This is a genomic window from Lysinibacillus sp. NPDC096212, from assembly GCF_044763105.1.
Classification (GTDB): domain Bacteria; phylum Bacillota; class Bacilli; order Bacillales_A; family Planococcaceae; genus Lysinibacillus.
Genome location: NZ_JBIWFQ010000003.1, coordinates 199715 through 257385, shown reverse-complemented (window position 1 = coordinate 257385; position 57671 = coordinate 199715). Strand labels below are relative to the sequence as shown.

Below are 57671 nucleotides of genomic sequence, written 5' to 3'. Positions count from 1 at the left end.
AAGAGGTGCTAGTAAAATCGGGACACTCGATATCGCAAATAGTACTGCAAAAAGATCTGCACGTCCTGTAATATCTAGTACATAAAGTGATAAGGCAAACCTTAAAAGCGCAGACCCTAAAATAGAAATAATTTGCCCAATCACCATAAGGTTAAAATCTGTTGAAAAGCCTTTTCTATTAATCTGTGATTCCATTCATTAGACCCCTTCCTTTAACATTCATGACCCTTTTGAAAGTGTAGAAATTGTATTGTAAGAAGAAAGACATTACTAAAAATACTTATAGTACTTAACCAAATGAGCCACTCCATTTGCGTACTCCAAGACATTATTAGCAATAAGAACCCCACGATAATGGATACATAATTTCCAGTACGACTAATTTTTGAAATCCGATAAAATTTTTCCTTAACCTCATACGCAGATTTCTTTATTTTACGTTTCATAAGATAAACTTTTTCTGTTAACTTCTGCTTAGTATCTTTTGCTTTTTGAGGATAAAAAAATGGTGTATCTCCTTTAATCATGGCGTTCTTCATCTCCATATCGTCGTTTTAATAACTCAGTTAAAACTCGCTCTTGGAAGTCCGAAATCCGTTCTGGTTCCTCAATCTCCATATTTACCGTTTCTTCATACCCATCTAGTTCCTCACCATCAAAACGGTAAAGTTTTTGCAATAACTTCCACAATGTTTCAATTTCCTCAGTTTTAAAGTCTTTAAAGATATCTGCTAAAAAGTAAGTAGACTTCTCCGAACAAACAATCAAAGCTTTTTTTCCCTCTGAAGTAATCTCGACATTGATCGATCTTTTATCTAATTTACTTGGTATCGTTTGGACATATCCTTTTTTCACAAGACTCGTTATTAACTTATTCGCAGTTTGCTTAGTTGTCCCAAGCTTTTTAGCGATATTTACGAGCGTTGTATTTTCTACTGGTAAATGGGCAATGGCAATAAGAGCCATATGCTGTCTCGAAGTTAATACCTCTAAATATTCATCTCCTCTTATTTGAACTTTATTGACAACTGAAAACAATGTCGCATAACTTTGCTGCATAAAATGCAATTCCTTCAATAAAAGATTTAAATCCATATGTAGCACCTCTCTATTTAGTCACCATGTTTACCAAATGATACATAACGGTTCCCAAGAAGTCAACATGGTGACTTTTATACCTTTCAAATAGAATGAGATACCACACCAGTAGACCGACTGTCGGTTTATAATATTATATGATATCCCTCCAAAAAAAGGAACTTATTTTAAACATTCTTCTTGATAAATCCAGGAAATTTTCCATAGGAATAAATCCCTATCTATTCAATCATTTTATACCATTTCATACTAAATTATGTTAAAATTAATTTTTATCATTCCAATATTCCTTTTTATAGTATATTATATTCGTTGTTTCCTTTTATTGAAAAACTTGATTAAATAGGTGATTTCGTGAATCGATATTTTCAATTTTTGTTCCTTTGCCATAGATTACCAAGCCGATCTTTTTTTTATAAAGGTGTTCAATTTCCGATTTGCGCACGTTGCACAGGAATTTGTATTGGATATGTAATTGGCATTATATTGGCGTTATTTAAAGTTTTACCTTTTTTTTATGCTCTTATTTTAACAATTCCTATGATTATAGACGGAACGGGACAATTATTTAATAAATGGCTTAGTACTAACTATCGGCGATTAGTAACAGGAATACTCGGTGGAATAGGTATTGTTTTTATGATTTTACACGCCGCTCTCTTATTTTGGAATCTAACTATTTATCTCTATAAAAAAGGAGAATATATTGGTTCATTAATTTTTAACTAAGGAGACTGAAAATGTTTTGTACCTATTGTGCATCCAATCTATCAGAACAGGCAGAAATTTGCCCAAATTGTGGTGTTAGAAAATTCAAAGTACATAATTACTGCCAGAATTGTGGGAATGAATTAAATGCTTTACAAGAAATGTGTACTTCATGCGGTATTATTTTAAGAAAATCTCGAAAGGGTACTCACCCACTAGCTCCTGCATTACTTACATTTTTAATACCCGGTGTAGGCCAAATCATTAATAATCAAATGGGTAAGGGATTTCTTTGCTTATTTATATTTATAATGATTTCTGTTTTTGTTTTAAATAATTTAATAATTGGATTCATAATTGTTGGTTTACCTATTTTAATTGATGCTTATTTAATCGGGAAAAAATGCTGTGAAGGAAAAGCAGTAGGAAAATGGGAATTCTTTTAATTTTAGGAGGTATAATTTAATATGTTTTGTCCACACTGTAGTGAAGAAATTGCGGCACAAGCAGAAATTTGTCCAAAATGTGGTGTTCGTGTACATAATACATACCAAGAGGATAAACCAAATATAGCTATTAATATCCTTTCTTTTTGTTGTATACCGCTCTTAGGGATTATTATGTACTTTGTATGGAAAGATGATAAGCCTAAAGCCGCTAAATCTGCTTTAATATGGGCGCTGATTTCAGTCGGTATATATGTAGTATTAATGGTCTTATTTGGAATACTAGGGTTTGTACTTGGTTCTATCGACGAGTATAATTATTAAAAAGAGGCTAGGACTTAGCTAGTCGAAATTTTTAAAAGCGCGAGAAATCAATTTTAAACATTGATTTCTCGCGTTTTTCTGATGTGGAGTTTTTTATGTTCCTGCTACCGATCCTCATTACCTCCTCATTTCATATTCAGTTCATATTGACATGCTATAGTTAGTATCATAAAAGATTCATACTTTATTGTTGATGAAATCGAAGGAGGATTTACTTTGCAGGAGGCATCAAAAAATACGGCAAAACTGAAGGATTGGCGGCGCTTTGTTCACTTAGTCAAACAGGCTGAGCCACCAATATGGCTTTTAAGTATCGCATTAATAATGAGTTTAGCAACTACGGGCGTTGGCTTTATCGTCCCGTTATTTACAAAAAAATTAGTCGATGGCTTTTCATTAGCATCCCTTGATTATTGGCAAATACTTTTATTAGGGATTGCTTTTATCGCGCAGGCAATTGCGGGTGGACTTTCCATCTATTATTTAAATCGTGTCGGACATCATATTGTCGCGAAATTACGAGATCAGCTTTGGAGAAAGCTACTTCATTTACCAATTCCTTATTATGATGAGAACGATACAGGGGAAACATTAAGTCGTGTTACGAATGACACAGCTGTTGTCAAGGATCTCATTACGGAACATCTTGCGAACTGTTTATCAGGCGTTATATCTATTATTGGATCAATCATCATTCTATTAATCTTAGACTGGAAAATGACATTAGTCATGCTGATTGCTGTTCCGCTTGCTATGGTTATTTTAATGCTGTTAGGAAGACGAATGTTTGTCATTTCAAAAGGAATGCAAGATGAGACAGCAAAATTTACGGCTGTGCTCAATCAAGTTTTACCTGAAACGCGCTTAGTAAAAGCTTCAAATGCCGAGAATATTGAATATGAGCGTGGCAAGAAAGGCATTACAAACCTCTTTACGTTTGGTTTAAAAGAGTCTAAAATCCATGCTCTTATTTCGCCTCTCATTTCGTTTGTATTAATGTCAGTTCTTGTGGCTATTATTGGTTATGGCGGTGTACGAGTTTCTTCAGGAGAGCTTACAGCTGGCGACATGGTGGCATTTATTTTATATTTAATCCAAATCATCATGCCGATGACCCAATTAACAATGTTCTTTACACAGCTACAAAAAGCAATGGGTGCTACTGAGCGAATTAGTGCATTACTTGAGCATGAGGAAGAAAATATTTTCGAAGGAAACACATTAGAAAAAGTGGATCAACCGATTTATGTAAAAAATGTTGACTTTGCATATGGAGAAGACCTAATTTTATCGAATATTAATTTTACCATTGAACCAGGTAAAGTTACCGCCATCGTCGGACCTAGTGGCGGAGGAAAAACAACAACATTTTCTCTGTTAGAAAGATATTATCAGCCTACTAACGGAAGTATTACACTTGGAGAAACCCCTATCAACACGTACTCCCTACATTCTTGGAGAAGCCAAATCGGCTACGTTGCTCAGGAGAGTGCGCTGCTATCTGGAACGATTCGTGAAAATATTTGCTATGGCATTGACAGAGAAGTGCAGGATGAAGAGCTTGATAGAGTTGCTAAAATGGCCTATGCCGATCAATTTATTAATGAATTACCAGAGCAATTTGATACAGCGGTAGGAGAACGTGGCATTAAGCTTTCTGGCGGTCAACGACAACGAATTTCTATCGCTAGAGCTCTTTTGCGTGACCCTCAAATATTAATGCTAGATGAAGCAACATCTAGTCTAGATAGTAAATCGGAAATCTATGTTCAAAAAGCATTAGATAATTTAATGCAAGGTAGAACAACGCTTGTAATTGCACACCGCCTTTCTACAGTAGTAGATGCAGATCAAATACTTTTTGTGGAGAAAGGACATATTACGGGCAGTGGCACTCATGATACTCTATTTGAGACTCATGATATGTATCGAGAGTTTGCCAAGCAACAATTACGTATTAAAGAGGAATAACGAAGGGATTTGTTAGCATGACAAAACTATTAATTGTAGATGATGATGCGCATATTCGGGAATTAGTTAAGGTATTTTTACAAAATGAAGGTTTAGAGGTAATTGAAGCTACGGACGGTGTGGATGCACTGTCCAAATTGGATTCCGATAAGGTGGATATGATTATTATGGATATTATGATGCCAAATATGGATGGCTGGGAATTATGCGAAGAAATTCGTTCATTTAATGATAATCTACCAATCTTAATGTTAACCGCAAAGGGAGAAACCTCGCAAAAGGTAAAGGGTTTTCATCTTGGGACAGATGATTATCTTGTTAAACCATTTGAGCCTGCAGAGCTGATCGTCCGTGTGAAATCAATACTTAAAAGATACCATATTTCCCTATCTCAACTTGTGGAAGCCGGCAATATTAAGTTAAATCGTAATACACATGAAGTCTTGTATAGCGGTGAATCTTTAACACTTCGTTTAAAGGAATTTGAACTATTATTTACGTTAGCAAGCTATGCTGGAAAAACTTTTTCACGTGAACAGCTAATCGAAGAAATTTGGGGATACGACTATGAAGGTGATGAACGAACAGTCGATGTTCACATTAAAAGACTTCGTCAACGTTTCCCTCAAGAAACAAGCGGATTTTCTATTCGTACAATTCGCGGCCTAGGCTATCGATTGGAACTTGTTTCATGAGAAGACTAAAAAATTTTTTAAAGCTTTTTTTAACTTTAATGCTTCTTCTTATCATTAGCATCGTCTTTGCCTTTATTTCCTACCACATAACGTCCTGGATTTATGATTGGTTAGGCAAACATCCACAAGGTTTCTGGCTTCAATTATGGACCGTAGTTGGTGTTTTTGTTCTCTTTGCTTGCTCAGTCATCATCACCTTTTTAATTGGGCTAAAAAGACAACGGAACTATTGGAATACGATTGTAGATGCATTAAGCCGGATTGCTAAAGGTGATTTTTCTGTCAAATTAGATCTGAAAGCAGATGACGAAGATCAATTTGGTCAATTAATACATGGCATCAACCATATGGCAGTCGAATTAGGTGAAATGGAAAGAATGCGCCAAGAATTTATTTCGAATGTATCTCATGAAATTCAGTCGCCTCTAACATCTATTAACGGCTTTGCTAAAGCATTGAAAAACATAGACCTCCCAGAGGATAAGCGACAGCATTATTTAACAATCATTGAGATGGAAAGTAATCGACTATCAAAAATTAGTGACAATTTACTAAAGCTAACGTCGTTAGAATCACAACACCACCCCTTCGAGCCAAGGCATTACCGACTTGATAAGCAATTGCGTAATGTCGTACTATCGCTAGAACCAAATTGGTTAGCTAAAAATATCGACATGGATATGCAATTAGAAAATATTTCGCTAATGGCGGATGAAGATTTAATGAATCAAGTATGGATGAATTTACTAAGCAACAGCATTAAATTCACGCCAACTACTGGCACTATTACAATATCAATGACAAAACAAATGGACACGATCACTATTGCCATTCGTGATAATGGTATCGGTTTAACAACGGAACAACAAAAGCATGTATTTGAGCGATTTTATAAGGCTGACCAATCAAGGACGGCTGAGAATGGCGGCAGTGGTTTAGGACTATCTATTGTGAAAAAAATCATCGATATGCATAACGGAACCATTACTGTTGAAAGCAAGCTTGCTGAATATACAACGTTTTTTGTAACACTGCCAGTAGAAATAGATCAGACTCGTGCAAACGAATAGAAGATTCAATCTTCGTCCGCACGAGTCTATTAGGCAGATGAACTAGTAAGCTATTTTTCTAAAATATTGATAAACTTTTTCGAGTCTTCTGCTTTGTCTCCCCTTCCCACTCTCCATGTTGCCAAATTCAAAAAACTTCACTTGTTTAATGCCAACAAAATTAAATAACGCTCTTTTCATTAATATTTTATGAGCATTATTTAGCCATAATAGTGGATATTTTGTTGGCCCCTTCATTGTCGAAATACACACCACTGATTTTCCTTTAAGAAGCCCCTCAGGAAATAGTCCTTTTTTATCTTTATAAGCAAAATTGGCCGAAAACAATTGATCAATATACCCTAGAAGCATTGCTGGTGGCCTTCCCCACCATATCGGATAAACAAAAACGATTTTATCAGCCCACCTAATTTGTTCTCGATATTTCTCAAGTTTTGGATCACGAAACATATCACGACGGCGTTTATGTTCATGGAATACTAAAAGCGGATCAAATTGCTCCTCGTATAAGTCTAGTACTTGAATATCCCTTATGAAAGGATTGTCATTACAGCCCTTCTTAACCTCCTGTAAAAAAGCATAATTCAAACTTTTATGATTGGGATATGTATAAATAATTAATGTGTTCATCATGCACCTTCCATTACTTATCATTTGATAACTAAATAATAAACCGCCTGATTTTAGTTGTCAAATGATAATTGTTTTAAGATAAGTTTTTTGTTATCTTGTCAATAAGAGGTGGTCACGTTTGGACAAAAAAGAATTATTTAATCAGTTTGTAGCATTTACAACAGCGGTACATCAAGTAACACATGAACTAACTCAAAACGTTAAAATCGATAATATTACACCTGTACAATATAAAATTCTAGAATATATAAAAGTAAGCCAACCAGTTACGCCTACTGAAATTAGTGATTGTCAGCATATGTCCTTACCAAATACAAGTCGTGAATTACGGAAATTACAGGAAAGAAAGTTAATTAAAAAAATTAACGATACCGAAGATCGTAGAAAGCACTATGTTTGCCTTACAGAAGATGGAGAAAAAGTAATGGAGAAAGCATTTGCCTGTATAGAAGAGCGTTTTCAACAGCTTATTCAACATGCATCTAAAAAAGACTTAGATGACATTCATCATGCATTAAACATTCTTGACCAAAAGGTTTTTAATCCAAAATCATAAAAAACCTGCATTGCTTTTCATTAGGAAAAGCAATGCAGGTTTTTTCATTGTTTATTAAATTGACATAGAAAGCGTTCTACACCTGGGTATTTCTCTCCTAGGCTAGTTACGAAAAAACCATAGCGTCGATAAAAATCTACGGCCTCATAATCTGTTTCAGCAACAATTGATGGGTACTTACTTGCTATAAAATTAATCATTTTACTCCCAATGTTTTTTCCTCTTTGATCAGCTAATACAGCAATATGCTTAATCTCGCACTCTGATAAGCTGATTTGTTCTATACCAATACAACCAGCAATTTCACCTTCGAATTCAATGCTATACAATGTCCTATTCGATAAAAGTATATATTTTTCATACTCTTGTTGAACTTTTCATCCGAAGTTGCAAAAGAAAGTAGTTTTCTAATAGCTGGAGAAATAGTTTTTGCTTGAACTATATTCATAACTTACCTCCTTAAATGTTGGAAGCAGGAATGACAACAGCATGACAAGCTTTTTCATAAAATTCAATTGGACCTGCTCCTCCTATAATTGCATATTCATATCCAATTTCGTGCATATCTTTTAAACAATGATGGAGGAGGGAATATCCTATCCCCTTTACTCGATTAGATTTCGCTACACCCATTGGGCCAAAATAACATTTTTTATTTTGATAAACGTCAAATCCAGCAAATCCAATAAGATCTCCCTTACTATCAAAAGCTACATAGATGGAAGGCGCAGTACTTAAAAATGCACTTTTTAATTGTTTCTGACCACTCTTGCGAAAAATGACTTTCTACAAAATGAATTAGCTTGTTTTTATCATCGCGATTGACTCTACGAATATTACTATAAATCAAATCTGGGAAATTGTAATTGTGAAGATGAGCAACCATATCCCGCGAAGTCGTACCAAGTTTTAAAATCATTTTCTTGTCTTTTTCTGAAACGAATTCCTCAAGCATATTCGCCTTTATTATTGCTTTAAGTAAGTGTCCTTCATTTATATAAACCTGGTTATAGTTTTGCATATAACAAGTGGCTTGTTCCAATACTGTTAAAACATCATTTGTTATTGGAACATTAAATAAAGTATGGCTCGTAACCTTCTTGTCTGATTTTGTATTAAGTTCATTAACCAAATTTCTTATAGAAGCTTCATCTATAGTACATTTTAATACAATTTCGCCAAGGACCCCCTCTTTTTCTTTTAAAGAAGCAAGTAAAAAATGAATAGGCTGTAACACTTTATGTTGTGAAGAGGTAGCTTCTTTTTCTGCATTCTTGAAGATTCTTAGCATACGATTTGTTAATTTTATATTAGATGAATTCATTTGCCCCTCATCCCTTCGTTTTATCTGACCTTAATGATCGAGCTATATGTAATTTTTAATTGTCAGAACTTTATCTTATCATTAATCATTTTTTCTATAAATAAAATTTGAACTACTTCGTGGGGATCCCCTTTGCTTTTTCCATTTATAGATCATTAATGCCTATACATCGTCACCCATTTGCTTTTTCTTTAATAGAATAAGGATGTATAGAAGGAGGAGACATAAGTGGAAGTAGCGGTGTTAGACAGGAAGTGGATAGAAGAACATTTTGTAACACTTCCATTATGGCAACAGTCAGCATATACCGACTTCGCTGCCATGGTTGCAGATGAAGCAAATACGTTTCCCTGTATTCCAGCTAGAAAAGGTTTTTTATCGAACGAGCTTCGCTATAGTTTTATCGGAGATCCACGAGAGGAGCAATCGATAAAGACGTTAGCACGATGCTTAAAGGAATATGATAAGTGCGCTAAAACGTTTGGTAAATATACAACACATACCATTTTCTTCAAAACCCCTAATGATATGCATAAAAATTTCGATGTTGAAGATTACAGAAATTTATTTTGGTCTGTTTTAAACAATTTGACGAAATTCGATGATATCGATTGGCCAAAGGAAATTCCAACCGATCCAGCGCAGCATGAATGGGAATTTTGTTTTAACGGTGAGCCTTATTTTGTGTCTTGTGCAACGCCCGCACATAAATTGCGCAAGAGTCGTAATTTTTCTACTTTATTAATGGCCTTTCAGCCACGCTGGATATTTGAAGAAATGAACGACTCTACTGTCTTTGGTCGAAAGTTAAAGAAGCTTATTCGTCAACGTATTAACGAATACGATGCTATTCCAGCTCATAGTGATTTAAAATGGTATGGGCAAGAAGGTAGTTATGAATGGAAGCAGTATTTTTTAAGTGATGATAATAGTAGTGCATCGAAATGTCCTTTTTTACGAATGCAACATTCTCTGCAGAACAAAGAACAATAATCAATTATGCCTCGGTATTATTGTGTCTGAATTGGCTTTGTGCTAGCACAAAGCACTCCTTTCCGATTCCGTGCCATCCGCCGGAGGCTTTGGGCCAACAGATGTTTTTTGCGCGAAAGCGAAGCGTCAGCAGCATGATGTTTTTTGCGCGAAAGCGTAGCGACAGGTACAGATGTTTGGACACCCGCTGAAAGAAGTTAAACATGCTTACCGTGTTTTTGCCTTTTCATGACAATCCAAGTCGCAATTCCTATGATGATGATAAAAAGCAGGCTCACGAAAAAACCGAGTCTGCTTGTTTTTTCTCCTAACGTCCCAGACACCGTCACTACAATGAGCAACATCCCGATACTATTCTTCACATGCTCCCACTTTGACAGCTCCATTAGCTTTCTATATGTCACTAATATAAAGAGCCAGTTATAAATTAGCATTAAGCCTGCCGCTGTAACCAAATATTCAAAAATCTTTTCTGGCATAAGAAAGCCTATAACAATAGTGATGATTAAACCACTAGCTAAAAAAAGAAATGCAGGAAATGGAATCTTCATCTTCCCTTTTTTCGCCAAAGCCGTTGGAGCATCATGATCCTCTGCCAATGTAATGAGAATCGTTATAACCGCATATAAAGAGGCGACCATTGTTGAAAAACCTGCAATAATTAACACGCCATTAAAAATGTCTGCAAAAAAAGGAATGTGATAGCCATTAAGCGCTGTAATAAATGGGCTTTCCTCAATATTAAAGTCCTTCCAAGAAACAAGCGTCAAAGCAAGCATAATAGCCATTATAAAAATGACAGTTATAGTAATAATCATGACTTTTCCAGCTTTCGGTGCTTCTTTAGGATTTTTTAAATCAATGACCATTAATCCCATAACTTCAATCCCACCAAATGCATAAAAGGCATATAGCAGCCCAAGCCATAGTCCTTTCACACCTTGTGAGAAAAATTCTTCATAATTTGCATGCAGTGAATCGAGTGTCGTTGATTCCGAATTAAATCCTTTTATTAGTAAGACAACCGCTACTATAATAAACATCACAACCGCTGCTGCCTTTAACGCACCAAAAATATTTTGAAATTTTTCAAAGCCCTTCATACCCGTAAGAATAACAGCTAATCCAAGTGCAGCATAAATAGACGCAGCAACCCATAATGGAAGCGTTGGAAACCACAGTTTTGTGAAAATACCAAGCGCCGTCAATTGGCTACCCATAATGAGCATCTCAGAAATCAAGTAAATCCAGCCATTACTAAATCCTGCCCAATTGCCAAAAGCTTGCTTTGCATAAGTACGGAATGAACCCTTATCTGGATTATCAACTGACATCTTAACAAGAGCATCATAGACAATATACGTAGCAATTGCCGCTAACAAAAAAGGAATCACAACAGCAGGACCACTTTTATGAATGGCCATACTTGTCCCAAGAAAAAATCCTGTTCCTAGTGTACAACCTATACCGAGAAGAGAAAGCTGCCACCAAGACAACCTCCCTTTACTTGTTTTAGATGTCATTTTGATCAACCCTCCTGCCTTTTTGCTACTTTCTTAACAATGGCAATGTCATGCAACGAATGCCACCACCGCCTTTTTCAAGCTCTGTGACATCAATTTCTATCAAATTCTTCTTTTGCAATAGTGGATGCTTCGTCCATTGCTGCTTCGTTGCTTGCTTACTAATTAACAGTGTTTCGGGATTAAGATTGATAAAATTAATATCAGGGATTGTGTTATATTTTTCAAGCCAGTAAACGTCAAAGCCATGGTGATTTAAAAATTGCTCAGTCATTTCAAAACGATTTGTTTCAGCTGTGAATACATGAACAGGAAAATAACGCATAAAGTTTTTAGCTATTAGCATATTAGCGTTCGTCACATTACAATTCATATCTAAATGAAGTGTATCGGAGCGTCTTGGCAAATCAATGATCGCAATTTCCGAAAATCCTTCTTGGAAGATACGATCCTTGATACTTTCCACAGCCTCTAATGTTGTTCTCATCCCAATATTAATAAGTACGGCATCTTTATTTAAAATCAGCACGTCTCCACATTCTAAAGCAGTCGAAGGTTGTTTAACTTTTAAATTTTTTTCTGGAAACCACTTTACTAATAATGAGTGTGCATGTGGATACTCTGGACGCCTTAGCGAACTACCTGCCTCTCCAAGGAAAATACTATTTCCTATAACACAGGCAAGATCGCGTACAAAGTATCTATTAATAAGCTGCTCACTTACTGTTTTCTGATCAGTTGTTAGCTCTTTCGAATAATCAATAACATGGACACCCGCATTTTCTAGTGTTGTCTTAAATTCCATAAAATTCTCCATTGCTTTAACATGATTAACAGTAGCATCCCATCCTACATTTTCAGCTATTGTTAAATCTGGTACATCTAATTTTGAAGGTGCACAAAGCATAACAACCTTAAGTTCTTCATGCTCCGACCAACAATTCGGTTGAAATGAGTCCATATTGTATTCTCCCCTTCTTCATTCCTATCACTGTTAGCGTTACCACCAAGATTGGGATTATACAAATTAAAGGAGGATTTTTTTGTTATTTAGATAATTCATATATATAAGTATAAAAACAATTAAAGAAATGAGTGTAACTATGGAATATTATAAATTTTTAAGACAATATGTAGGACACCAACCCATCATTTTACCTGGTTCAGTTGTATTAATTCTTAATAACGCAAATGAAGTGTTATTACAAAAAAGATACGATGGAGGTTGGGGTCTTCCAGGTGGTTTAATGGAATTAGGAGAAAGCTTAGAAGATACCGCAAAAAGAGAAGTGTTAGAAGAAACAGGATTGGTTATAGCGGACCTAAAGTTATTAGATATTTTTTCTGGTCCAGAGTATTATCTTAAAGTTCCGAATGGGGATGAATTTTACTCAGTTACGGCAGTCTATTATACAAGAAATGTTAAAGGCAATTTAGTTATTGATTATAAAGAATCAGAGACAATGCAATATTTCTCACTATTAAATTTACCGGATGGATTAGATAGCAGATATATTGAACCATATATAACGCAGTTAGTTATAGAATAAGATTTAGAGAGAAAACTTATTACGTCTTCTCTCATTATAGTGTTGAAAATGCACTTTTTAATGTAGGAAAATCAATGCTAATGAACTACTTATTGTAAGCCTCTATCAATGAAAATATTGGTGATAAGCTTGCTCAGCATCCATTTCTCTAGTAAATATTAACATATCGTTTGTTAGTGGATAATACGAATCAAAGAGAAGTAGCCCCAGTTCATTTGGATTATCAGGATTGTTCACCACTGCCGCTTCCTGTATGTTTACTACTTGCTGAATAGATGGATGTTGATAAAAAATGAAAACTATATCCCCTGCACTATATTGCTTTTGCTTCATTCCATCACCTTCCTAAGCCTTTCCATTAGTTTGGTGTAAGAAGATGTTAAATATAATCAATTTTTGATTTCTCATATAGATTTTATTTAAATGCAGAAATTTCATGGTTATGGGAGCTTATCTGTTTGGAATGGAAATGTTCTTGGTGCAACACTTATAGGCAACGGGGCAAGAACATTATAAACTAGTTGATCGTGTTGGTAATAATCTCGCTCACGGTGCTGGCTTGTGGGATCAATTAGCGATAGTCTTCCTGTCAATGTTGGTTAGCCGATAATTCGTGTTAGTGAAATGAGGAAGAGAGGGGGATTAATTAAATCTGATAAAGTAGAAAAGGATTTATTGAGCGAGTGAGGCTTCCCAAAATGTTCATACCACAACTAATTGCAGGCCAGTTTCTCTTATAAAATCAAAAAAGCAAGTCACCTTTTAATGATGACTTGCTTTCTCTTCAATTTATTTCGTCAAATCAATTTTTTTATTTAATAAATAAATAGTCATACCACCAACAGTCATGGATAGCAATTCTCCAACACCTACTGTAAACCAGGTTGCCCAAAACGGAAGATCATAGAGAATTGTTAATTGTCCTGCAACGGTGAACATTGATATAGCAAAAATCAATGCAGTTATAACCATCTTCACAATATCATTTGTTATATTTTTCGTTACTCTTCGGCAAAGAATTAAAACGAGAAATGTCGCAATTCCACCAATAGGTACATCTAATATCCACGTTGGTGACATGAAATTTGCGAGTACTACTCCTAGAGTCACTGCTAACACATAGCGCTTATTGTATAGGGCCAGGTAGTTAAACATCTCCGATAAGCGTAGTTGAACTGCCCCAAAACTAATAACTGACAATAAAACAGTTACAGCCACATATAAAGCTGCAACAAGTGCCGTCTTTGTAAGTTCGGTTACAGAAGTACGGCTAGAATCTTTTACAATAGATGTATTCAATTTTATTCTCCTTTGTAAAATAGCACATCCGCTATTTTAGTAATAACTACGGCCAAAGGAAGAGAGCTTTTGCCCTATCTGAAGTGCCGCAGTGCAAGCTAAATTTTTGCTTACTTGCGTATTATAGCAGAAGAATATCTTATAGAACAATACTATTTCGTCAGCCAGCCGCCATCAATCGGCATAACAGCTCCATGAATATAATCAGCTGCTGAACTTGCTAAATAAAGTGTTAAACTTGCCACTTCACTTGGTTGGGCCCAGCGTCCAGCAGGCGTTTCATCGGCGACCCATTTTGCAATTGCACCGTCACCTTCAAAATCCGCTTTGTTCATCGGTGTTTGAATGGCTCCCGGTGCAATGGCGTTGGCACGAATTCCTGCACGACAATAATCTAAGTCTAACTGCTTCGTATAGCCAACAATTGCATGTTTAGACGCTGTATATGCCGCACCTCCACCGCCGGCAACAAGTCCAGCAATAGATGCCATATTAACGATTGTGCCAGATTTTCGTTTAACCATATGGGGTAATATCGTATTTGTCACAAAATAAGTACCTTTTACATTGGTATTCATAATTTTATCCCAAAGCGCCTCATCTGTATCAAGCGTTTTAGCAAAGCCATCTAAAACGCCTGCGGTATTTAATAAAATATCTACTTGCTTAAATATAGAAATCGCAGCATCAAATGCTTGCTCTACATCGTTCTTATTACATACACTACCTACTGTATAGGCAAATTGTTCAGGAAATTGGTTATGTAGATTTACTAACCCTTGCTCATCTAAATCAAACCCGAATACACTCGCCCCATTATTTAAAAATGCAATAACTTGGGCTTGACCAATACCTGAAGCAGCCCCCGTTACAAATACCGTTTTACCGTTATATTCTTCAAATTTCATATATATCTCTCCTCAAAAAACAAAGAAACCACCTCATTTGAGATGGCTCTTTCGATTAATTGACAATTACCCAATCTTCCGCTAATAAATCACAAACTGTCGGTGTGAACATTGTATAACCCTCACCACGTACATTAATTAAAAAATAAGGATTCAAAGCCTCGCCATCATGTTCGCTTTGTCCAACAAGCTTCACATACAATTCGGCACCGCCCCATCCTTTACGAATTACTTTTTCTCCCGCTTTTAAGCGTGGTAATATCTCTTCAAACGTCATTCAAATTCATCCTTTATTTACATTCTTTATCGGATTAGTATACTGGAATTCTTGAATGTTGACAACCTGTTAAAACTAGCCCTCAAGTAAAACCGTATAAAGTAGTTGTTGCCCATTAATGTCAGCAATGATTGGAAAAAATCTCTGTTCCACTTTCTCCAGCCTAACGTTGACTTTTAAACCATCCCTAATTTTCTCTACTCATCTCGCAAACATATTTTTTCATTTGCACTTGCTCTGTCTTAACCTCAAGCCCATTTTCCATCAAATAGCTCGCCGCCGGATTGCTTGCTAAAAAGTTAACTGTGGCTAAATTTACTTTATGATTTGTAATGCTTGCGATAAAGTGTGGAATATGTTCTACATTGCCATTCTCCAATAACTCTAATTGATAAAGCACTATGTGGTTGATGGCTCCATCCTGATCCCATACTATTTTATATAACATATAGCCAAGCGCTTCATTATTCTCGTTGTAAAAAACTTTAGCTTCCCCTTGTTTATTACTTTGCCAGCTACATTGCCAAGGAACATCTTCCTGATAAAAAGATAAATATGGAAGTTGTTCTGGCCGAATTGTTTCCACATGAATTACGGCTTGCCCCTCTACTTTTGCTTCATATTCGCCACTTAAAAATAGCAATTGATTAGTAATTGTATAGCCATACTTCTCATATAACGCAATTGCTACTTTATTCTCTTTTATAGCTTCAAGCGTTGCAACCTCCACCTTCTCTCTTTCATAGATGGCGATTGTTTCTTCCATTAAAACACGAGAAACACCTTTACCACGATAGTCTGGAGAGATACCTGTTCCGCCATTCCATGAGGTTTTCTTACCATTTATTTGTCTGAAGCCATTTAATACAATACCCACAGGATTATTATGATCAAATGCGACAATTGAAAGCTCTGGCGATAGTCCTTCTCCAACGAGTCGGTTTAAAAACATCTCTTCATTCATTTCTATTTGTACAAAATACCCCTCAAAGCCTTTATTCCAAGTTTTTAAAGTTTCCTCTAAAGTGCATTGTGAGACCGTTTTTATGTCCATACTTTTCTCCCATCCCTAACTTAATTAGAGCTACTACCTAACAGTGGTAGATCTTCTAAAGTTAGTTTTTTTATTATTTCATACCCATTTCCAGGACCTTTTGGCTTAATAATAACCATTCCCATATTAGAAACAATCCCTAATCCAACACCTTCGGGAAAGCTATGGGCAACAATCACTTGATTCGTACCCTGTGGTGGCTCTCTTTCTAACATCGATTGTAGATTTGATAATATATTTGTTTTTTCAACGATTGGAATGTTTCCACCCAATTTATAAATTTCATATCCAAGTGGATCAATTTGGATATAGGAATAAGGAAATGCGAGCTGTGCCGTTTCAATTGTACGACAAAAAGGACTTACGACAATCGGTGAACTGATCGGGATTTGTAAATAGCGAAGCATTTGTCCAAAGTAAATTGCCTCCCTTCGCCCAACTTCAGACAAATTTCTTTGAGTATAACAATCTTGAAAATTTAAATTTAGCTGATCTACCCCGACAGTTGCTTGGCCATGCCTCGCATACAAAACAAATCCACCCTTTTTCAATAAAGAAAGGATTGATTTATCCAAATATTTCATCTCCTCTTAATAGAGTACCATTTTGATTATTATTAATATATGAAATGAATTGCTCAAAAAATGTAAAAATGAAAGTTGAAAATGCTTTTCACACAGTGAATGAGTTACTTCACCTGTAGAGCAGATAATTTAGTCTGCAATTCCTTTATTTCGCCGGATGAACTTTTATTTTAGCCAGTAAACCCTTTTATTTCGCCGGTTGAACATCCTCTTTAGCCGCTAAACCCCTTTACTTCGCCGCTAAAACTTCCTCTTTAGCCGCTAAACCCCTTTACTTCGCCGCTAAAACTCCCACTTTAACCACTAAACCTCTTTACTTCGCCGCTAAAACTCCCTATTTAGGCGTTTGCCGTAAGGGGGAAACTTTGTTATATGGGTACCGTCAGGAAAATGCGAATTTACAACGCTAAGCCCATTTTCCTGACGGTACCTCTTATGCAGTTTTAATTTAATCCTATTCATCAGATTTTTGAAATCTTATTCTATCCTTATTTGTTGGAATTCCATTATTTACTTTTTCCCATTTGCCATTTTTAAATAATTCGTATTGTTCAAAAGCAAAAGGCAATCCGTGTGCAGTAGTGATGTCACTACTATCCATAAGTTGAAAATGCAAATGCGGAGCAAAGGAGTTACCTGAATGACCAACTCTAGCAATTACTTCACCTTTTTTTACACTTTGACCAACTGAAACCTGAATTGACCCTGTTTGAAGATGGACTAATGCAGCATATACATTGTCGCCACATTCTATAATGATGTAGTTGCCAGCAACTGATTGTATGTCGTCTTTCTTTGGGTCAAAATAATGAGCATTTTTATAAGCGTTAGACATATCTGAAAGCAATTTTGTTCGTGTTCGTTCTTTATAACCATCCTCTGCTTGGACAATGACCCCATCGCAAGGAGAATACACGTCTTGCCCCCAACAATAATATTCATCTAAGGGAACCCCAAAAAGTAGATATTGCGCCAAACTAACGCGATAGGCGGGCCAGCCCTTTCTTTCCCAATCCACTTGTATAAAGTCATAAGCATATCTTGATGCTAATTTGTTTGTGCCGTGACTCGGAATTTTTGTACCTGGAGTGTTAGGAGAGTGCCATTCTCCTCTCAAAGGAAACTCTACAATTATCGGCTCACGCGCATCAATCATCTCATATCCCTCCCCGTCGATTCTTTACCTACATTATTGAAAATGACTAGTGCTACAAGGGGAAGTCCCAGTACCATACAGACACGTGCAGTCAACCGTTTTTTTCGTGTTGAACGCACATTTCCCAACCCCTTATTCATTTCTTGACGTGTAGAATACTTTTCTAAGTTCATCAAAATATCCATCAAGTTTTTCAACAACGAGTTCATAGTTCAAAGACTGAGAATCTGAATTTCTAATATCATCTAATATTTCATTAGTAAATCCAATATTAGACCAAAGTATAAACTGCTTGCACTTTTCTATATCCAACCCCTTTCTAAACTTAGCTTCATCTATTTCATCAAATAATTTAGGATAACAGCTTGAATGTTCTTTGTTTGTTCTATTTTCAAGTTCCTCATTAACCTCGTTGGAATTAGTAGTTCTTGAAAGTTTATTAAACTCTAAAATCCAAGGGTACTTTTCCGATAGTTTAATTTGCAAAAGATATGATTGACGCAATCTGTCAAAAATATCTTTCGTATCATAATTCATCAATTCAAAATATTCTTTTTTAATTAGGTCAGAGAAGTAATCATACACAACAAGAAATAGCTCCTGCTTGCTACTGACATAGTGGAACATAAGGGCTTTAGAAATTCCGGCTTCTTTTGCTATTACATTTGTTGAAGCGTTGTCATACCCCTGTGATGAAAATTCTTTTAACGCTGCATTTAGAATTGCGTTCCTTCTTTGAGAGTCTAAATCTAATAACTTTGTCAACATTCGTCACTCCTTTATAAGAAACATGATTAACCTATTAGGTCAATTCCATTTTAAGGTTATTTACCTAAAAGGTCAACGAATGTGTTAGTTCAACAAGAATTACACAATTTTATTATTAAATTTTGAATGCAAACAACTTTTAAGAGCCTTATTACAATAAAATGAAATACACGACTTTAGTGATTCCAGCGATCATTTCGGAGGAGCAATCCGTCACTTCGGAGGTTCTTTCCATTAATTCAGAGATTCTATCCATGATTTCGGACGTTCTATCCATGATTTCGGATGTTCTATCCATCATTTCGAAGGTTCTATCCACGATTTGGGGCGTTCTATCCATCTTTTTGAAGGTTCAATCCATGATTTGGGGCGTTCTATCCATCTTTTCGAGGGTTCTATCCACGATTTGGAGCGTTCTATCCATCATTTCGAGGGTTCTATTCACGACTTTAGTGATTCTAGAAGATATCAAGAAGATAATGCTATAAAGGAATATATGCATATGACGAATGAACATAAAGATCCATCTAAGGGCTTGGAGCCGTTCAAAGATTATACTGAGTTTGAAGATTATGTTTTAAAACGGATGGCGGATGAATTAGGAACAACACAGCTAGAAGGAGAAGATTCAATTAGAGCAATTACTAAATTTTTATCAAAGATTGAGGAGGAACATAAAGACTATTTAGAGAGTGTTGCTTAGAAATGCGTGCGTGTAATAATTGCAAATAAAGCCGTCCAATCCGACGACTTTATTTGCATTACTTTAACACTTGACTTTTAGTTTGGAAATTTACTTTATTGGAATGGTTACTATTGCTGTTGTCTCTAAACGTTTTGATGAATCGATAGAAATTTGACCGTCGTACTTATTAACAATTTCATTCACAATAAACAAGCCCTGGCCTCTTATTTTACCAGATTCTGGTTTTTTAGTAGAAAATCCTTGCTTGAATATTTGCCCTGCTTCTACAATATTTGGTCCAGTATTTGTAACCTTAAATTCATATTGCTTGTCATCAGCTTTACAGCAAATTGTTATTTTACGTTGCTCATCCGATAATTCATTTGCCGCATCAATCGCATTATCTATTAAATTCGACAAGATTTTGATTAAATCTGTTGTTTTAATTTTATTAAATGCATCCTGTGATACTGAAAAATCCATATCAATATTATGATTTTGTGCAGTTAGTTTTTTCGTTTGTAATAAGATCGCCAAGCCAGGATGATCAATATTTAATTTGAGTGACTTAATAGCCTGAACCTCTTTGGATAGTGAATATAAATATTGTTTGGCCTGATCAGGTTTGTCTAATTGAAGAAATCCATGCAGTACTTGTATGTGATTTGTGAAATCATGTCTTAAAGAGGACACGGAAGTGATTAAAGTTTTAATTTCTGCTTGATATGTATCTTCTGTCGCTTCAACTTCCTCCGCCACTTCTTTTTGATACCATCTCTGTAAGAAGAAAACTGAGCCAATCACGATTAAAATAAGTACACCATTAAAAATAAAGACTAAAAGATTGTCTTCGATCACTTTTCCCTTAATGTCATTTAATGTGTCTGCACTAATATCAATTCCTATGTATGCAATAACCGCCCCTGTTTCATCCTTAATCGGTGCACCAACAGTTAAGTAGGAGCCATATATAGAATCTTGTATTACATCTGTTATAAATGTTTCTCCATTATAAGCTTTTTGCACTTGTGTCTCGGGTACTGTACAGTCCATTCCGATATAAAAGCCTTTAACTTCACTTGGTAAACCCATAATCATTGCTTTGGATACCTTAGGATTTTCAATATCTAATGTATAAACAAATAAAGCACCTATTTTTACTCTTGCATCGTTTAAGTAGCTTCTTATTTGCCAATAATACTCATTTTCCTCGGGGTTATCTAAAAATTGTTTGTACGCCTCTACATCAATAGTAGATGCGATAGAAATAGCCGCTTTCAGACTTTGGTTCGCTATTGACTCTTCTACTGTCTTTTTCATTTTTATATAAGATGTAAAGATGTTTAAACTTGTAAACAGTACTAATAAGAGAGTTGATAGTATTAAAATTAGTTTTATTTTTCGTGTTTTCATACAAACTGGTACTTCCTTATCTATAGACATGAATAATGCCTTAATTTAGTTGGGCTTGGCTTTCGCAAATACAAAAATCTTTGCCGAAGTTAACATCATGTCATACTCTCCACTGGGGAAATGATTTCAATCCATTATTGTAAACTTCTTTTTTATGGTTGTTCAATTATGCCTCAGCATAATTACTTCCGGAATCAGCTTGGGTAAATGCATACGATTCAGGATTCTTCGCCTCTCTAAATAACAATATTCGTTCTTATCTTATCATCCCAAGAGAGTTTTGACTATTACCAACCCACATTTATCGCCACTTACTTTTTTGGGCTATCTCCTTCCCATTATTGACGTTGGAGAAGTCTGTCTGGAACTGATAAAATGCTAAAACAATTTTTATTTTTCGAGCGAAACATCGTTCCAGTCGCAACCATTAGTTTAATAATCCTTCTCTAGAAAGTAAACTAAAAAGGAGAAGAATTTTTATCATGCCCCCTCCTTATTATATATTGCTTATTCCATTCCATCTTTGTAGTTTAAATCAATCCAACCTTTTAACTTTTTAGGAAGCGTTAGAGCTTCGTTCAAATAATCTTTAAAAGAAATTGTTATCGGTTCTGCGTCCTCCCCTATTCCAACGATAACTTCTAGAAGCTTTGGCGAATAAACTACAGTATGTAATGTGCCAAAGTATTGTTGATAGTGTTTGAAAAATAACGGAGAATTTCCATTATTAAAATGTCGGTATGCAGCGATTGTAGTCAAATTCTTTTCTATTAAATTATTTATAAAATGTTTTCGATTGACGGACCCTTGAATGTTTTTCTTATTTTTCTCTTTCATACTCGTTGTTTGAAAATGATTCGTACAAATTAACGGATTTTCATATCTTAATTCCTGCTTATGTGGAGAAGCTTCTACTACTATAGATTGTCCGCTTTGATCTGTCATTGAGTAATTGTAACAATAACCATGTGGGAGTTCTGTAATTAATTTAAGTGCTTCTTCAATATTTTTACATTGCTCTAATAATATTCGGACAATCGTTGAAGCGATAAAGCCCTCACCATGGTAATCATTGTTGACAAAATGCAGACCGACAACTAGCCCATATTCATTCATCCCATCAAGTCTACCGATAATTTGTTGGCTAAATCCAACACTTGCACATCCATTCATTGGATTAGAAAATACAAGTCTTGCATCATACAATGTTGGACTAAAATCATAGTTTCTAATATAATTTCCATCTAGCACAAAAGATGTACAGCCCATTTCAGGAAAGGTAATATTATAGCCACTATATATATCAATGACAGAATCCAGCGTTTGAGCTAATCCAACGGCCAATCCTTCCATTTCTTGCAAAAGACTAGGGGAATGAAATTGTAGTAGTTGTTTTGCCATTTGGACATTTATAAAATTCAGAGATTCATTCTGTATTGGATGAGAAGTTGACAGTAGTTCTTTACTTTGCTGAAGCCCAATTTGATAGTAACTGCCCCTTACATTTATAACTTTTACGATCAATTCTTCATAAGATCTCATTACTTTTCTCTCCTTACCTACTGTAATTGGTTTTCTATATTCATCTTAAAGCTTCAAGTAAATATAAGGTCAAGAAATAAAAAGATCAGGCCTATAAAAGCCTGATCTCTACATTCTAAATATTTATTTTTTCCTACTCGATGTCTTTGTCTCATCCTGTACATTTAAGAATTTGGGTCGCGTACGATAACCTGCAGGAGATAAGCGAACTAAAGATCTTTTAATGTCCGTCCAATCTAAATCTGCGCCCATACTTAAGTACGGAACACCTAATACTCGTAAGTTTGCGGTATAAAGAAGTATGAAAAACACCGAAATGAAGAATCCAAATAATCCTAAAAAGGCAGATGCTAAAATGATGATTACCCTGAGAATGCTCATCGCTGTTACGATGGACTGATTGACAAGTGTATAGGCTGCAATACTTGAAGTAGCTATAACTACAATCATGGAAGCGCTCGTAACACCCGATTTAATAGCTGCATCTCCAATAATTAATCCCCCGACAACACTTATTGAACCACTGATAACATTGGGTAGATGAATATTTGCTTCTCGAAATAATTCGAACATAAAAAGCATCATTAATATTTCAAGAGTAGTTGGAAATGGGAGTCCCATTCTTGATTCAACGACAGTTGCCAATAGGATGAATGGCAGTTGTTCTTGATGGTGGGTCGTTAATGCAAGCCAAAAACCTGGTAAAAGTATACTTATTAAGATAGCTATTATTCGTAGTATACGCTCCATAGAACTTACAATAATCGGATACTCATTATCCTCACCGGATTTAAAAAGTAACATTGAATTAGCCGGGGTAATGATGGCATATGATACTCCATCAACTATAATGATAATGCGTCCTCTACTTAAAGCTTGTACAGCAAAATCAGGGCGTCCAGTATAATCGTGTCTAGGTAGAATTTTTGCACTTTGCTCAATTCTCTCCATCAATAAATCCCCACTAAATACAACATCCGTATCAATTCGTTGCAGCTGTAGTTTTATTTGCTCAAGCATTTTTTGATTGACGATATCTTCAAAATAAAGTACAGCTACAGTTGTTTTGGATCGTTTACCAAGTTCATATGTCTCAACACTTAATGAATTAGTAGGAATCCGTTTTCGTAATAAAGCAATATTGATAAAAACATCCTCAATAAAATCATCTCTCGGACCTTTGACAACTAATTCAAGGGTTGTTTCTTTAGGCTCTCGATTCGGTTTTTTAGCGATATAGCTTGAATATAACAAATTCATATCTTCAAAATAAAGTAAAACATGTCCTTTATAAACTCTTGTAATAGCTTCATCTTTACTTGTTATTTTCTGAAGATGGGGAACGTGTAAATTGTTTTGTATATGTTCTTCTAACATTTCCTCTGTTGTTGCAGTAAATAATGATTGAACTCGTTGCACAATAACGGTCTGCAGTAACCGCTCATCAACCATCGCTTCACATTTTATCAAATGTACTTTATGTTGCTGAAAGGAATACTCTTGGAATATCACATCAGCAGAGCGTTGAAATAGTGACTTCAAAGATTTCAAATTTAATTCTTGTTCCATTGAAGAAATATCCATCAACTCCTACTGAGCCAGCCCCTAATTAGTACATTTATGAGTAATAACATAAATACACTTACGGATATTTTCCCCATTGTCTAAAAAAATATTCAAGAAAACTTTAATGTTTATAATACTTTTTCAGAATAATTCATCTGCGAAATTTTCATACTATTATTAGGAAAAATTTATCCAATCATCTTCTTTAAATTTGCCATTTCAATAGCGGACATTGCTGCATCATAGCCTTTATTTCCTGATTTAGTCCCTGCACGCTCAATCGCTTGTTCAATATTTTCTGTAGTTACAATGCCAAAAATAACAGGTACATTTGTAGTTAGTGACACATTTGCAATTCCTTTTGCTGATTCATTACATACATAATCATAATGTGTTGTTGAGCCACGGATTACTGTACCTAATCCAATAATTGCATCATATTTCTTTGTTTCAGCTAACTGTTTCGCGATGAATGGCACTTCAAATGCACCAGGAACCCATGCTACATCGATAGAATTCTCATCCACACCATGACGCTTTAAACCATCTAATGCACCGTCTAATAATTTGCTTGTAATAAATTCGTTGAAACGACCAACTACTACTGCTATTTTTAAATCCGTACCAATTAATTGTGCTTCAAATGTTTTAACCATTTTGAATCTCTCCTTTATTATTTAGTCTAATCATCATAACGTGGGGTTGATTTCCGTTCCGACTGGGCGCTTTGTTATTGCTGTCGCTACGCTTTCGCGCAGAGCAGAGCTTCCTGAGGGCGTCCGATGAGCCCCTTCGCTTGCGCTCCAGGGTCTCGGGCCAACACGATGTTGATCACGAATTATCACAGGACGTGATGGTTTTAGCCTTCGTTCCTCTATCCGCTAATCCTCAAGGAGTCGCCCAGTCTCCACTCCAATCAACTTATATACATAAAGTACGTTTTAACAAATGTCATTCCAAACTTTTGTTGATGATCCTTTATATTGTCTGTGTGTTTTCTTCCATTATTTGTTTAAGACGATAAGTGGCCAATGCTTCAATTGAAATCATTTTTAAATCATGTTGCGCTGCATATTTAACAAGGTCATTAAAGCGTAGCATTTTGCCATTGTCCCCCATAATTTCACAAATAATGCCCGCAGGAATACTATGACACAGCTTGGCCAAATCAATTGTAGCTTCCGTATGTCCTCTACGCTCTAATACACCATTGTCCTTTGCAATTAACGGGAATACATGGCCCGGTCTACGAAAATCCGCAGCTTTTGCCTGTGGTTTTAGCATTTTTTGTATAGTCATTGCCCGTTCAAAGGCGCTAATTCCAGTTGTTGTGTCTACATGATCTATACTAACGGTAAATGCCGTTTGATGATTATCAGTATTAATACTAACCATTGGCTTTAATGCTAATTTTTGTGCAAGCTCCTGTGAAATCGGCGTACAAATAAGACCTCTTCCATAGGTCGCCATAAAGTTAATCGTTTCTGGGGTCATAAATTCCGCAAGTGCGAGTAAGTCCCCTTCGTTTTCTCGGTCCTCATCATCTACTACGATAATCATCTTCCCTTGTTTTAAATCCTCTATTGCTTCTTCAATTGAATGTAGCAATATCGCCACCTCCAGTTCTTAAAGTGTTATTAGATCAATTATGCCTCGGCATAATTGCGTCCGGATTGCTTAGGCCTGCAAGCATGACGTTGGTCACTCAACCGTTTCCACAGAACGTGGCGTTCTTAGACTAAGTTCCTCTATTTCAGCGGATGTTTTTTGTACCGAAAGCGTAGCGACAGGTACAGATGTTTTGGCTTCGCTGAAAGAAGTTAAAACCCGTTTTTTGCTAAGAAGTCTCTTGAAATGGTTGGTTCCTGTCCATACTTAAGTTGATGCAAAATGTATTTTCCAACTAAATCGGTTTCTATATTGACGAGATCACCAATTTTTTTCATACCTAAAATTGTTTCCTTGTATGTGTGAGGTATCAGTGATACTGTGACACCGTTTTTCTCAACCTGAAAGAGTGTTAGACTCGTTCCGTCAATTGTGATGGAGCCCTTTGGAATACAGTAGCTCGTTAACTCCTTCGATAGTTCAATATCAATATAGACTGCATTTGCTAATGGCCGCTTGCGCACTATTTTCCCTACCCCGTCAACATGTCCGGATACAAAATGACCACCGAAACGTCCATTAGCTGACATAGCGCGTTCTAAATTTACCGGATCTCCAACTGCGAGCTGCTGTAAATTTGTTGCGCTCACTGTTTCAGGCATTACATCCATCGTTAGCTCTTGTTCATTAAAATATATCACTGTTAAACAAACACCATTGACCGCTATACTGTCCCCTAGCTTTACATCCTCTACCATTTTCTTTGAAATAACGGTGATTTTCATACTTTGTCGATCGCTTTGCATGGTTTTTACGGTGCCAATATCCTCAACAATTCCTGTAAACATTTTTTCACCTGCTTTCATTCATTTAATAATTTCCGCTCAAACAAAAAACCCCTTAGAATAAAGGGGTTTGGGAGTTCATATACATAAGACGTCAACAAATAAACCTTATGGATATAATATTTTTTCCATAGGCTGTCATCTCATCGTTCTTCTCCCATCCAGACTGTCACTGTCGGTTTTGGATTTGCACCAAATCAGCTTGCGCTCACGGACTTTGAATTTCTTCATCACCGCCGATTGGGAATTTCACCCTACCCCGAAGAACTACTGCTATTCAATTTTTTAGCCAAATAAAACAAAAACTACTTCCCGACTATAAAATGGGAAGTAGTTAACATAAAAGCATACTCAAATACACCTTATAAACTCAAGCGAATTTAAAAAGCTCACACTTTTACCCTTCTCCCATCCAGACTATAACTGTCGGTTTTGGATTTGCACCAAATCAGCTTGCGCTCACGGACTTTGAATTTCTTCATCACCGCCGATTGGGAATTTCACCCTACCCTGAAGGATATTTTTATTTAGCTAGTTCTTACGATAACACTAATTTATTTTATTATCCAGATAATTCTTTATAAATTTTTTCTATAATTCATTTCACATTCGCAAGTTTGCCTATCGTTGCGTTTGTAAATTGCTACAAAAACAATAAATTTATACAGTCAAACTACCATCAACAGAGACAACAGCACCAGCCATGAAGCTTGCTTTATCTGATGCTAAGAATAGGACCGCTTCTGCAACTTATTCTGGTTCACCATGGCGTCCCATACATACACGTGACATTTCTTCTGGTACGTACCCTGTTTTTTCAAGTGTTTCACCAACACTTTGAAATAATGGTGTAACGATGCCGCCTGGACACACAGCATTAATACGAATACTTTTATTTGCATACTCGACCGTGACGCCTTTCGTTAAACCGATTACCGCATGTTACTTGCGGAATATACAGCGATACTGTGTTCTGAACGAATACCTGCCGATGAAGCAGTATTAATAATCGATCCTTTATCCTGCTTTTCCATTACTGGATTAACACATTTCATGCCAAACCATTCCTCTTTTGATTAAATACTGCCTAACCTGGCCAGTATCAATTCAACTATCGCGTCCTGAATAATGGCGATTTCTCCTATATTTTTTCGCTTCCTTCACATGCTATGTTGTACCATCCCATTTGTCATAAGCAAAAAATTAATAAACACTTACATAATGAATAACAATAATTTAATTATGCTAAAACTAACTAAGTAAGCTAAAATCTACTATATAATTAAGGAACCTCTATTCAATTAGCACGTTACTTTATAATGGCATTTTTTAAATCTGCTTGACATTAAAAAATTAGTGATATTGTGAGTCATTTTCGTGCCATTTTAACAATGAACGCATAAGTACAATCAGATTCCTTTCTCACATTGGAGGCTTTTTATTGCAAAACATCTTGAAAAAAAAATCTAAATTTATATTTTATACCTTTATCGCAATTTGCTTTATCGCTTCTGTTTTTTTCGTTTATCACAACGAAGCATTTTATGATCGTCCAATTGCGGAAGTTATAAAAACGGAATTAAAAGAATCAAACCCTGTAACAGATATGTATGAAAATGAAGATCATTTATATACTCAGCAAATTACAGCTGTATTAAAAAATGGTGAAAAAAAAGGTAAGCTTATTCATTTTACAAATGAGTATTCAGCATCTGGGGCTTTTGATCAAGAGTACCATGTTGGGAATAAATTATTTGTTTCCATTAAAGTAAATACAGACAAAAATGGAGATTTAACTGGGGCTATTTTAGACGTGAAACGTGATCAGTTTGTCTTGATAGTGGCGTGGATTTTTATTTTTGCTTTGCTAATTGTCGGTAAAAGACAAGGATTATTTTCAATCATCAGTTTAATTGTAAATTCGCTTGTATTATCATACGCTTTGGATTTATATATAAATTCTAATATAAATTTGATATTTATTAGCGGGGTATGTGTTCTTTTATTTACGGTCATTTCTTTAATTCTCATTAACGGCTTGAATGAAAAAACATATGCAGCGATAATGGCAACACTTATAGGAACATTTATTTCTATATTGATTAGCGCTTTAGTTTTGTGGATTACATCCGAGAATGGGCTTCGATATGAAGAAATGCAATTTTTAACGCGACCATATCGAGTGATTTTTATGGCTGGCTTATTTATTGGAGCACTAGGAGCTGTAATGGATGTCTCCATCACAATGGCTTCTTCAATGTTCGCTTTATTTGAGCAAAACGAAGAAATATCTGACCAAGCATTGAAAACCTCAGGGATGGACATCGGGAAAGACATTATGGGAACGATTACAAGTATTTTGTTTTTTGTTTATATTTGTGGCTCAATCCCTATGTTGATTTTATATTTAAAAAACTCTTATCCATTAGGGCAAACACTTTCCATGAATCTTTCATTAGAATTAGCTAGGGCCCTAGCAGGTGGAATCGGTGTTGTCTTAACGATTCCAATCAGTTTATACACTTCTATTTTTTTCATTAATCGAAAGAGGGCAAAATAATGAATGTATTAGTATGGTTAACTGCCATTTTATTCATATTGATGATTGTTATCGGTGGAAAAAAAGGAGTACGATCTTTTCTATCTTTATTTTTAAACTTTGGAGTACTCTTTATCACCATCTTTTTAATGACCAATCAGAAAAATAGTCCAATTATATTAACGCTCATTGCCTGTACCGTCATTAGCTGGATTAGCTTATTTTTTATTAATGAAATGAGTAGTAAAACAGTAACTGCATTCATTTCTACAATGATTACGATTGTAATTTTATTACTATTCATTGTTTTTGTAACGGAGAAATCAATGATTCGAGGATTCGGGGAAGAATCCTCTGAAGAGATTAGCATATTTTCTCTTTATATTGGCGTCAATTTTGTGCAAATTGGAGCTTCCGTTATTATTATGAGTACGATTGGAGCAATTTTGGATGTTGCCATTTCTATTGCTACTTCCATGCATGAGATTCTTCATCATAATCCGTTAATTAGCAGAAAAAAATTATTTACATCAGGTTTAAGCATTGGAAGGGACATTTTAGGTACAGATACAAATACATTATTTTTCGCTTTCTTTGGTGGATATTTAAGCTTGCTCATTTGGTTCAAAGATTTATCTTATTCAATTGGTGAAATCATTAATTCTAAAGTATTTGCCACTGAACTTATTATGATATTTTGCGCAGGTATTGGAATCGCACTTATCATTCCTATCACTTCCTCGGTAAATGCATATTATTTAACAAAAAAACGAGATACAACATCACAAGATGCTTCATAATAGTCGTACCTGTCATCCAGCTCAATACTAACGGATGACAGGTACTTTTTTTGTCCATTCAACTACATAAAAACTGTATAGATAATTTCATTATTGATTTCGACACATTTTTCGGTACAATTTTTACCAAAGAAGTTGCCATAAGCCCCTTTACCCTGAAAAAATATTTACCCATTCGAAAAAAAATTATTCATCTGGGGTCATTTATAATACGCTGTTACATATTCTGTATAATCATGTCATTATTTTAAAATAGGCAGTAACATTTTCAAGAAAAAGACGTCTTTACAATTAGATGATTAAAGGAGAAAGTTTGTCATGAAATATATTATCTTTGATTTTGATGGAACACTGGCTGATTCAACAGCAGTGTTTACATCAGCTTGGAATACGATTGCGCAAAAGTATAAATTTAAAGGAATAGAGTTAAAGGAAATCGAATCATTAAAAAAACTATCTATAGCGGAACGCAGTAAATTATTCGACTTCCCTATGTATAAATTGCCCATGATTTTACCACAGTTTTATCGCCTGTACCGCCAGTCATTAAATGATGTTCACCTTTATGATGGTATTAAAGAAGTCCTTACGGAAATTGATCAAAGAGGCTATAAAATCCTTATTATTTCCTCCAATTCACAGGAGAACATTTTAGAATTTCTAAAAATGAACGGTATTCATTGTGTGTCAAATGTTCTTTCTTCAAACCGTATTTTTGGAAAGGATAAAGTGATAAAAAGTTTTTTAAAGGACTCAGGCATTACACCTTCAGAAGTTATATACATTGGTGATGAACAAAGAGATATTGTAGCCTGCAAAAAAGTGGGCGTGCCTATTATTTGGGTTAGTTGGGGATATGATGCTATTGATGTTGTACAACAAGAGGATCCCGAGTACAAAGTAGCTACACCACAAGAAATTTTAAATATCATATAAGCTAAGAGGATCATAGCAATTAAAAAATGGCTATGATCCTCTTGTTGTTGAAAAAATTATAGTGGGAATGATTTAAAGTGTTCAGATATACCACTGTCGCTCCGCTTTCGCACATAAAAAACATTGCTGCAGCTTCATTTTATTAGAGGAACAGATTGAAGATACATATTAAGCGAAGTGGTTGATTGGAGTGGAGACTGGGCGACTCCTTGGGGATTAGCAATAGAGGAACGAAGGCTAAAACCATCACATCCTGTGATAACGCCTTCGTGACTAACATCCTGCTGTTGCCGCTGCCGCTACGCTTTCGCACAAAAAAAACATCTGTTGCCCTAAGCGGCTCATCGGTCGCCCCCAGGAAGCTTTGCTCTGTGCGAAAGCGAAGCGTCAGCAACCAAGCGCCCAGTCGGAACGGAAATCAACTCCTCGTTTTGTAAAGAGCAATACTATTGCTTTTTCAAGATTTCTACATATTTTTCCGCTGTTCTTAACTCAACTGTAAGAGAATTTTTACTATAGCTAGCTTTAATTAAAAAAGGTACGTTAGTTGTATTTTGAAATCTGAAATCTAAGCCACCATAGGAAACTGTAGCGTCTCTTCCTTTTGGAACGTACCCGACATCTAAAGAATGGTGATGACGTTCAACAAATTTTACTGGTATTTGATCAACCGCATTAAATAAGGTTGAGGACGTTTGACAGATACCTCCCCCAATGCCCATCACAACCTTTTTGTTGATGATTTCTGGTGCAGGCTGATAACCATTTACTTCGTCCCTAGGTCCAACGACTGTATTAAAGGAGAAAGAATCTCCACTTCCAACGATAACATTATTAATTGCCTTCGCAGAAAGTTCAATATTTTTATTTCTTCCTACATCATGCGTATTGAAGTAAGTTGTATAGGATGCCACAACCACGTCTTCTAAATATGGAATATCTTCAAAATTATAGCCGCTTTCTGTAACAGATAGAGGCATCTCCACTGTACCACCAGTTGCTGATGCTTCTAATATTCTCTCTACTAATTCACTTTCTTTTAAAACAGTTAAAGGACTACCTTTAATTACTTTTCCTTGATCGTCCAGCTTATCAAGTATCATACGCTTATCATAGCCGGTTGTATTTTCATTCCCTCTCGCTAAACCTTTTGCTAATTGCTCAATTTGTTTTGTATACGATAGTCTATCACGTTCATAGTCCATTTCTTGCGGTGAAATGGTTTGTACGATGGCTTGTGTAGAAGGATCTACAATTTCAACAACGACTGGCTCTGCTTGTTGTTGTTCAAAGGTAACAGGCTTTTTTACATCATCAGCTTTATGCTCTGACTCTTGAACTTGTTGTTCTTGTTTTTTCTCATCCGCAGATTTCCCCTGACAGCCAATTAGCCCAATCGTACAAATAATACATAGTGTGGTTATCCACTTCTTTTTCAAATAAAACACCTTCCCTATCTTCATACTACAGAGACATCTTATTCGTGTATTGCTGATAGTGTGTTTCATTTCATTATTTTTATTTGTTTATAAAATGAAAACACTCTACAAAGTTGAGTGACATTGTAGAGTGTTTTCATTTTATAGATGCAGGGCACGGTACATCCCTTTATCAATTTTTTCATTTTGCATATTTCACATTAAACCTAAAGATCAATACTATATAAATCCAATCATAAATAAAAATTGCAAGCGAAATGATAGTAATCAATGGTGTTCTAAAATACAAATAGAAGCAAACTGCTGCTAACACAGTTCCAATCATTTTACAAATGGCTATGCCCATTGATTGTCCACTTAAATTCCCTCTTTGAATGAATAAGGCGATAAAAAGCCCTGACATCATCAGATTTTGGAAAAACGCGGCATATATGCCTGCCGTATCTTTGAATTCATGCATCATCGCTAAAATCGTGAGAAAGCTTACTACGAGTGTTATGAAAAAAGATGTATAAAATACCTTTCTCGGAATAATTTTTTTATACTCCTTATAACCATAAAGTAAAAATTGCATCAAAATGAAGATATCCAAAAGAAACCACAGGAAAGTAAGGATCCTTTGCAAGTCATTTAGCGGATACATAAATGAAAAAATAAATTCCCATGAAATATTGGCACAAATTGCGGCCATGGGCATCCCATATCTCTTATCCTTTATTCCTTGTTTGATGATTAATATATATGTAATAATCCAAAATAGCCACATGCCGAATTGGGAAATCAGTATGAATTTTTCTTGAGTCAAATCTACAAACTCCTTCCCTCTAATTATCATTCTTCGATTACTATATGTGAAGAAATCAATTCTTTATGTCAAAAGAATTGTAGAAAATACTCAAGGCTCTTAAAAATCTTAAGAGTAAGCGCCTATACATTCATTAAGCAATCATATATAGTAAGACGAGGTGATGATATGAAAAATAAAATTTATTTTGATAACGACCAATTTATCGCAGGCACTACCTTAAAGGATGACATCGAACTAGAACAAAACAATATGGCACTACATACATGTGTGAATGAAGCTGATGTGCTAGAAAACCGAGAAAAATTGGCAACTACATTGCATTGTAACTTGAATAATTTTATTTGCACTCAACAAACACATAGTGCCAATTTCCATAAAGTCACGATTTCTGATAAAGGACGCGGCGCAGAGCAAATGGACACTGCCATTAGTAATACTGATGCACTTTATACATTAGAGCCAAATTTACTTTTATGTAGTTTTACAGCAGATTGCGTACCTGTCATTTTTTATAATGAAGTTAATGGTCTTATTGGCGTAGTACATTCAGGCTGGCAAGGCACAGTTAAGGAAGTCACACCAAGGCTTTTCGAACATTTGATAGAGCATGAACAATGTAATCCACAAGATTTTCACGTACAAATCGGTATGGCACTTAGTCAGGAGAAATTTGAGGTGGATACAGATGTCTATGAAAAATTTCACAACCTAGGCTATGCTGAGGATTTTATGTATTACAATGCACAAACAAATAAATATCATATCGATAATCAACAAACTGTGAAAAAGCAATGTGAGCTTGCAGGTATCCCTTCTAAGCAGATTTCGATTGATTCAACGTGTACATTCCTTAGCCCAGATGGTTTTTCTTACCGTCAAGATAAACAGGCTGGCAGACATTTAAGCTTTATTATGCGAAAAGAACAGTAGTTAAAAGGGACAATCCAATTATTAATGGAGTGTCCCTTTTGTAGTATTGAAAACCAAAATGGTTAAGAAAAGTCGTTTCATTTTATCACAATAAATTAGAGTGATATGCCTGAGGATACATGCTAAGTGGTTGATTGGAGTGAAGGCTGGCAGTGGATTTTTTCTGTGCGAGAGCGAAGCGTCAACAACAAAAGCAGCTCATCAGACGCCCCCAGGAAGCTCTGCTCTGCGCGAAAGCGAAGCGTCAGCGGCAAATGTTTTATCTATGCGAAAGCGAAGCGGCAGCAACAAAACGCTCAGTCAGAACGGAAATCACCCCTCGTTTTGCAAAAATGACAATATCTTTATCACAAAAGCAAAAAGGATGTATCTCATAAATGAAATACACCCTTTCAACATTTCATTATTTATTAACTCGTCGTTCTTTTCCAATTCTAAAAACATAATAGCTAATGATAACAAGAGCTAAGAAAATAATTCCCACAATAAGTGAAACTCTAGTATCATCATTAAACCACATACCGATTAGGACCATTACTAAAAAGGCAATTGTTATATAGTTTGTAAATGGTGCAAAGGGCATTTTGAACGGGTGCTTTGACAGTTGTTCACCTTTTATTTTTCTAAATCGTATTTGACTTATTAAAATAACAAACCAAGGAATCATCCCCGGTAATACACTTGCACTGTATACATATACAAATAAATTTTTTGGCGCTATGTAGCTTAGAACAACACCGATGACCAAACCAACTAACACGCCTACTGTGCCGAAAATAGGAACACCATTACTAGAAAGCTTTGCAAAAAATTTAGGTGCCTGTCCATTCATGGCAAGCGTATACAGCATACGTCCCGCACTATAAATGCCACTATTACAGCCTGACATTGCTGCTGTAATGACAACAAAATTAATAATTCCTGCCGCAGCGGTAATTCCAACCTTTGCAAAAGTTGCAACAAATGGGCTACCAATCGTACCTAATTCATCCCACGGATAAACTGTTACGATGACAAAGATTGCACCGATATAAAATATTAAAATACGCCAAATAATACTTTGAATCGCATTCGTAATCGTTTTTTGAGGATTTTTCGCTTCTCCTGCCGTAATCCCAATAAGCTCAACGCCTTGATAGGCTGCAACTACTAATGATAACGCAAAGAAGAAGCCTGTCCAGCCACCTGTAAAGAAGCCTCCATGATTCCAAAGGTTCGATAATCCGATTGCCACACCTTCGTTACCAATACCAAAGAAAATAAGACCAAAGCCCGCAACAATCATTAAAACAATCGTCACAATTTTAATCATGGCAAACCAAAACTCAAATTCTCCAAACGTTTTAACAGAAATGAAGTTGGCAACGCCTAAAATCACCATTGCAATTAAACCTGGAATCCATGCTGGTAAATCAGGATACCAGTACTGCATATATGTTCCTACTGCTATAATCTCTGACATCCCAACAATGATCCACTGAAACCAGTTACTCCATGCCGTTAAATAACCGGCTAATGGGTGTATATATTTATAGCCAAACGTTGCAAAGGAACCTGTACTTGGCTCCATATAAAGCATTTCTCCCATTGCTCGCATAATGAAAAAAATAAAAATACCTGCTATAGCATATGCAAGGAGCACGGAAGGCCCTGTCCATTGAATGGCACTAGCAGAACCCATAAACAGGCCCACGCCAATAGTTCCACCAAGAGCAATCATTTGGATATGACGAGCATCTAATCCCCTTTTTAATTCTTTATTTGCCACTAAATTACGCCTCTTTCTAAAGTTCTTTCTACAATGAATTATCTTATAATAATAATAAATTCCGTTAAAAAACACAATTGTATTTTTAGGAAAAACACGATTATGGCAATACGACAATGATTCTGAGCATTGTGTTCTATCCGTCACTTTGGATGTTCTATCCACTGTTTCGGGGGTTCTATCCACGACTTTGAATGTTCTATCCACGATTTCGGCGGTTCTATCCACGACTTTGAATGTTCTATCCACGATTTCGGCGGTTCTATCCACGACTTTGAATGTTCTATCCATCACTTTGGCTGTTATTACAATTGGATTAGCTGTTGTAGCAACAATTTTATCTTGCTTTTGCCGTAAACGGATCAACTTAGAGTAAAAGCCTATTTTATTACGTAAAAAAACTCTATTCCATCATGTAACAATGAATGGAATAGAGTCTACTTTATTACTGTAATAACGTCTGTTCTTGGAGCTTTGCAGAGAAATATTTGCGTGCATCCGCTGTTAGAATTTGCAGCAGAACAACCTCTTCTTGACGCGCAAATTCTACAAACATTCCACTTAGATTTTCATAAACATATTTGATTTTAAAGCCACTATCTAAATAATGATCCACTTTTTTTATTTCTTCTGTGCTTTGTTGATGTTCTGACATGCTATCACTCCACCTTTCCGTTATCAACCTCTTAAAAATACGTTTGGTGTTTAATTCATCCCGCTTTAACGGCCGTAATTTGTCTTTGCCGAAAGCGAAGCGTCAGGTACAAAATCAGTGGGTGATGAAGAGGAACCCCACGTTTCACTTTATTCAGCACCTTTTATATCTAACACCGGATCTGGTTGTTCAACGACATCATCCTCATTTGGAACAACGGTTGGAGCAGGCGCTTGTTGCTGTCCAAATAGTTCATCCAAATTGTGACCAGCTGTAATCCCTAAATATTTTGCATCACTTGGATCTTTTAGCTCAGCTTGAGGGTATTTTTTGAACCACCAATACTTCGCTAATACATAATATACAAGTGCCCCTACAAAGAACCCTACTAATGAAGAATAAGTGGAGAATATATTTGCCACTGCACCACCGATAACCCAAGCGATTAAACCAGCTATGTTAAAGCCCTTCAAATATTTAAACTGACCCTCTAAGTCATAAAGTGCTTTTACATGCACGCGACGTTTACGGATTAAATAATAATCGGCAAATAGAATACCAACGATGGCTGTTAAAATTCCCCCGATAATTAAAAGTGCATTGACTAACACATCAAATAAACTCCATGGTTGTGCTAGAATACCAATGATTCCTGCAATAACAACCCCCACCCAAAACGGCACTTTTGGCCCACCGATATTCGAGAAGATCGTTGCAGCTGGGATAACATTTGCAGAGGTGTTAGTCGACCATTGTGCTAATACAATCATTAACAGTAAGATTCCTAAAATAAAGCCACTTGCGCTTTGCTGTAGTGCATTGATTGGATCAGCAGAAGCAACAGCCATATAGCACACGGCACCAATTGTTACTATGAAAGTATTTGTAATCGGCATGACGATTAATGAGCCAACTAGCTGTGTTTTATTGCGTTTGAACCAATTACGTTCATTTTTCGGTGCTTTAAAGAAGCGTGAAAGTGAAGGCATATCGGCTGCTAGCGTCGACCAAAATCCCATATTCGCCATAATCACTACCATAAATGCAGTGAAGGCTGAGAATCCTGTTGTTGGCGCTTCCACCCACGTCCAAATATTTTTCCCTTGAGCTACTGCATGATCTGCCAGTGTATAATACATCCAGCAGGAAATTAAAATGATAACTGGTGCTGCTAAATCTGCAAAGCGTTCAATAGATTTAATACCTAGTGATGTATTAAATAACTGAAGTGCTGCAAAGACAATGAAACAGACAAACCAATTATCAAAACTAAAAAGTAAATTTAAAATGCCGTTTATCGCTAATGCTCCAAAATAAGTATTCAGACCGAACCAACAGGCAGCCGTTACACCTCGGACAAGTGACGGAATATGTGTGCCAAATGTACCGAACGGAGCACGCATATATACTGGGAATGATAAGCCATGTTCAATGCCTATATCTCCAATTAACGTCATAAATACACCAATTAGACAAGAGCCAATCAACGTTGCTAAAATCACCATTGGCAATGGTAAGCTTATAATTGCTGTGCCACCTATTGCAAAAGCCGCTAATACAATTGCCATCCCTATCCAAATTACTGCAAAACCAAATGTTCCGATATTTCTTTGTTGATGTGTCACTGGAAGTAAATCTGGGGATTTTAAATAATTCCCATCATGTTCCATATAATCTCTCCTTTTTTATCAAATTTCCGTGACAACTTACATGAGGTTATTCCTTCCTCCAACGAAAATGCTGAAGGAAGGTGGAATTTCAGTTTATCTTCCTTCGACAAAATACTCCCACCTCAGAAGGTAGTGAGACGAATGAAGATTAAGCATACAAACGCAATTAAGCCAAGGTGAAATTGATTTTAGACTTTTTACTTAGATAGACTGCTAATTAAAGATTGACGTTCATTCCAAGTCATTGGTGGAACTGTAGATTTGCGTTCAACCATTGTAATAGCATCATCTACAGGACAAACAATTGAGCATAAATTACAGCCTACACAATCCTCTTCCCGCACTTTCAGCATTGGGCGGCCATCTTCTGAATATAAGTCGATACATTGATGCGATGTATCCTCACATGCAATATGGCACTTGTTACAGTTAATGCAAACATCATTATTAATTTCAGCCACGATTTTATAATTTAAGTCCAGGTCACCCCAATTGGAATATCTAGAAACTGAGCGACCTACTAAATCCATGACAGAGGCAATGCCTTTATCGTCTAAATAGTTATTGAGTCCATCAATCATATCCTCAACAATACTAAAGCCATGATGCATTGCTGCTGTACAAACTTGCACGCCTGTAGCTCCCATTAATATAAACTCAGCAGCATCTTGCCAGTTGGAAATACCACCAATGCCCGAAATAGGAACATTGATTAATGGATTACGAGCACACTCTGCAACCATATTGAGCGCAATTGGTTTAACGGCAGGACCACAATAGCCACCATGTGCACCCTTTCCAGCTACATGAGGCACTGTATTCCATGTATCTAAGTCAACACCAGCCAAGCTGTTAATTGTATTAATCATACTAATGGCATCCGCTCCACCTCTTGTAGCCGCTTCTGCCGTTACCGTAATGTCGGTAATGTTCGGTGTTAACTTCACAATTACTGGAGTTTTCGCAGCCTCTTTCACCCAGTACGTTTGCTTTTCCACCAACTCAGGTACTTGACCAGAGGCAGACCCCATTCCTCGTTCTGCCATCCCATGTGGGCAACCAAAGTTAAGCTCAAGACCATCAACTCCCACATCTTCTACTCGTTTAACAATCTCATGCCACTTTTCTTGCTTTGGCTCCACCATTAAGGAAGCGATAATTGCGTGATGCGGAAACCTTTTTTTCGTTTCATAAATTTCTTGTAAATTTACCTCTAACGGACGATCCGTAATCAATTCAATATTATTGAAGCCAGCTACTCTTTGTCCGTTAAAGCTAACAGCTGCAAAGCGTGAAGAAACATTTAAAATCGGATCCCCCAATGTCTTCCATACAGCACCACCCCACCCCGCTTCAAATGCACGTTGTACTTGATAGCCTGAATTCGTTGGCGGTGCCGACGCAAGCCAAAATGGATTAGGCGATTTGATGCCCGCTAAGTCAATACGTAAGTCTGCCATAGTAGTTCCTCCCTTATGCAATCTCACTTGGTTTTATCAATTATGCCTCGGCATAATTGTGTCTGGAATCGGCTTTGTGCTAGCACAAAGAACTCCTTTCCGATTCCGTGACATCCGCCGGAGGCTTTAACTTCTTTCAGCCTGTTGAAAAGTAGCTTAAATCTGCATTCATCTCATCACCTATAGAGGAGGGAGACTTCCGCTGAAAGAAGTTAAACGTTCATGGATCTTGTATGCTGCGTCTTTTCCTTGCTGTACAGCGGTTACAACCATCGCCTCGCCCTGGCCATTTCCGAAGACGACATCTCCACACGCAAATACTTTGTCATTCGAAGTTTGCATTGTCGTTTCATCAATATCAACAACACCATTTGTATGCTGTAAGCCAAAAGCTTCAATCAATGATACAAAACGTGTTTGCCCGATTGCCTTAATAACAGCATCCACTTCAATAATAAAATTGGACCCCTTAATCTCCTCAGGTCTTTGACGACCATCAGCACCCGCTTCACCGAGCTTCATTTTCGTACATTCGATACCTACGACCTCACCTGACTCATTACCAATAATTTTTTTCGGTGCTGTTAACCACTTAAACTCCACACCATCTTGCTTGGCAAATTCATATTCAAATTTGTAAGCAGTCATTTCTTTTTGTGTTCTTCTATAAAGAATTTGAACATTATCAGCACCTAAACGCACTGCACATGTAGCACCGTCAATCGCGGTATTTCCCGCACCAATGACAGCCACCCGCTTCCCAACTATATCTTTTGTAAGCGGTCCCATTTTTGTCTTTCTGACAAACTCTATTGCATCATGTACACCGTCTAAATCTTCTCCTTCAATGCCTAGATTCGGCACAGCTCCCATACCAACTGCTAAAATTACACTGTCATATTGCTCCAAAATTTCTTCAGCAGAAATATCTATACCGACAGTTGTGTTTGTTTGGATTTCCACACCAAGCTTTTCGATTTGTTCAATTTCCCAATCAACGACTTCATTTGGTAAACGGAACGACACAATACCATAGCTTCCTAGGCCACCAGCTTTCGATTCAGCTTCATAAATAGTGACCTGATAACCAAATCGACTTAGTTCACGAGCAGCCGATAAACCAGCAGGACCTGCACCAATAATCGCTACCTTATGTCCATTGTTTTGCCCTTGCTTAAATAGCTGAGCGTTCGTTGCCATTGCCCAATCTGTTGCAAAGCGCTGTAGCTCTCCGATTTTAATTGGCTTTGTTGAGGAATTTAACACACACGCCCCTTCACATAGTTCCTCCGTTGGACAAACCCTTGCACAGCTTGCACCAATTGGATTTGCTTCTAATATAGTCGTAGCAGAGCCCTTCATATTACCAGAAGCAATTTTTTTTATGAAATTTGGGATTTGAATACTCGTTGGACAGGCTTTAATGCACGGTGCATCATAGCAATAAAGACAACGATTAGATTCCTCTATTGCTTCATTCTTTGTCATCCTGCTAGTCAATTCCATAAAATTACGGTTTAACTGTTGGGACATTGCATTTTCTTGATTCGGAGCCATTTCCACATCCCCCTCATGTGTTCATTTTTTCCTTCTTATTACACCTAGGCGTAATTGATGCTAGGACCATTGAAAAAAGCCACATTCAACATTCATCTCACCACCTATAGAGGTAGATAGTCTTCTGTAGCTAAATGAAGATATTACGAGACCGATTGCTCTGTTCTCCATCCAAAGCAATCGGTCATAAAGTGAAACTTTAATCAGTGGGGGTCTCTTCATCCCCCATTGATTATTAGTTGAACGAATCGGGCTTTTTATCTCCCACCTAACTTCTCAGCTTTTGCAAAAATTTTGTGGTGGGAGTATTACTGCCCGTTAATGCGGGATCATGCTAAATGTTTAGTGCTTCTGTAGCCGTTGTTTTTAATGCACGTTTTATATATTGTCCGCTACCTAGTACACCGACAAACTCTTTATTTTTAATGACATATTCTCCACGTACTAGTACGCTGACTGGTTCACCTGTTACTTCCCATCCCTCATATGGGTTATAATCCACGTTCATATGATGTGTTTTAGCCGAGATTTCTCGTTTTACCTCTGGATCAAAAATAACGATATCGGCATCAGAACCGATTGCAATCGTTCCTTTTTGTGGGAATAAACCAAATACTTTTGCTGCACTTGTGGAAATCATATCGACGAACTCATTGATAGAAATTTTTCCTTTTGCTACGCCTTCTGAATATAAAATACTAAAGCGATCTTCAATAAAAGGCCCACCGTTAGGAATTTTAGAAAAATCATTTATTCCTAACTGCTTTTTACCCTTAAAACTAAACGAGCATTGGTCAGAGCCAATTGTTTGTAGTTGTTTTGCTTTTAGAGCATTCCATAAATGAGCCTGATGATATTTCGGTCGAAGTGGTGGGGACCAAACATATTTTGCACCCTCAAAACCTGGTTGTGCTAAAGCAGATTGATCCAAAGTTAAATATGGTGGACATGTTTCACCATAAACGTCATAGCCTTTTTCACGCGCAGCAATAATCTCATCTACTGCCTCTTTACAAGTTACATGTACAACATAAAGGGTAGCGCCAGCAATATGGGCTAACTCAATTGCACGTTTTGTCGCTTCGCCCTCTAATTCAGCTGGACGAGTAAGCGCATGATAAATCGGCTCCTTATGACCTGCACGTCGCGCCTCTTCTACAAGCTCATCAATAACAGAACCATTTTCACAGTGCACCATAACAACAGCACCGAGGTCTTTCGCTATTTTAAAAGCCTTAAAAAGGGTGCGGTCTGAGGCTTGAAATTCTTTCGCATACGCCATAAATACCTTGACAGAAGTAATACCCTCTTGCTCTAAGATCTGCGGCAATTCGACTTCTGTTTCAGGGGTTAAATCACAAATCATTAAGTGGAATCCATAGTCGATGGCTGATTTCCCCTTCGCCTTGTCATGCCACTTTTCAACTGCAGCTGAAAGTTTATCCTCGCCAGCCGTTAAGCAGAAATCCAAAATAGTAGTTGTTCCACCGAAAGCTGCTGCAATGGTACCAGATTTCCAATCATCATCAGTCACAGTATTGTTAAATGGCATATCTAAATGTGTGTGAGGATCAATTCCTCCTGGCATCACATATTTACCTGTAGCATCAATAACTTCTGCCCCAATGTCGGATAGATTTTTGCCAATTTGAACAATTTTTCCGTTTTCAATTAAAATATCTGCCTCAAAAACATCTGCAGCTGTCGCCACTCGTCCACCTTTAATAATTTTCTTCATTCTGCCCCTCACCCTTCGTAAAATAATGGAGAATGCTCAATCATGACAATGTTTGGAAAACCAACTTTAATGTAACGTGTAAGTCTCCCCCACACTAAACTTTGTTTGTAGCGTCAACACTGTTTCAAGTAATACATCTGCTCCTTTCGCACAATCCTCAAATGTTGTTTCCTCTTCCTCGCAATGACTCTTACCATTAATACTTGGTACGAAAATCATTGCTGATGGGACAATGCTTGCGATATATTGCGCATCATGTCCTGCCCCGCTAAACATTCGATGAGCAGTATAACCGAAGCTCTGACAAGCCCTTTCCACTTCATTACAAATATGAGGTTCAAAATAGACTGTATCTCTACCCCATAGCTTAACTGGCTTAATGCTACAGCCCATATCCTCTGTAGGAAGATTATTCAGTATGTCCTCTACTTTTTGCATGATCTCTGGTTTTTGATGACGTGAATCTATCGTAAATGTCACATTGTTCGGTATCACAGTATGAATATTTGGAGAAACATTCATTCGACCAAAGGTAAACACTAACTGTTCATCAATTTTTCCGAGCTCTTCATGTAAATACGTAATGATTTTTGAAGTTACGATCATCGGATCTTGACGCATTGTCATCGGTGTCGTTCCAGCATGATTGGACTGCCCTGCAACCGTAATTTCATAACACACCATACCTAATACACCTTCAACAACGCCAATTTCCAACTGCTTCGCCTCTAGAACAGGTCCTTGTTCGATATGCAATTCGATATAAGCAAGTGCTTCCTTTAAACGATTTTCTTGATCTCCTTCAAAGCCACTTGCTTGCAGTGCTTCTTTGAAACTAGTGCCATTTTTATCGATAGATTGCAGCATTTTTTCTTTATCAAATTTCGCTGAAATAACCCCAGAGCTCATCATCGCTGGATCAAAACGAGCACCTTCTTCATTCGTGAAATTCACAATCATTATCGGGATATCTAGCTCAATCTCGTTTTCTTTTAACGTTCTAATAGCCTCAATAGCCGTTAAAACGCCTAATACACCATCAAATTTCCCACCCTTTTCAACGGAATCTAAATGCGACCCCATAACAATTGGAGGAACATCCTTTTTCCCAGGCAAAATGGCATAAATATTACCCATATCATCGATTTTGATATCCATCCCTAATTCATCACAACACTCACAAAAATAGTTTCTTGCTAATACATCCTCATTCGAAAGAGACAAACGAGTTACGCCACCATTTTCAGTAGCTCCAAATTGACTAAATTGTTCAATTAACTCTTGCAATCGTCTACTATTACACTTATACATATGCAAGTCCTCTCTTTCACAGTAGTTATACACATTCTATAAGAGATAAAAATTATGAGATATAGATAGCAAGCTAAAAAAATATGTGCATCTGCACATAATATATGGTAAGTTATGTTCATAATAAGGGGGGAGAAAATGGGGACAATTCGCAAAATTGTAGAGGGTGTCCAATTCCCAATGCTAACATTAGTAGCTGGACATAACGGAACGTATCGAAGAGTTACAGGGATTAATGTAGTAGAAAGCATCGATTTAATTATGTTTTGTAGACCTAATGAATTAGTCGTGACCACAGGTATTAATTTATCTTCAGATGGAGATTCCTTAGAGCAACTCGTAAAACTAGCTTTCACTAAAAAGGTAGCAGGTTTCATTATTAATACCGGACCATACATTCCAAATATACCAGAATCAGTCATCTCTTTTGCCAATGAACATGATTTCCCTATTTTTCACATGCCATGGAATTATCGAATAGCCGATCTATTAAAAACAACATTTCAATTTATCGCCAATCACCATCAAGAGCTTTCTATTGAAGAAAAGGTTCTTTATAACTTACTTTTTCACTACAAACAAAACGCCAACTATATTAAAGATCAATTAGCACTACTAGGTTTTCCACAAGGTAGGGAGCTAGCCATTATTTCATGTACAACAAATGGTGCACAAGCTAATATTGACCGCTACGAGGTCATGATCCAATTTGCATTTCAAAATAGATATAAACGCTTCTTAAAACTAAAGCATAAAAATCACCTCATCTTTTTAATCGACAGAGCACAAATCAATACACCAAATACTCCCTTCTCAAAAGTTGTTGAAGAAATTTACGACAAAATTACGCAAAAAAATGGTTACTTGGATATTATCATTGGAAAAGGAAATTATCATAAAGAGCTTGAAAATGTTCGTAAAAGCTATGATGAGTCATTAACAGTAATCCAATTAGCAAAGCTTCATAACAATCGCTTCCTATATAAATATAAAGAAATTGGTGCCTACAAAATTATTATGGCCGTGCAAAATCAAACTTTAATCAAATCATATAGCCAAGACATCTTAGGTCAGCTTTATCGCTATGATGAATTGCATAACTCAGATTATGTACAATTTCTACGCATTTACCTCGATGAAAATGGAAGTACCCGTAGGATTAGTGAGCGTCTATTTATTCATCGCAATACAGTACTTTATAAAATAAAAAAAATAGAAACGCTATTAGATATGGACTTAAGTAACCCATTTACAAAAACAAATCTCTATATTGCATTTTTGATTGAGGATGTGTTGACGCACCAATAAATTTTATCACCATAAGATTTCCGTTCTTAAATCCAAATCTAGTTTGTTGGTGTCCATGTACCATTTCTAAGTGATAGCGGCTAATGAAGGGCTTCAAGTAAAAATCCGCTTCGTTATCTGGGTGCCAATCCCTTATATCTTTGCGGATTTTTTATCCTAGCCATAACGAAAAAACTGACAAACCAAATGGTCATCAGTTTTTTTGAGGAATAAACTCGAGGTTATTTTTTATTTTTATTTTTGTTTTTACTATGTGAATCCTTTTTTTCTTCTTTTAGCACATTAGTTGTTTTTAATGCAGTAAAATCTGCTTCATCACCAAACTCCATACCATAGCTTGGATTTCTGTCTATGCGAGAATGATGGTCACGATCATGAACAAGATCTTCGTCCTCATCAAATCGCATAATAAGAACAGGTAAGGATACTAGTCCTGCTAATCCAACGAATGCATAAATCCATCGTGACAATACTGCTGTTTGTCCACCGAACAAATAGGCAACTAAATCAAATCTAAAAAATCCTATAAGTCCCCAGTTGATTGCTCCAATGATGACTAACACTAAAGCGATTCTATAAACTACGCTCACGTTTACACCTCCTTCACTTGTAAATACGAAGCCAGTAATACACTTGAAGTTCATTCCTCACATGTATAAAAAGCGTCGATATTGCAAAAAAAACTGTCATAACAAGTGGAAAATTACAAATACTTATCAAGTAATTAAATCACCCATTTTGACGGTCTTATTTTTAGCAATTGCCGCTTATTTATACAAAACGTATTCCTAGGCTAAGTTATGTTACAAACAAAGGAACGTTAGAAAATCAAAGGTAATAAACCACTTTTTAAATGGTTTATCACCCAAACGTAGAGATGATAAATCATAAATTTATTTCTTAATTCCCTTACTATTCCATTTTTCATGTTGTAGTAGCCATTCCTTTCTCCACATCCCTCCTGCATAGCCTGTTAATGTTCCGTTTGAGCCAATAATTCGATGACAAGGAATGACGATGCTTAAGTGATTTTTGCCATTTGCACTTCCTACAGCCCTCACAGCTTGTTCATTGCCAATGGAAGCCGCAATTTTTTTATATGTTGCTGTTTCGCCGTAAGCAACACTTGTTAAAGCAGTCCAAACTTCTTTTTGAAAACTCGTTCCCTCAAAAGTATAAGAAAATGTAAACTCATGGCGCTTACCGATGAAATATTCATGTAGCTGTTGTTGACAATCTATAATAACCTGAGGTGTATCTTTTTGAGGAACATTTACTATTTGATCATGTTCAGAAAACATTATTGAATATACCTCTGTATCAGAACCTACTATTTCAATGATGCCGATGGGAGAGTTAAAATCTAATTTATATTGTTTCATCGTATAGAGACCTCCATAAATAAAAAGTGGCATAAGCCTCCCATTCTTTCCAATGTGTTGAAATGTTCTTGATTTCCTCAACAGTCGGCTTACGATTTAATGCTAATTGATTTTTTAAGGCATTATGAAGACCCACATCTGCAATAGGAAACGAGGTTGGATCTTGTATGCATTTCATCAGCACATAATCAGCTGTCCGTGCACCAACACCCCGAATTGACATTAAGAAATTTTTGCTTTCTAAAAAATCTTCCTGTTGAAGCAATTTTTCTTTTGTTAATTGTCCGTTTGTCATGATTTTTGCAATATTTATAATGTACTCAGATTTTCTAGCTGTAAATTGTAAGCTTCTTAAGTCGTCCACTTGAATAGCAGCAATTCTTTCAGATGTCGGAAACAGCCAATAGGATTCTCCTTCAAATGTTAAGCATTCTCCAAATTGTTCTACAAATCGTCTTTTTAATGTGTATGCGAATGTTAAATTAATTTGTTGTCCAATAATTGCCCATACGAGTGCTTCAAATAAATCTGGCATGCCTATTATTCGTAATCCATAGTATTTTTTAACGAGAGGCAGCAAAATTTTATCTTTTTGAGCCATTTCATAAAAACTGTGCAAATTTCTTTCTAAATCAAACCATTCACAAATGTACTGTACAATTTTTTCTAAGACTCTTTCAGATGGTGCGTGTATTGGAAATTCAACTTTGATACAATTTGATTGATATCCTATTTTACATAAAATATTTTGTCCATCCACTTGAAGCAATTTATATAAATAGCCGTCTTTTATTTGATGCAGCACCTCTTGCTTAGATCTATTTAAGAATATTAAACACTCAGTATAATTAAATGCTGCAGGTGTATTAATCACAATATAGGTTTCGTTATTGATCCAATTCATGTCCAACTCCTCACAAGGTTTCGATATTCACTTGGTGAACAATATTTTAAGTTCCGAAACACTTTATAAAAGTTTGATGGGCTTTGAAATCCAGCTTCATAGCAAACCTCAAGATTTGTATAGCTTGTATTTTTTAAAAAATATACGGCTTTATCTATTCTTATTTTTTCTAAATAAGCTCGCGGTGTTTCACCTGTTTCTTGTTTAAATAGGCGTTCAAGATGAAAAGGACTTATCCCTACAAAATTAGCAATATCCTGTAATGTTAACCGTTGTTTATACTCATTTATTAAATAGGTTGTTACTTTTTTGATGAGTTGAGTATGCGGAGAGAGTACCACTTCAGGCTGGCACCTTTTACATGCACGATATCCAGCACTCTCAACCTTTTGAATATCGTCGTAAAATTCTACATTTATTTTTTTCGGCTTTCGCGATTTGCATGAAGGACGGCAATAGATTTTAGTAGTCTTTACAGCCGTATAAAATAGCCCATCATATGTTTGATTACAGGCCATAATTTTCTCCCACATTTCCTCAAATGAAAGATTGATTTTGTTGTTCACTATTCCATCCCCTTTGCAGCCTATTTCTCATATAAAAACGCCGTATTTTGCTTTTCCAGTAATTGGCTAGATTTCATTTTTAAATAAGCTATTATTTTGTCTGATAGTGCATTGCCGAAGCTAAAACGTTTTACCCCTAATTCTTTAAGCTTATTACAATCCGTCAGTTCAGGTAAAGAAAGTAGATTAATGGGTGCATCTATATTCAAAGTTATTTCGCTTATCTCCTCATCATCTGTTAATCCTGGAATAAATATGCCACTTGCTCCGCTCTCCGCATAAGCCTTTGCTCTATTCATAGTTTCTATAAATGGATGCTGCATCAGAAAATACGTATCTGTTCTAGCATTAATATAGAAATTTTTATAACCGTGATTATCTAACATCGTTCTCATTTCTGCTAGAAGGTTACAATGCTCTTTTAAATTACGTAATCCCTTTTGTTTTTTGAGTGAATCCTCAATATTGATACCTGCAACACCAACATCTGCCGTCCTTAAAACATTTTCTAAAATTGTTTTCTGATCTTGTCCATATCCCGCCTCAATATCTGCGGAAACAGGTATTTTTACATTGTTTGCAATTGTTTTAATAATGGCTAAGTGTCGATCAAAATCAATTAACTCACCATCTTCATACCCTAGTGAATTGGCAATTCCCCAGCTTGTTGTACCAATTGCTTTGAAACCAACTTTTTCTAAAGTTAACGCAGATAATAAATCCCACGCATTTCCTATAAATAATAGTTCTTTAGCTGAATGTAGCTCATTAAATTCCTGAATTTTTGACATCATGATGCCTCCTTATTACTTATTAGCCATCATATTATCAGGAAAAACACATTCATTCGTCCTCATTCTTGCTCTTATGGTCTTTGAAAATAATTAAAGGATTCCTAACCGAATTATCTCTTTTTATTCGTAAAAATCCTAAACATAGAATAAAGTGTGATATATTTACATAATACTCTATTTTAAGAGCACCTTATTTTACCTTTCATCAGCATACTAGTAACTGAAGGATAGGAATTAGGATAGGATAGGAGAAAAAATACATGATGAAAAATAAAATTATAAAAACCAACCTGTTATTTTATTTTTTTATCGTACTCATATTTACTTTTACACAATTCAGCTTACCATGTCATGCTGCAGAACTATCAGAACCTATAAAATTGGGAAAGCATTATGATATTTTGCGTGATCCGTCAAAAAAAATTACGATCGATGATTTATTAAGTGGTACATACGACAATTCCTTTGTCACTAGTAAAGAGAATTATTTATTCTTTTGGCATACGAATGATACGATTTGGCTACGATTAGATGCCGATAAACTATTAACGGATAAACAGGAGTCATACTGGTTAGAGGTAACAGACAAGCTTGATAGCATTGAAATGTTTATAGTGAAAGAAGATGGATCCTATAGGGTTCAAAAGAGAGGCATTTCAAATATTGACGATCAAAAAATTCATTATCGCTCTAATTTATTTCAAATCCAAGACTCATCCGTCAAAGAAATTTATATAAAATTAGATGGCGAATTACCATTAAATTCAATTTCTTATCTTTTCACAACGGAAAGCTTTATCAATAAGATTATTGACTATAAATATTTAACAGGAATTTTTTATGGGTTCTTAGCAGCATTATTAATTTACAATTTATTTTTATTTTTTTCGTTAAAAGAAAAGACTTACTTTTACTATGTTTTGTATATGTTTAGTTTTATCCTCTATCAAGCCACATTGAATTCTTTAGATATTGAATTATTAGGACAACTTTTCCCTAAATGGTACTTTATAAAATCATCTGCAATAAGCGGCAATATATTACTTTTATTTATGATTCTATTTTGCAAAGAGTTTCTGGAACTAAAAAAATATTTACCTCGATTCTACAAAATCGGAAATCTACTATTATGGATCACTATACTTTCATTAATTGCTTCATTCTTTGTCCCTGATGTTACGATTACAAATAATTTTACAATTATTTTTGCTGTATTTGTCTTTATTTTTCTTTGGTTATCAGGAATATTTGTGTTGTTAAAAGGTCAGAAAATGGCTCGATTTTATATGGTAGGTTGGACTGTTCTGCTTGGTTCCATTATTGTACAAGCATTGGCCTTTTTAAGTTTAATTCCATTTCATCCATCTATATTTGAAAGAGTTCCTGCAGCAGGTGCTATTTTTGAATCTATATTTTTATCATTAGCATTAGGCGATAAAATCAATATTATTAAAAAAGAACATCAAGAAATGCAACAAACGCTAAATGAAACGCTCGAACATAAAGTAAAGGAACGAACACAAGAGCTAGAAAGAGCAAAACTTGAGCTTGAAAAGTTAGCAAATACAGATCGCCTAACTAAAATTCCAAATCGTGTAAAGTTAGATGATGTGTTAGAAGAAGCACTTCAACACGCTCAACATCAAGAGGTTCCGTTCTCTATTATTCTACTAGATATTGATTATTTTAAAGAAGTAAATGATGGATTTGGCCATCAAGTAGGCGACTTAGTTTTAATGAGCGTAGCAGAGATCTTGCAAAATACGATTCGAGAACAAGATACAATTGGAAGATGGGGTGGCGAGGAGTTTTTAGTTATTTGTCCTCAAACTACATTAGATGATGCTGTAAAGCTTTCTGAAAAGCTTCGTCAACAATTAGAAAATCATCAATTCCCTGTTGTTCAACGAAAAACTAGTAGCTTCGGTGTAACTAGCTACGTAGATGGTGATACTCGAAATACATTATTATCAAGATGTGATAAAGCGTTATATCAAGCAAAAGAACGAGGCAGAAACTGTGTTGAATTTTTAATAGATGATGGTAATGTCTCCTCTTTGTTATAAAAAACAAAAGAAGCGTCAATGACAATTTTCTTGTCTTGACACTTCTTTTTCAATTATTCGATTACGTCAGATGAGTATCTGCGGATGTGTGAGGGTTTAACATCTTGAGGAATTGGATTTTGATAAACCTCATTTCCTAAACGTTCTTTTAACTCTTGCTTTGCTTGTTCAATTAATTCCGGTTGTGCCAGCATCGCAGCAGCAGTGGCAGCCATAACTTTCCCAGCATGAAGCATTCCTTTATGAGCAATAGATGTCGTACCTGTAGCAACGGCCTGCCAAGAATGCAGTTGTGTCCCTTGTGCATGACATGTCGTTGTACATTGTGCAGTTGGGACAACCCAGCTTACATCCCCCACATCTGTTGAGCCTGGCATCGTGATAGATGTAAATGCTTTATTGTAAGGGAATAACGTTGTTGATAATGCCGTATCCTTTTCCTTTGCAAGTAGCTCTCTAAATACTGGAATAGCGGCCAGACCTCCTCCATTCTTTTCCTGCTCAGAAAGAGTCTTTCTAATCTCTTTAGCAAATTCATAATCTTGTTCACTAAATTGTGGCGTACCAAGTTGTGTAAACTGTTCAAACATTATTTGCTGCATTGTATGGTTTGGAACTAGATTAGAGCATGCTTTGTCAAAGATGATTTCAACATTTGTACCTGTCATTAATGTGGCACCCTCAGCAATCTTACAGACACGATCATAAATTTCATTGACTTGGCTTGTCTTTGGTGCACGTACTAAATAAAGTACACTTGCATCTGCTTGTACAATATTCGGTGATAATCCACCTGTATTTGTCACTGCATAGTGCACACGTGCTTCTGGAATTATATGCTCACGAAGATAGTTAACTCCCACATTCATAAGTTCAACGGCATCCAGTGCACTGCGACCTAAATGAGGTGCCTGAGCTGCATGGGCAGAACGTCCAGTAAACTTAAAGGAAGCTTGAACATTTGCTAAGGAGCTCGTACACATCATTAAATTATGGTCAGCAGGATGCCAGCATAAAGCAAAATCTACATCATTAAAAAGGCCTGCACGGACCATTAATGTTTTACCAGATCCACCTTCTTCTGCTGGACAGCCATAAAATCTGATTGTACCAGGAATATTATGTTTTTCCATGTAATCACGTAAAGCTACTGCAGCTGCAAAGGATCCTGTACCCAGAAGATTATGTCCACAACCGTGACCATTTCCCCCTTCTTGAATAGCAGCTTTTATTGCTGCCCCTCCTTCTTGACTTAAGCCAGAAAGTGCATCATATTCTCCTAAAAAAGCAATAACAGGTTTCCCACTTCCGTAGCTGCCAATAAAAGCCGTTTCTAGGTCAGCCACCCCTTTTTCAACTTGAAAATCTTCACTTTCCAATGCCGTGCATAATAATTCTGCAGATTGAAATTCCTCAAAACGAATTTCGGCAAAATTCCAAATTTTATTGCTAATATCTATTAATTTATCTCGCTTATATTCAATTATTTTAGATATTTCATTTATATAAGAATTAGACATAACCCTTCACTCCATTTTTTATTTTTATTAAACTGTTTGATTTGTAGTTATTGATGTTTTAGTTCTTAAAGTTGTCGCTGTTAGAATAGGAATTATAACCATAACCATTAAGAACAAGAATGCTGCTGAATAAGATCCATTGAATAGTGAGATGATGTACCCCATTATAGATGGAGATATAGCACCAGCTATCTGACCACCAAAATACATAAACCCTGTTGCCGTTCCAATAACATCATGTGAGAAATATTTAAGTGGTAAAGTTAGTATCGTTGTTGTAGCAAACAAGCAGCCCGCCAATGTTAAAGCTTGAAATGTTACAATCATCGTAATTGAAGATGCATTCGTCATGAAAAATAAACTAATGCCTGCAATAAAAGCACCAAACATAATTAAATATTTCTCTTTACCAACAGCAAATTTATCAATTAGCCAGCCTGTAAGCATTACAGCAATTAATGCTGCTAACGCAGGAATTATTGCTAGCGCTCCCATCGAAACCATATCTAAATTTTTTGCCTTTACCATATAAGTCGGCATCCACGATGTAAGTCCCCAATTGACAATACTGACGCCAAAGTACATCAACATTAACTGCCAGAGCATAGGCATTTTTAATAATTTTTTTAGTGGCACTTTCACTTTAATAGACTTTGCCTCTTCTTTGTATTGAGTGTCTGGCTTTAATAAAAAATAAAGGACAATCGTTAATAGGAATCCTAAAACACCAAAAATAAAGAATAAATTTCGCCAGCCAATAGAAATTATTAAAGTTGCAGCTACAATAGTCGAAATCATACTACCAACAGTAGTAGCAGCTGTAAGCGTTGACTTTGCACGACCTCGTTCTGATTTTGGGAAATTGTCAGCAATTGCTAATGAGCTAGCAGCAGGAAAACTTCCTTCGCCAATCCCAAAGAGTAGCCGAATCGCAATAAGTGATACAAATGACCATGCAAAGCCAGTCAAAATCGTGAAAATAGACCACAATAAAACCGAAATAAGAATCATACGTCTTGCCCCATATTTATCTGATAAATATCCCCCAACTAACTGCATCACTGCATAACTCATGAAAAAGACACTGATAATTAACCCTGCTTGCGTCTCATTTAAACTAAACTCCTCCGCAATTGGAATAATTGCTACATTCATAGATAGCTTATCCAAATAATTCACAATCCAAGTTAAAAATAAAATCCCAAGAATTATGTACTTCTGCTTACTTGTGTTAGATCTTTCCAATAAGAGTCCCCCTTGCGTTTATTTTTGGACATATTAAAGACTGTCTTTAAATGATTATAGAGGATGCTTATGAAAAAAATCAACAAAATTCAAAAAATATGCTTCAATATTGCTATAAGATGCAAATGTCAAATATACTAGAGCTAATAGAAAAATCTAGGAGGAGAATGCAATTTGATTCGAATCGGTGTGATTGTAGCGCATAATTCACTACAAGATGTTTTACCAATTAAAGAACAATTAAAAGAACGCTGCGAATTAACTTTTTTTACATATAAAAAGCTTTCTGAAATTAAACCATTATATTTAGAAAACTATTTATTTTTTGATGCGGTAGTTATGAACGGTCTAGCCCATTTAGTATTGCAAAGCTCAAATGTTATTTATCAAATACCCACCTATTACTACATGGCAAATGAGCGAGATTTTTATAAAAAGCTATTTCATATCAGTAGAAAATATTCTAACTTGGACTTTTCTAAGGTGACATTTGACTTTAGTGGATATACAGATTTAATTAAATTAGAGGAGTTATATTTAAAAAATGAAGAAGCACATATTATCCATTTAGATATTACGGATAATTTTTATGAGGAATTATTAGAAAGACATATCGAATTAAATAGATCTGGAAAGGTAGATCTATCTATTACTGCTTTTAGTAATATATTAGACAAGCTTTCTAAGCAAGGTGTGAACGTAGAGCTTATCACAGCATCTCCAGAAACGATTTTAGAAGTATTTGAAAAAGTTATTTCAGAGGTCCGACATAAACAATTATCAGAAAGTATTATAGCGATTGGTGAGATAACAGGTGATGCTTTGGTTCCTTCTAAAATAGAAAATACAAATGCAGAATTTAATCAAAGCTTGTTGCATACTTCACTATTGGAATATAGTAAAAAAAATCATTTAACGATGATTATACAAAAACAAAGTGTTCATTTTGAAATTTTCACCTCTCAAAAGGAATTACTAATGATGACAAATAATTTTTCACAAGATGCATTAGTAGAGGCTTTATCTGAAAGCTTACCCTTTACTTTTCATATTGGGTGGGGAATTGGTCAAAACATTGATGAAGCTCGGAAAAAGGCACATATCGCCAATCACGAAGCTCATCAACAGGAAAAGCCATCCTTTATTATTACTGAAAGTGGTCAACTAATAAATCCAAATACAGAGGAAAAAGTTGTTTTACAAATGACAGAAGAAACTCCTGAGCTACAACGCTTAAGTGAAAAATTAAATATTTCCCTCCTGTTAATCCAAAAGATTCTATCTGTCATTGAAAAAACAAATACAAATGAATTATCCTCTGCTGATATTGCCTTACATTTAGATATCACCATCAGAAGCTCTAATCGCATACTGAACGAGCTTGAAAGTAAAGGCGTCGCTGAATTAATTTATAAAAAGCATGAAAAACTTCGCGGCAGACCAAAGAAATTTTATAAGATTAACTTTCATCAAGGTGAATCGTAAAAAGATTGTTGTACTTAAATAGCATATCGCCCTCGTAGTCGCGTCCGTGCGTCGAGGGCATTCTTTGTGAGTCCATTTTTTTCAGATTTATAGCCTTTTTGTTTTTGCTCCTCTTGTTGCACTATTCGCTCGGGTTGCCCTACTTATCGCACCACTCAACACTCTATTCGCTCAGGTACTCATACTTTTTACTCAACTCCCAGCTTTCTTTGCCCAAGCACTACTTTTTGGGCTAAATTTCCCTTTCTCTAATCCTCAAAAAATAGAACAGCGACCTGTAAAAATGTTGATTCAATCAATGAATTAACCATTTTAATTTGGCTAGGCATGTTTACAAATATTCCAAATAATTAGACAAGTTATGACGCGGAGGTAGCAACCAAAATTGTGATGAACTATATATCTCAGATAGTACAACGCTAACTTATCTAGTTTCCAAAACAAAAACAATTAACAAAAATAGTCATAGATAATATAATTAATATGAATATTTCTATAAATGGTTTCACTACTTATTTTTTCAAAAAGTCAATTACACCATTCTATCCCTTTAACTAGTTTGTTAAGGGGATTTGTATTTTCTCTTCCCCTTCCTCTTACTTTATTATCTCTGTTTTCTTTAATTTTAATTTATGTTTTTGTGTGCTCGTCTTAATTTCAATGATCCAAACAATAAGAGACTCCCAATTATAGCAATGATTAAAATAGCAGTTGTTATTAAATCGTCAAACATTTGATTTTTATAGTAAAATGTCTTTCCACTGAGCGCTAAGAACACTTCATTCAGTGGTATATGATTGATAATACTATTTAATAAGATGAAGAAAAAGAAACACATTTGATTGATTATACTTCCTAGTTTAGACCAACTACTACGTAATAGAAGACTGGAATCTTTAAATGAATCAGTTGCATCATAAGCAAGGCGATTTAATCTTACAGCCTGTAGTGATGAAAAGAAACCTATAAGGAAACCACCAATTGAGATTGTCCACGGTATCACAGTTAGTAAAATTCCTAAAACAAAAGCGATATTGATTACGGAAAGTGGATCATATTGTTTAAAATAACTTATGATTTTATTTCCTATAAATAATGAAAATATAATACCTAATCCATATGGCATATAAATATTGTAAATCGCGAAAGTATTACTTTTTTGCGATAATGCAAAAAAAGTACCATACAGTAGATAAAAATTAACTACCATACCTTGGATAAAGGAAAAAAAGTAAATAAACTTCGGTAATCGAAGGTGAATTTTTGATTTTGTAATCATTAAAGTAAGAACCGTCATTGTAATCAGGATACTTACAATTAATAATACGGTAAGAATTTGAAAATTCGTTTCACGGGTAGCTTTTATAACAAAAAGTAATAAAGTGAATAAAATAAATAATATAAATGATGATGCTGAAAAACGAGAAGAATGCAGTATGGCAATCGGGTATTTCGGCATATGTCTTAATGAAATATAGCATATTGAAAGAACAACCCCATAAATTACAAAAGCTAAACTTGGATGATTAGAGTTAGCGGTAAATAAAATTAACGGAACAATTATTATAATAGTTAGTAACGCGAATAAATAATGCTTTGATTTCATTGTAGTTCTAAAAAAGTGCTTTTCATGATATTGAGTTGTTGTGTAGAGTGGCAACAAAATACTCACTGCAATTCCCATAAAAACAGCAGATAGCTCAATCCAAATTGTTGAAAATGGTGCTAAAGATCCACATATTGTTCCGATAATTGCGAGGATAAGAAAACCTAACAATAATTCGCGGGTGTTTACCTTTTTCCTGAATGAGTTAATAAGAAAAGTACCTGTGTTTTGGAAAGCGTAAAAGATAATAAGCGGAAACCAACCATTCAAAATTGTATTGTAAGTATTACCAATAATAGTAAAAAGAAAATAAGGCAAAAATATTATGGTATTCATAATGGCATATGTAAAGTAATTGTATTTAGTCATAAAACCAACCTCTTTTACAGTTTATATTTTCCTACTTTATAGTGTTTATATTAGCATGAACTTTTGAGATAGGTTATACGAGACACCATCAAGCCTGATTTCATTCGTATCAAGTGGTTCACCCTGATCTCGACCCTTCTAGAGGATTGTCTCATTTGTACATTCATAAAAAGCACGCAACTCCTTCTCATTCATATAAGTAAAGAGTAACATCTTTGT

At 35.8% G+C, this 57671-nt stretch carries 58 protein-coding genes, 1 pseudogene and 2 riboswitches (1 of these 61 cut by a window edge); of the genes and pseudogenes, 17 read left to right on the top strand and 42 right to left on the bottom strand.

What is annotated here, in order from left to right:
* The 3 genes in view from ACIQ7T_RS04690 to ACIQ7T_RS04680 are tightly spaced (at most 17 nt apart) and all read right to left on the bottom strand, a layout consistent with a single transcriptional unit that may run on beyond the window.
* Positions 1-195, bottom strand: partial view of an MFS transporter gene (locus tag ACIQ7T_RS04690; protein ID WP_402868893.1) — the beginning only. The gene continues 1068 nt to the left of window position 1, outside the view; only the first 195 of its 1263 coding nucleotides appear in the window; it begins with the start codon at positions 193-195; its stop codon lies beyond the left edge, outside the window.
* A gap of 17 nt (positions 196-212) precedes the next feature.
* Complete coding sequence (locus ACIQ7T_RS04685; protein ID WP_370082234.1) at positions 213-527, bottom strand: YtxH domain-containing protein; 315 nt, start codon at positions 525-527, stop codon at positions 213-215.
* Positions 520-1095 carry a MarR family winged helix-turn-helix transcriptional regulator gene (locus tag ACIQ7T_RS04680; protein ID WP_402868891.1) on the bottom strand — a complete coding sequence of 192 codons (576 nt, stop codon included), beginning with the start codon at positions 1093-1095 and terminating at the stop codon, positions 520-522. Before ACIQ7T_RS04680 ends, ACIQ7T_RS04685 begins: the two co-directional genes overlap by 8 nt.
* A gap of 357 nt (positions 1096-1452) precedes the next feature.
* On the opposite strand from ACIQ7T_RS04680, the gene ACIQ7T_RS04675 reads away from it, so the two are divergent.
* From ACIQ7T_RS04675 to ACIQ7T_RS04650, 6 genes are all read left to right on the top strand, one after another.
* Entirely contained in the window at positions 1453-1827 is a 375-nt protein-coding gene (locus ACIQ7T_RS04675) for a DUF2085 domain-containing protein (protein WP_402868889.1), read from the top strand.
* Between the two features lie 11 nt (positions 1828-1838).
* On the top strand, positions 1839-2252 hold the full coding sequence (locus tag ACIQ7T_RS04670; protein ID WP_402868887.1) for a zinc ribbon domain-containing protein: 414 nt from the start codon (positions 1839-1841) through the stop codon (positions 2250-2252).
* 21 nt (positions 2253-2273) lie between these two features.
* Positions 2274-2576, top strand: coding sequence for a zinc ribbon domain-containing protein (locus ACIQ7T_RS04665; protein ID WP_402868886.1), 303 nt, complete (start codon positions 2274-2276; stop codon positions 2574-2576).
* Positions 2577-2792: 216 nt separating this feature from the next.
* Positions 2793-4547 carry an ABC transporter ATP-binding protein gene (locus ACIQ7T_RS04660; RefSeq protein WP_402868884.1) on the top strand — a complete coding sequence of 585 codons (1755 nt, stop codon included), beginning with the start codon at positions 2793-2795 and terminating at the stop codon, positions 4545-4547.
* Positions 4548-4564: 17 nt separating this feature from the next.
* Positions 4565-5242, top strand: coding sequence for a response regulator transcription factor (locus ACIQ7T_RS04655; RefSeq protein ID WP_370082246.1), 678 nt, complete (start codon positions 4565-4567; stop codon positions 5240-5242).
* A complete protein-coding gene (locus ACIQ7T_RS04650) occupies positions 5239-6312 on the top strand; it encodes a HAMP domain-containing sensor histidine kinase (protein WP_402868882.1) in 1074 nt (357 codons plus the stop codon). The genes ACIQ7T_RS04655 and ACIQ7T_RS04650 overlap by 4 nt, the downstream gene beginning before the upstream one ends.
* A gap of 42 nt (positions 6313-6354) precedes the next feature.
* On the opposite strand, the gene ACIQ7T_RS04645 is transcribed toward ACIQ7T_RS04650, so the two are convergent.
* Positions 6355-6942, bottom strand: coding sequence for an NAD(P)H-dependent oxidoreductase (locus ACIQ7T_RS04645; protein ID WP_370082250.1), 588 nt, complete (start codon positions 6940-6942; stop codon positions 6355-6357).
* Positions 6943-7063: 121 nt separating this feature from the next.
* Here ACIQ7T_RS04645 and ACIQ7T_RS04640 point away from each other — a divergent pair, with 121 nt between their 5' ends.
* Complete coding sequence (locus ACIQ7T_RS04640) at positions 7064-7501, top strand: MarR family winged helix-turn-helix transcriptional regulator (protein ID WP_370082252.1); 438 nt, start codon at positions 7064-7066, stop codon at positions 7499-7501.
* 44 nt (positions 7502-7545) lie between these two features.
* On the opposite strand, the gene ACIQ7T_RS04635 is transcribed toward ACIQ7T_RS04640, so the two are convergent.
* The 3 genes from ACIQ7T_RS04635 to ACIQ7T_RS04625 all read right to left on the bottom strand — a co-directional run bounded on the left by ACIQ7T_RS04635 (position 7546) and on the right by ACIQ7T_RS04625 (position 8825).
* Positions 7546-7830, bottom strand: coding sequence for a GNAT family N-acetyltransferase (locus ACIQ7T_RS04635; protein WP_402868879.1), 285 nt, complete (start codon positions 7828-7830; stop codon positions 7546-7548).
* Between the two features lie 130 nt (positions 7831-7960).
* Entirely contained in the window at positions 7961-8188 is a 228-nt protein-coding gene (locus ACIQ7T_RS04630) for a GNAT family N-acetyltransferase (protein ID WP_402868931.1), read from the bottom strand.
* Positions 8189-8204: 16 nt separating this feature from the next.
* A complete protein-coding gene (locus ACIQ7T_RS04625) occupies positions 8205-8825 on the bottom strand; it encodes a Clp protease N-terminal domain-containing protein (protein WP_402868877.1) in 621 nt (206 codons plus the stop codon).
* Between the two features lie 228 nt (positions 8826-9053).
* On the opposite strand from ACIQ7T_RS04625, the gene ACIQ7T_RS04620 reads away from it, so the two are divergent.
* Positions 9054-9818 carry a YqcI/YcgG family protein gene (locus ACIQ7T_RS04620; protein ID WP_402868875.1) on the top strand — a complete coding sequence of 255 codons (765 nt, stop codon included), beginning with the start codon at positions 9054-9056 and terminating at the stop codon, positions 9816-9818.
* A 197-nt stretch (positions 9819-10015) separates the two neighbouring features.
* Here ACIQ7T_RS04620 and ACIQ7T_RS04615 read toward each other — a convergent pair whose 3' ends face one another.
* Together ACIQ7T_RS04615 and ACIQ7T_RS04610 are read right to left on the bottom strand one after the other, a co-directional pair.
* A complete protein-coding gene (locus ACIQ7T_RS04615; protein ID WP_402868873.1) occupies positions 10016-11341 on the bottom strand; it encodes an amino acid permease in 1326 nt (441 codons plus the stop codon).
* 25 nt (positions 11342-11366) lie between these two features.
* Positions 11367-12302, bottom strand: coding sequence for an arginine deiminase family protein (locus ACIQ7T_RS04610; protein ID WP_402868871.1), 936 nt, complete (start codon positions 12300-12302; stop codon positions 11367-11369).
* Positions 12303-12444: 142 nt separating this feature from the next.
* On the opposite strand from ACIQ7T_RS04610, the gene ACIQ7T_RS04605 reads away from it, so the two are divergent.
* Complete coding sequence (locus ACIQ7T_RS04605) at positions 12445-12891, top strand: NUDIX hydrolase (protein ID WP_370082769.1); 447 nt, start codon at positions 12445-12447, stop codon at positions 12889-12891.
* 105 nt (positions 12892-12996) lie between these two features.
* On the opposite strand, the gene ACIQ7T_RS04600 is transcribed toward ACIQ7T_RS04605, so the two are convergent.
* The 8 genes from ACIQ7T_RS04600 to ACIQ7T_RS04565 all read right to left on the bottom strand — a co-directional run bounded on the left by ACIQ7T_RS04600 (position 12997) and on the right by ACIQ7T_RS04565 (position 18934).
* Positions 12997-13224 carry a transcriptional regulator SplA domain-containing protein gene (locus ACIQ7T_RS04600; protein WP_402868869.1) on the bottom strand — a complete coding sequence of 76 codons (228 nt, stop codon included), beginning with the start codon at positions 13222-13224 and terminating at the stop codon, positions 12997-12999.
* Between the two features lie 456 nt (positions 13225-13680).
* Positions 13681-14190, bottom strand: coding sequence for a QueT transporter family protein (locus tag ACIQ7T_RS04595; protein ID WP_402868867.1), 510 nt, complete (start codon positions 14188-14190; stop codon positions 13681-13683).
* A gap of 152 nt (positions 14191-14342) precedes the next feature.
* The gene (locus tag ACIQ7T_RS04590) at positions 14343-15098 is read right to left on the bottom strand and encodes a 3-oxoacyl-ACP reductase (protein WP_402868865.1); all 756 of its coding nucleotides are present in this window, start codon (positions 15096-15098) and stop codon (positions 14343-14345) included.
* Between the two features lie 55 nt (positions 15099-15153).
* Positions 15154-15375: a DUF2829 domain-containing protein gene (locus ACIQ7T_RS04585; RefSeq protein ID WP_142508321.1), complete on the bottom strand. Its 222-nt coding sequence runs from the start codon at positions 15373-15375 to the stop codon at positions 15154-15156.
* Between the two features lie 187 nt (positions 15376-15562).
* Positions 15563-16429: a GNAT family N-acetyltransferase gene (locus ACIQ7T_RS04580; protein WP_402868863.1), complete on the bottom strand. Its 867-nt coding sequence runs from the start codon at positions 16427-16429 to the stop codon at positions 15563-15565.
* Positions 16430-16449: 20 nt separating this feature from the next.
* Entirely contained in the window at positions 16450-17013 is a 564-nt protein-coding gene (locus tag ACIQ7T_RS04575; RefSeq protein ID WP_402868861.1) for a histidine phosphatase family protein, read from the bottom strand.
* Between the two features lie 454 nt (positions 17014-17467).
* Positions 17468-18169 (bottom strand): M23 family metallopeptidase, encoded by a 702-nt coding sequence (locus ACIQ7T_RS04570; protein WP_402868859.1) that lies wholly within the window; start codon positions 18167-18169, stop codon positions 17468-17470.
* A 132-nt stretch (positions 18170-18301) separates the two neighbouring features.
* A complete protein-coding gene (locus ACIQ7T_RS04565) occupies positions 18302-18934 on the bottom strand; it encodes a TetR/AcrR family transcriptional regulator (RefSeq protein WP_402868857.1) in 633 nt (210 codons plus the stop codon).
* A 325-nt stretch (positions 18935-19259) separates the two neighbouring features.
* Here ACIQ7T_RS04565 and ACIQ7T_RS04560 point away from each other — a divergent pair, with 325 nt between their 5' ends.
* A complete protein-coding gene (locus tag ACIQ7T_RS04560; protein WP_402868855.1) occupies positions 19260-19640 on the top strand; it encodes a hypothetical protein in 381 nt (126 codons plus the stop codon).
* A 90-nt stretch (positions 19641-19730) separates the two neighbouring features.
* Here the strand turns inward: ACIQ7T_RS04560 and ACIQ7T_RS04555 are convergent, their stop codons facing one another.
* The 8 genes and pseudogenes from ACIQ7T_RS04555 to ACIQ7T_RS04520 all read right to left on the bottom strand — a co-directional run bounded on the left by ACIQ7T_RS04555 (position 19731) and on the right by ACIQ7T_RS04520 (position 27651).
* Positions 19731-21035 carry a GHKL domain-containing protein gene (locus tag ACIQ7T_RS04555; protein ID WP_402868853.1) on the bottom strand — a complete coding sequence of 435 codons (1305 nt, stop codon included), beginning with the start codon at positions 21033-21035 and terminating at the stop codon, positions 19731-19733.
* Between the two features lie 507 nt (positions 21036-21542).
* On the bottom strand, positions 21543-22577 hold the full coding sequence (locus ACIQ7T_RS04550; protein ID WP_402868851.1) for a C45 family autoproteolytic acyltransferase/hydrolase: 1035 nt from the start codon (positions 22575-22577) through the stop codon (positions 21543-21545).
* A gap of 123 nt (positions 22578-22700) precedes the next feature.
* Positions 22701-24146: a spore germination protein gene (locus tag ACIQ7T_RS04545; protein ID WP_402868849.1), complete on the bottom strand. Its 1446-nt coding sequence runs from the start codon at positions 24144-24146 to the stop codon at positions 22701-22703.
* A 185-nt stretch (positions 24147-24331) separates the two neighbouring features.
* On the bottom strand, positions 24332-24799 hold the full coding sequence (ribH, locus tag ACIQ7T_RS04540; RefSeq protein ID WP_370082743.1) for a 6,7-dimethyl-8-ribityllumazine synthase: 468 nt from the start codon (positions 24797-24799) through the stop codon (positions 24332-24334).
* Positions 24800-25160: 361 nt separating this feature from the next.
* Positions 25161-25751 (bottom strand): annotated as a pseudogene (ribB, locus tag ACIQ7T_RS04535) (3,4-dihydroxy-2-butanone-4-phosphate synthase); the annotation flags it as partial.
* 212 nt (positions 25752-25963) lie between these two features.
* Positions 25964-26599 carry a riboflavin synthase gene (gene ribE, locus ACIQ7T_RS04530; protein WP_402868847.1) on the bottom strand — a complete coding sequence of 212 codons (636 nt, stop codon included), beginning with the start codon at positions 26597-26599 and terminating at the stop codon, positions 25964-25966.
* Positions 26600-26741: 142 nt separating this feature from the next.
* A riboswitch (FMN riboswitch) is annotated at positions 26742-26867 on the bottom strand.
* Between the two features lie 125 nt (positions 26868-26992).
* Positions 26993-27118, bottom strand: a riboswitch (FMN riboswitch).
* 228 nt (positions 27119-27346) lie between these two features.
* Positions 27347-27484, bottom strand: a complete 138-nt coding sequence (locus ACIQ7T_RS04525) for a hypothetical protein (RefSeq protein ID WP_402868929.1) — start codon at positions 27482-27484, stop codon at positions 27347-27349.
* A 44-nt stretch (positions 27485-27528) separates the two neighbouring features.
* A complete protein-coding gene (locus ACIQ7T_RS04520) occupies positions 27529-27651 on the bottom strand; it encodes an SDR family NAD(P)-dependent oxidoreductase (protein ID WP_402868845.1) in 123 nt (40 codons plus the stop codon).
* A 386-nt stretch (positions 27652-28037) separates the two neighbouring features.
* Here ACIQ7T_RS04520 and ACIQ7T_RS04515 point away from each other — a divergent pair, with 386 nt between their 5' ends.
* From ACIQ7T_RS04515 to ACIQ7T_RS04505, 3 genes are all read left to right on the top strand, one after another.
* A complete protein-coding gene (locus ACIQ7T_RS04515; protein WP_370082737.1) occupies positions 28038-29156 on the top strand; it encodes a YibE/F family protein in 1119 nt (372 codons plus the stop codon).
* Positions 29156-29935, top strand: coding sequence for a YibE/F family protein (locus ACIQ7T_RS04510; RefSeq protein WP_370082735.1), 780 nt, complete (start codon positions 29156-29158; stop codon positions 29933-29935). The genes ACIQ7T_RS04515 and ACIQ7T_RS04510 overlap by 1 nt, the downstream gene beginning before the upstream one ends.
* Before the next feature lie 318 nt (positions 29936-30253).
* Positions 30254-30871 carry an HAD hydrolase-like protein gene (locus ACIQ7T_RS04505; RefSeq protein ID WP_370082733.1) on the top strand — a complete coding sequence of 206 codons (618 nt, stop codon included), beginning with the start codon at positions 30254-30256 and terminating at the stop codon, positions 30869-30871.
* Between the two features lie 446 nt (positions 30872-31317).
* On the opposite strand, the gene ACIQ7T_RS04500 is transcribed toward ACIQ7T_RS04505, so the two are convergent.
* Together ACIQ7T_RS04500 and ACIQ7T_RS04495 are read right to left on the bottom strand one after the other, a co-directional pair.
* Positions 31318-32310, bottom strand: a complete 993-nt coding sequence (locus ACIQ7T_RS04500) for a VanW family protein (protein ID WP_370082731.1) — start codon at positions 32308-32310, stop codon at positions 31318-31320.
* A gap of 181 nt (positions 32311-32491) precedes the next feature.
* Complete coding sequence (locus ACIQ7T_RS04495; protein WP_370082729.1) at positions 32492-33115, bottom strand: transmembrane-type terpene cyclase; 624 nt, start codon at positions 33113-33115, stop codon at positions 32492-32494.
* Positions 33116-33283: 168 nt separating this feature from the next.
* Between ACIQ7T_RS04495 and pgeF the strand changes: the two genes are divergently transcribed.
* On the top strand, positions 33284-34048 hold the full coding sequence (gene pgeF, locus ACIQ7T_RS04490) for a peptidoglycan editing factor PgeF (protein ID WP_370082727.1): 765 nt from the start codon (positions 33284-33286) through the stop codon (positions 34046-34048).
* Positions 34049-34451: 403 nt separating this feature from the next.
* On the opposite strand, the gene ACIQ7T_RS04485 is transcribed toward pgeF, so the two are convergent.
* From ACIQ7T_RS04485 to ACIQ7T_RS04455, 7 genes are all read right to left on the bottom strand, one after another.
* On the bottom strand, positions 34452-35816 hold the full coding sequence (locus ACIQ7T_RS04485) for an amino acid permease (protein WP_370082725.1): 1365 nt from the start codon (positions 35814-35816) through the stop codon (positions 34452-34454).
* Between the two features lie 445 nt (positions 35817-36261).
* Positions 36262-36471 carry a hypothetical protein gene (locus ACIQ7T_RS04480; RefSeq protein ID WP_049666712.1) on the bottom strand — a complete coding sequence of 70 codons (210 nt, stop codon included), beginning with the start codon at positions 36469-36471 and terminating at the stop codon, positions 36262-36264.
* A gap of 149 nt (positions 36472-36620) precedes the next feature.
* Positions 36621-38141 (bottom strand): NCS1 family transporter, encoded by a 1521-nt coding sequence (locus ACIQ7T_RS04475; RefSeq protein WP_402868841.1) that lies wholly within the window; start codon positions 38139-38141, stop codon positions 36621-36623.
* Between the two features lie 197 nt (positions 38142-38338).
* Entirely contained in the window at positions 38339-39601 is a 1263-nt protein-coding gene (gene preA, locus ACIQ7T_RS04470; protein WP_370082721.1) for an NAD-dependent dihydropyrimidine dehydrogenase subunit PreA, read from the bottom strand.
* Between the two features lie 180 nt (positions 39602-39781).
* On the bottom strand, positions 39782-41158 hold the full coding sequence (locus ACIQ7T_RS04465) for an NAD(P)-dependent oxidoreductase (protein ID WP_402868839.1): 1377 nt from the start codon (positions 41156-41158) through the stop codon (positions 39782-39784).
* 334 nt (positions 41159-41492) lie between these two features.
* Positions 41493-42896, bottom strand: coding sequence for a dihydropyrimidinase (gene hydA / locus ACIQ7T_RS04460; RefSeq protein ID WP_402868837.1), 1404 nt, complete (start codon positions 42894-42896; stop codon positions 41493-41495).
* Positions 42897-42962: 66 nt separating this feature from the next.
* On the bottom strand, positions 42963-44207 hold the full coding sequence (locus tag ACIQ7T_RS04455) for a Zn-dependent hydrolase (RefSeq protein ID WP_402868835.1): 1245 nt from the start codon (positions 44205-44207) through the stop codon (positions 42963-42965).
* A 138-nt stretch (positions 44208-44345) separates the two neighbouring features.
* On the opposite strand from ACIQ7T_RS04455, the gene ACIQ7T_RS04450 reads away from it, so the two are divergent.
* Positions 44346-45515, top strand: coding sequence for a PucR family transcriptional regulator (locus ACIQ7T_RS04450; protein WP_370082713.1), 1170 nt, complete (start codon positions 44346-44348; stop codon positions 45513-45515).
* Between the two features lie 221 nt (positions 45516-45736).
* Here the strand turns inward: ACIQ7T_RS04450 and ACIQ7T_RS04445 are convergent, their stop codons facing one another.
* From ACIQ7T_RS04445 to ACIQ7T_RS04425, 5 genes are all read right to left on the bottom strand, one after another.
* Positions 45737-46105: a DUF378 domain-containing protein gene (locus ACIQ7T_RS04445; RefSeq protein ID WP_402868833.1), complete on the bottom strand. Its 369-nt coding sequence runs from the start codon at positions 46103-46105 to the stop codon at positions 45737-45739.
* 303 nt (positions 46106-46408) lie between these two features.
* Complete coding sequence (locus tag ACIQ7T_RS04440; protein WP_402868831.1) at positions 46409-46897, bottom strand: methylated-DNA--[protein]-cysteine S-methyltransferase; 489 nt, start codon at positions 46895-46897, stop codon at positions 46409-46411.
* A complete protein-coding gene (locus ACIQ7T_RS04435; RefSeq protein WP_402868829.1) occupies positions 46884-47801 on the bottom strand; it encodes a DNA-3-methyladenine glycosylase family protein in 918 nt (305 codons plus the stop codon). The genes ACIQ7T_RS04440 and ACIQ7T_RS04435 overlap by 14 nt, the downstream gene beginning before the upstream one ends.
* The gene (locus tag ACIQ7T_RS04430) at positions 47798-48367 is read right to left on the bottom strand and encodes a bifunctional transcriptional activator/DNA repair enzyme AdaA (RefSeq protein WP_370082705.1); all 570 of its coding nucleotides are present in this window, start codon (positions 48365-48367) and stop codon (positions 47798-47800) included. Before ACIQ7T_RS04430 ends, ACIQ7T_RS04435 begins: the two co-directional genes overlap by 4 nt.
* 20 nt (positions 48368-48387) lie before the next feature.
* Positions 48388-49158 carry an isocitrate lyase/PEP mutase family protein gene (locus ACIQ7T_RS04425; RefSeq protein ID WP_370082703.1) on the bottom strand — a complete coding sequence of 257 codons (771 nt, stop codon included), beginning with the start codon at positions 49156-49158 and terminating at the stop codon, positions 48388-48390.
* A 263-nt stretch (positions 49159-49421) separates the two neighbouring features.
* Here ACIQ7T_RS04425 and ACIQ7T_RS04420 point away from each other — a divergent pair, with 263 nt between their 5' ends.
* On the top strand, positions 49422-51227 hold the full coding sequence (locus tag ACIQ7T_RS04420) for a sensor domain-containing diguanylate cyclase (RefSeq protein WP_370082701.1): 1806 nt from the start codon (positions 49422-49424) through the stop codon (positions 51225-51227).
* A gap of 53 nt (positions 51228-51280) precedes the next feature.
* Here the strand turns inward: ACIQ7T_RS04420 and ACIQ7T_RS04415 are convergent, their stop codons facing one another.
* Positions 51281-52747 carry a M20 family metallopeptidase gene (locus ACIQ7T_RS04415; protein WP_402868827.1) on the bottom strand — a complete coding sequence of 489 codons (1467 nt, stop codon included), beginning with the start codon at positions 52745-52747 and terminating at the stop codon, positions 51281-51283.
* A 27-nt stretch (positions 52748-52774) separates the two neighbouring features.
* Positions 52775-53992, bottom strand: coding sequence for an MFS transporter (locus tag ACIQ7T_RS04410; RefSeq protein ID WP_402868825.1), 1218 nt, complete (start codon positions 53990-53992; stop codon positions 52775-52777).
* A 174-nt stretch (positions 53993-54166) separates the two neighbouring features.
* On the opposite strand from ACIQ7T_RS04410, the gene ACIQ7T_RS04405 reads away from it, so the two are divergent.
* Entirely contained in the window at positions 54167-55477 is a 1311-nt protein-coding gene (locus ACIQ7T_RS04405; RefSeq protein ID WP_370082695.1) for a hypothetical protein, read from the top strand.
* A gap of 625 nt (positions 55478-56102) precedes the next feature.
* On the opposite strand, the gene ACIQ7T_RS04400 is transcribed toward ACIQ7T_RS04405, so the two are convergent.
* On the bottom strand, positions 56103-57452 hold the full coding sequence (locus ACIQ7T_RS04400; RefSeq protein WP_370075835.1) for a hypothetical protein: 1350 nt from the start codon (positions 57450-57452) through the stop codon (positions 56103-56105).
* Between the last annotated feature and the right edge of the window lie 219 nt (positions 57453-57671).

Bases quoted from the DNA above. Each gene is read 5' to 3' on its own strand.
- ACIQ7T_RS04685 (WP_370082234.1), bottom strand. From the start codon at position 527: ATGATTAAAGGAGATACACCATTTTTTTATCCTCAAAAAGCAAAAGAT.
- ACIQ7T_RS04680 (WP_402868891.1), bottom strand. From the start codon at position 1,095: ATGGATTTAAATCTTTTATTGAAGGAATTGCATTTTATGCAGCAAAGT.
- ACIQ7T_RS04670 (WP_402868887.1), top strand. From the start codon at position 1,839: ATGTTTTGTACCTATTGTGCATCCAATCTATCAGAACAGGCAGAAATT.
- ACIQ7T_RS04665 (WP_402868886.1), top strand. From the start codon at position 2,274: ATGTTTTGTCCACACTGTAGTGAAGAAATTGCGGCACAAGCAGAAATT.
- ACIQ7T_RS04655 (WP_370082246.1), top strand. From the start codon at position 4,565: ATGACAAAACTATTAATTGTAGATGATGATGCGCATATTCGGGAATTA.
- ACIQ7T_RS04650 (WP_402868882.1), top strand. From the start codon at position 5,239: ATGAGAAGACTAAAAAATTTTTTAAAGCTTTTTTTAACTTTAATGCTT.
- ACIQ7T_RS04645 (WP_370082250.1), bottom strand. From the start codon at position 6,942: ATGAACACATTAATTATTTATACATATCCCAATCATAAAAGTTTGAAT.
- ACIQ7T_RS04625 (WP_402868877.1), bottom strand. From the start codon at position 8,825: ATGAATTCATCTAATATAAAATTAACAAATCGTATGCTAAGAATCTTC.
- ACIQ7T_RS04615 (WP_402868873.1), bottom strand. From the start codon at position 11,341: ATGACATCTAAAACAAGTAAAGGGAGGTTGTCTTGGTGGCAGCTTTCT.
- ACIQ7T_RS04610 (WP_402868871.1), bottom strand. From the start codon at position 12,302: ATGGACTCATTTCAACCGAATTGTTGGTCGGAGCATGAAGAACTTAAG.
- ACIQ7T_RS04605 (WP_370082769.1), top strand. From the start codon at position 12,445: ATGGAATATTATAAATTTTTAAGACAATATGTAGGACACCAACCCATC.
- ACIQ7T_RS04600 (WP_402868869.1), bottom strand. From the start codon at position 13,224: ATGAAGCAAAAGCAATATAGTGCAGGGGATATAGTTTTCATTTTTTAT.
- ACIQ7T_RS04590 (WP_402868865.1), bottom strand. From the start codon at position 15,098: ATGAAATTTGAAGAATATAACGGTAAAACGGTATTTGTAACGGGGGCT.
- ACIQ7T_RS04585 (WP_142508321.1), bottom strand. From the start codon at position 15,375: ATGACGTTTGAAGAGATATTACCACGCTTAAAAGCGGGAGAAAAAGTA.
- ACIQ7T_RS04580 (WP_402868863.1), bottom strand. From the start codon at position 16,429: ATGGACATAAAAACGGTCTCACAATGCACTTTAGAGGAAACTTTAAAA.
- ACIQ7T_RS04575 (WP_402868861.1), bottom strand. From the start codon at position 17,013: ATGAAATATTTGGATAAATCAATCCTTTCTTTATTGAAAAAGGGTGGA.
- ACIQ7T_RS04570 (WP_402868859.1), bottom strand. From the start codon at position 18,169: ATGATTGATGCGCGTGAGCCGATAATTGTAGAGTTTCCTTTGAGAGGA.
- ACIQ7T_RS04555 (WP_402868853.1), bottom strand. From the start codon at position 21,035: ATGAAAACACGAAAAATAAAACTAATTTTAATACTATCAACTCTCTTA.
- ACIQ7T_RS04550 (WP_402868851.1), bottom strand. From the start codon at position 22,577: ATGAGATCTTATGAAGAATTGATCGTAAAAGTTATAAATGTAAGGGGC.
- ACIQ7T_RS04545 (WP_402868849.1), bottom strand. From the start codon at position 24,146: ATGGAACAAGAATTAAATTTGAAATCTTTGAAGTCACTATTTCAACGC.
- ribH (WP_370082743.1), bottom strand. From the start codon at position 24,799: ATGGTTAAAACATTTGAAGCACAATTAATTGGTACGGATTTAAAAATA.
- ribE (WP_402868847.1), bottom strand. From the start codon at position 26,599: ATGTTTACAGGAATTGTTGAGGATATTGGCACCGTAAAAACCATGCAA.
- ACIQ7T_RS04520 (WP_402868845.1), bottom strand. From the start codon at position 27,651: ATGAAATGTGTTAATCCAGTAATGGAAAAGCAGGATAAAGGATCGATT.
- ACIQ7T_RS04510 (WP_370082735.1), top strand. From the start codon at position 29,156: ATGAATGTATTAGTATGGTTAACTGCCATTTTATTCATATTGATGATT.
- ACIQ7T_RS04505 (WP_370082733.1), top strand. From the start codon at position 30,254: ATGAAATATATTATCTTTGATTTTGATGGAACACTGGCTGATTCAACA.
- pgeF (WP_370082727.1), top strand. From the start codon at position 33,284: ATGAAAAATAAAATTTATTTTGATAACGACCAATTTATCGCAGGCACT.
- ACIQ7T_RS04480 (WP_049666712.1), bottom strand. From the start codon at position 36,471: ATGTCAGAACATCAACAAAGCACAGAAGAAATAAAAAAAGTGGATCAT.
- ACIQ7T_RS04475 (WP_402868841.1), bottom strand. From the start codon at position 38,141: ATGGAACATGATGGGAATTATTTAAAATCCCCAGATTTACTTCCAGTG.
- preA (WP_370082721.1), bottom strand. From the start codon at position 39,601: ATGGCAGACTTACGTATTGACTTAGCGGGCATCAAATCGCCTAATCCA.
- ACIQ7T_RS04465 (WP_402868839.1), bottom strand. From the start codon at position 41,158: ATGGCTCCGAATCAAGAAAATGCAATGTCCCAACAGTTAAACCGTAAT.
- hydA (WP_402868837.1), bottom strand. From the start codon at position 42,896: ATGAAGAAAATTATTAAAGGTGGACGAGTGGCGACAGCTGCAGATGTT.
- ACIQ7T_RS04455 (WP_402868835.1), bottom strand. From the start codon at position 44,207: ATGTATAAGTGTAATAGTAGACGATTGCAAGAGTTAATTGAACAATTT.
- ACIQ7T_RS04450 (WP_370082713.1), top strand. From the start codon at position 44,346: ATGGGGACAATTCGCAAAATTGTAGAGGGTGTCCAATTCCCAATGCTA.
- ACIQ7T_RS04440 (WP_402868831.1), bottom strand. From the start codon at position 46,897: ATGAAACAATATAAATTAGATTTTAACTCTCCCATCGGCATCATTGAA.
- ACIQ7T_RS04435 (WP_402868829.1), bottom strand. From the start codon at position 47,801: ATGAATTGGATCAATAACGAAACCTATATTGTGATTAATACACCTGCA.
- ACIQ7T_RS04425 (WP_370082703.1), bottom strand. From the start codon at position 49,158: ATGTCAAAAATTCAGGAATTTAATGAGCTACATTCAGCTAAAGAACTA.
- ACIQ7T_RS04420 (WP_370082701.1), top strand. From the start codon at position 49,422: ATGATGAAAAATAAAATTATAAAAACCAACCTGTTATTTTATTTTTTT.
- ACIQ7T_RS04415 (WP_402868827.1), bottom strand. From the start codon at position 52,747: ATGTCTAATTCTTATATAAATGAAATATCTAAAATAATTGAATATAAG.
- ACIQ7T_RS04400 (WP_370075835.1), bottom strand. From the start codon at position 57,452: ATGACTAAATACAATTACTTTACATATGCCATTATGAATACCATAATA.